At 49.3% G+C, this 50,850-nt stretch carries 38 protein-coding genes and 1 pseudogene; 25 read left to right on the top strand and 14 right to left on the bottom strand.

All coding sequences use genetic code 11. From position 1 onward, the window contains the following. Positions 1-75: 75 nt before the first annotated feature. Positions 76-522, bottom strand: coding sequence for a hypothetical protein (locus CES81_RS09425; protein WP_089121547.1), 447 nt, complete (start codon positions 520-522; stop codon positions 76-78). A 956-nt stretch (positions 523-1,478) separates the two neighbouring features. Between CES81_RS09425 and CES81_RS09420 the strand changes: the two genes are divergently transcribed. Beyond that, positions 1,479-2,240, top strand: a complete 762-nt coding sequence (locus CES81_RS09420) for a hypothetical protein (RefSeq protein ID WP_089121546.1) — start codon at positions 1,479-1,481, stop codon at positions 2,238-2,240. Between the two features lie 519 nt (positions 2,241-2,759). On the opposite strand, the gene CES81_RS09415 is transcribed toward CES81_RS09420, so the two are convergent. Continuing rightward, a complete protein-coding gene (locus CES81_RS09415; RefSeq protein ID WP_089121545.1) occupies positions 2,760-3,359 on the bottom strand; it encodes a recombinase family protein in 600 nt (199 codons plus the stop codon). A 112-nt stretch (positions 3,360-3,471) separates the two neighbouring features. Here CES81_RS09415 and CES81_RS09410 point away from each other — a divergent pair, with 112 nt between their 5' ends. The 6 genes from CES81_RS09410 (at position 3,472) to CES81_RS09385 (ending at position 23,435) form a co-directional block, all read left to right on the top strand. Next, complete coding sequence (locus tag CES81_RS09410) at positions 3,472-18,030, top strand: KxYKxGKxW signal peptide domain-containing protein (RefSeq protein WP_180949775.1); 14,559 nt, start codon at positions 3,472-3,474, stop codon at positions 18,028-18,030. Between the two features lie 149 nt (positions 18,031-18,179). Further along, positions 18,180-19,145 carry a glycosyltransferase family A protein gene (locus tag CES81_RS09405; protein WP_089121543.1) on the top strand — a complete coding sequence of 322 codons (966 nt, stop codon included), beginning with the start codon at positions 18,180-18,182 and terminating at the stop codon, positions 19,143-19,145. Between the two features lie 120 nt (positions 19,146-19,265). Then, positions 19,266-19,742: an AP2 domain-containing protein gene (locus CES81_RS09400; RefSeq protein ID WP_089121542.1), complete on the top strand. Its 477-nt coding sequence runs from the start codon at positions 19,266-19,268 to the stop codon at positions 19,740-19,742. A gap of 815 nt (positions 19,743-20,557) precedes the next feature. Beyond that, the gene (locus tag CES81_RS09395; protein WP_089121541.1) at positions 20,558-21,694 is read left to right on the top strand and encodes a D-alanyl-D-alanine carboxypeptidase; all 1,137 of its coding nucleotides are present in this window, start codon (positions 20,558-20,560) and stop codon (positions 21,692-21,694) included. 26 nt (positions 21,695-21,720) lie between these two features. Next, on the top strand, positions 21,721-22,875 hold the full coding sequence (locus CES81_RS09390) for a hypothetical protein (protein WP_089121540.1): 1,155 nt from the start codon (positions 21,721-21,723) through the stop codon (positions 22,873-22,875). 212 nt (positions 22,876-23,087) lie between these two features. After that, entirely contained in the window at positions 23,088-23,435 is a 348-nt protein-coding gene (locus CES81_RS09385) for a carboxymuconolactone decarboxylase family protein (protein ID WP_089121539.1), read from the top strand. 80 nt (positions 23,436-23,515) lie between these two features. Here CES81_RS09385 and CES81_RS09380 read toward each other — a convergent pair whose 3' ends face one another. The 4 genes from CES81_RS09380 to CES81_RS09370 all read right to left on the bottom strand — a co-directional run bounded on the left by CES81_RS09380 (position 23,516) and on the right by CES81_RS09370 (position 25,889). Further along, complete coding sequence (locus CES81_RS09380; protein ID WP_089087568.1) at positions 23,516-23,776, bottom strand: hypothetical protein; 261 nt, start codon at positions 23,774-23,776, stop codon at positions 23,516-23,518. Between the two features lie 28 nt (positions 23,777-23,804). After that, a complete protein-coding gene (locus tag CES81_RS13525) occupies positions 23,805-23,978 on the bottom strand; it encodes a hypothetical protein (protein ID WP_180949774.1) in 174 nt (57 codons plus the stop codon). A gap of 165 nt (positions 23,979-24,143) precedes the next feature. Beyond that, positions 24,144-24,602 (bottom strand): MarR family winged helix-turn-helix transcriptional regulator, encoded by a 459-nt coding sequence (locus tag CES81_RS09375; protein ID WP_089121538.1) that lies wholly within the window; start codon positions 24,600-24,602, stop codon positions 24,144-24,146. Positions 24,603-24,677: 75 nt separating this feature from the next. Next, on the bottom strand, positions 24,678-25,889 hold the full coding sequence (locus CES81_RS09370) for an alpha/beta hydrolase family protein (protein ID WP_089121537.1): 1,212 nt from the start codon (positions 25,887-25,889) through the stop codon (positions 24,678-24,680). 144 nt (positions 25,890-26,033) lie between these two features. On the opposite strand from CES81_RS09370, the gene CES81_RS09365 reads away from it, so the two are divergent. Then, the gene (locus tag CES81_RS09365) at positions 26,034-26,528 is read left to right on the top strand and encodes a MarR family winged helix-turn-helix transcriptional regulator (protein ID WP_089121536.1); all 495 of its coding nucleotides are present in this window, start codon (positions 26,034-26,036) and stop codon (positions 26,526-26,528) included. 46 nt (positions 26,529-26,574) lie between these two features. On the opposite strand, the gene CES81_RS09360 is transcribed toward CES81_RS09365, so the two are convergent. From CES81_RS09360 to CES81_RS09345, 5 genes are all read right to left on the bottom strand, one after another. After that, complete coding sequence (locus tag CES81_RS09360) at positions 26,575-27,417, bottom strand: YhgE/Pip domain-containing protein (RefSeq protein ID WP_089121535.1); 843 nt, start codon at positions 27,415-27,417, stop codon at positions 26,575-26,577. Then, positions 27,418-27,882: an ABC transporter permease gene (locus CES81_RS09355; protein WP_089121534.1), complete on the bottom strand. Its 465-nt coding sequence runs from the start codon at positions 27,880-27,882 to the stop codon at positions 27,418-27,420. Positions 27,883-28,032: 150 nt separating this feature from the next. After that, positions 28,033-28,611, bottom strand: a complete 579-nt coding sequence (locus CES81_RS09350) for a TetR/AcrR family transcriptional regulator (RefSeq protein ID WP_089121533.1) — start codon at positions 28,609-28,611, stop codon at positions 28,033-28,035. 540 nt (positions 28,612-29,151) lie between these two features. Next, on the bottom strand, positions 29,152-29,205 hold the full coding sequence (locus CES81_RS13785) for a hypothetical protein (protein ID WP_369688599.1): 54 nt from the start codon (positions 29,203-29,205) through the stop codon (positions 29,152-29,154). Positions 29,206-29,448: 243 nt separating this feature from the next. Continuing rightward, the gene (locus tag CES81_RS09345) at positions 29,449-30,117 is read right to left on the bottom strand and encodes a B3/B4 domain-containing protein (RefSeq protein WP_089121532.1); all 669 of its coding nucleotides are present in this window, start codon (positions 30,115-30,117) and stop codon (positions 29,449-29,451) included. 801 nt (positions 30,118-30,918) lie between these two features. Between CES81_RS09345 and CES81_RS09335 the strand changes: the two genes are divergently transcribed. From CES81_RS09335 to CES81_RS09315, 5 genes are read left to right on the top strand one after another with little or no spacing between them, the layout of a single operon-like run. Continuing rightward, positions 30,919-31,662, top strand: coding sequence for an amino acid ABC transporter ATP-binding protein (locus CES81_RS09335; RefSeq protein WP_089121530.1), 744 nt, complete (start codon positions 30,919-30,921; stop codon positions 31,660-31,662). Between the two features lie 40 nt (positions 31,663-31,702). Beyond that, positions 31,703-32,374: an amino acid ABC transporter permease gene (locus CES81_RS09330; RefSeq protein ID WP_089121529.1), complete on the top strand. Its 672-nt coding sequence runs from the start codon at positions 31,703-31,705 to the stop codon at positions 32,372-32,374. A 12-nt stretch (positions 32,375-32,386) separates the two neighbouring features. Continuing rightward, the gene (locus tag CES81_RS09325; protein ID WP_089121528.1) at positions 32,387-33,097 is read left to right on the top strand and encodes an amino acid ABC transporter permease; all 711 of its coding nucleotides are present in this window, start codon (positions 32,387-32,389) and stop codon (positions 33,095-33,097) included. A gap of 18 nt (positions 33,098-33,115) precedes the next feature. Continuing rightward, entirely contained in the window at positions 33,116-33,985 is an 870-nt protein-coding gene (locus tag CES81_RS09320; protein ID WP_089121527.1) for a transporter substrate-binding domain-containing protein, read from the top strand. Between the two features lie 15 nt (positions 33,986-34,000). Continuing rightward, positions 34,001-35,029, top strand: coding sequence for a uroporphyrinogen decarboxylase family protein (locus CES81_RS09315; RefSeq protein WP_089121526.1), 1,029 nt, complete (start codon positions 34,001-34,003; stop codon positions 35,027-35,029). A gap of 24 nt (positions 35,030-35,053) precedes the next feature. Here the strand turns inward: CES81_RS09315 and yeiL are convergent, their stop codons facing one another. After that, positions 35,054-35,758 carry a transcriptional regulator YeiL gene (yeiL, locus tag CES81_RS09310; RefSeq protein ID WP_089121525.1) on the bottom strand — a complete coding sequence of 235 codons (705 nt, stop codon included), beginning with the start codon at positions 35,756-35,758 and terminating at the stop codon, positions 35,054-35,056. A gap of 106 nt (positions 35,759-35,864) precedes the next feature. On the opposite strand from yeiL, the gene rihB reads away from it, so the two are divergent. The 4 genes and pseudogenes from rihB to CES81_RS09290 all read left to right on the top strand — a co-directional run bounded on the left by rihB (position 35,865) and on the right by CES81_RS09290 (position 39,230). Continuing rightward, on the top strand, positions 35,865-36,797 hold the full coding sequence (rihB, locus tag CES81_RS09305; RefSeq protein WP_089121524.1) for a ribosylpyrimidine nucleosidase: 933 nt from the start codon (positions 35,865-35,867) through the stop codon (positions 36,795-36,797). A gap of 20 nt (positions 36,798-36,817) precedes the next feature. Then, positions 36,818-37,568 (top strand): annotated as a pseudogene (locus CES81_RS09300) (nucleoside transporter C-terminal domain-containing protein). 197 nt (positions 37,569-37,765) lie between these two features. Next, positions 37,766-38,737 (top strand): amidohydrolase family protein, encoded by a 972-nt coding sequence (locus tag CES81_RS09295; protein WP_089121523.1) that lies wholly within the window; start codon positions 37,766-37,768, stop codon positions 38,735-38,737. A gap of 37 nt (positions 38,738-38,774) precedes the next feature. Beyond that, positions 38,775-39,230 carry a MarR family winged helix-turn-helix transcriptional regulator gene (locus CES81_RS09290; protein WP_180949773.1) on the top strand — a complete coding sequence of 152 codons (456 nt, stop codon included), beginning with the start codon at positions 38,775-38,777 and terminating at the stop codon, positions 39,228-39,230. 155 nt (positions 39,231-39,385) lie between these two features. Here the strand turns inward: CES81_RS09290 and CES81_RS09285 are convergent, their stop codons facing one another. Further along, positions 39,386-43,399, bottom strand: a complete 4,014-nt coding sequence (locus tag CES81_RS09285; RefSeq protein ID WP_180949772.1) for a mucin-binding protein — start codon at positions 43,397-43,399, stop codon at positions 39,386-39,388. 530 nt (positions 43,400-43,929) lie between these two features. Between CES81_RS09285 and CES81_RS09280 the strand changes: the two genes are divergently transcribed. The 3 genes from CES81_RS09280 (at position 43,930) to CES81_RS09270 (ending at position 45,892) form a co-directional block, all read left to right on the top strand. Continuing rightward, positions 43,930-44,328, top strand: coding sequence for a fluoride efflux transporter FluC (locus CES81_RS09280; RefSeq protein ID WP_089121520.1), 399 nt, complete (start codon positions 43,930-43,932; stop codon positions 44,326-44,328). Then, positions 44,325-44,672, top strand: coding sequence for a fluoride efflux transporter CrcB (gene crcB, locus CES81_RS09275; protein WP_089121519.1), 348 nt, complete (start codon positions 44,325-44,327; stop codon positions 44,670-44,672). Before CES81_RS09280 ends, crcB begins: the two co-directional genes overlap by 4 nt. A 665-nt stretch (positions 44,673-45,337) precedes the next feature. Continuing rightward, complete coding sequence (locus CES81_RS09270) at positions 45,338-45,892, top strand: matrixin family metalloprotease (protein WP_089121518.1); 555 nt, start codon at positions 45,338-45,340, stop codon at positions 45,890-45,892. Between the two features lie 185 nt (positions 45,893-46,077). Here the strand turns inward: CES81_RS09270 and CES81_RS09265 are convergent, their stop codons facing one another. Next, on the bottom strand, positions 46,078-47,067 hold the full coding sequence (locus CES81_RS09265) for a LacI family DNA-binding transcriptional regulator (RefSeq protein ID WP_089087586.1): 990 nt from the start codon (positions 47,065-47,067) through the stop codon (positions 46,078-46,080). 249 nt (positions 47,068-47,316) lie between these two features. On the opposite strand from CES81_RS09265, the gene scrK reads away from it, so the two are divergent. The 5 genes from scrK to CES81_RS09240 all read left to right on the top strand — a co-directional run bounded on the left by scrK (position 47,317) and on the right by CES81_RS09240 (position 50,780). After that, positions 47,317-48,207: a fructokinase ScrK gene (gene scrK / locus CES81_RS09260; RefSeq protein WP_089121517.1), complete on the top strand. Its 891-nt coding sequence runs from the start codon at positions 47,317-47,319 to the stop codon at positions 48,205-48,207. Positions 48,208-48,226: 19 nt separating this feature from the next. Continuing rightward, entirely contained in the window at positions 48,227-49,225 is a 999-nt protein-coding gene (locus CES81_RS09255; RefSeq protein WP_089087588.1) for a zinc-dependent alcohol dehydrogenase family protein, read from the top strand. Positions 49,226-49,237: 12 nt separating this feature from the next. Continuing rightward, positions 49,238-49,636, top strand: a complete 399-nt coding sequence (locus tag CES81_RS09250) for a VOC family protein (protein ID WP_089087589.1) — start codon at positions 49,238-49,240, stop codon at positions 49,634-49,636. A 76-nt stretch (positions 49,637-49,712) separates the two neighbouring features. After that, positions 49,713-50,402: a DUF6198 family protein gene (locus CES81_RS09245; protein ID WP_089121548.1), complete on the top strand. Its 690-nt coding sequence runs from the start codon at positions 49,713-49,715 to the stop codon at positions 50,400-50,402. Between the two features lie 132 nt (positions 50,403-50,534). Then, entirely contained in the window at positions 50,535-50,780 is a 246-nt protein-coding gene (locus CES81_RS09240) for a YdeI/OmpD-associated family protein (RefSeq protein ID WP_089121516.1), read from the top strand. Positions 50,781-50,850: the final 70 nt, after the last annotated feature.

Genomic DNA, 50,850 nt, shown 5'->3' with positions numbered 1-50,850 from the left:
AGTTGCCTAGAAGAATAAAACTATTTAGTTCCAACTTTTTGGGTACACGTCAATCTGCCACTATTCAACAAAATGCTACTTCAGCACCGCCGGCAGCACCAGCACGAACAGCGCCACCGTCACGAACGTCTCCAGCGCCTGCTGCAGGGTGGTCTTCGTAGGCTTCAGCGCCGCCTGGCGGATCGCCCGGTAGTCCTGCTGGTAGCGCGCATCCTGCTGGGCGGACACGAACGCGTCGAGCTTGCGGGCGAGTTGGCGCCGGTTACGCCACTTGAGGACGTAGGTTAAACTGATGCCGGCTACCAGCAGCGGTCCCAGCAGCGCGAAGTCGTCGCGAATGGGCCGGCTCACGTGAATCAGCCAGCTCTGGGTGGCGGCCATGGCGATTGCCGTGACTAGGTACAGCAGCCACTCCACGACCCGCAAATGCTGATAACGGCGGTAGGGGCTGCTCAGCGTCGCGATGAGGGCGGTGAGACTGGAAAACGCGGTTTGAACCGGGAACACGGTTTGGTTTGTCATGGTAAGGGGACCTTTCACTTGATTGGGGGGAACCGCGCTCAAGGTTGCTCACACGCGCAGCCGGGGCAGGGTCCCTGCGTTAAATTAACGTCAAAACTTGCTTCACGTCCCATTATAGTCCTCGGTACCCGCTATCAGCCAAATCAGCCGTCCCCGCGCGCCACCGAAATGATCAGGGCAAACAAAAAAGCCCCAGCGAGACCTATGCAAGGAAGTGGCGCTGGGGTATGTTAATTAGCAATGCGGTGGCAACAGCTGCCACCGTGAAGCCGACTGGACTCGGCTGTAGTCTTTCGACTACGCAGGCAGTATAGCACCAAGCCAGACATTTCCCAACTTAGGCGACTCGCAATTTGCAATCTTCAAAAAAGTCCCATCACACCGAATACGCCCCAGCGGAAAACGGCCAGGGCGTAAACGGCAGCGGGGCGGTAACCACTCCGTCCCGCCTAAATATAGCGATCTGTAGTCTCTCAACTACGCGGCCATTATAGCACCTTCCTGCAGGCGGCTATACTGAGACGACTCGCGGCCCGATTCCGGCGCACCCGCCGACCGCCATCACCCGACCAGCCAACACACGCATTAACCCCTGATCACCGCGAAAGTTTCCCAAAATTTTTAAAAATGGGACAGATTGTGAAAAATATTGGGAGATGTGCCCAGTTTCACAAGACCAGCGATCAAGCTTGAGGGTTCAAGCTATAACTAACCGAACCAACCCCGGCCAGCGTCCATACAACCGGGCAATATTGGGATAACGGCCACCACTGACCCCAACCGCTCCCATCCAAGCTATAAATCCTCGCCACCAACCGGATTCATCCCGGCTAATACCACAACCACCGACCAGCAGGACCCGCCGACCACCCGCCGAAACTTAGGGCTTCCATTTTTGGTCTATGCCAGTTATAATACTCCCGCACCACAAAATCACACGTTAAGGAGTTTTGAATTTGACCTACTATATCGATCTAACCCCCAGCAGTCGCGCCCGCATCGAACGACAAGGCTACCTGGAACCGCTGAAACTGCAGCTGGATGAGGTAGAGACCGCTAGTGAGGATTGGAACTACTTACCCGACTGGGACCGGGTCATCGCGTTGATCAACCGGGGCGACACGCAGAGCCACTATAACACCATCGTCTTGTACCAAGATCAGCGCATGATCAAGGTGCGGACCACCACTAACCGGATGATCAAGCGCCTGCGCAAGCACTTCGCCTTGGACTACCACAACGACGTGCGCCTGACCATCGCCAAAGCCATGCGGATCAGCCGCATCGTGCCCTATGTCTGCCGGGACTTCTGGCTGATGCCCATGGGACCGATCATTTCCAAATCCCGGTCCTGGTACCGCTGGCAATACCAGAGTGATTACTGGGACTACTCCGAACGGGGCAACCGGGTGGTCATCGACGAGCACATGGTCTTGCAGTGGCCGCTGAGCAAGGAAGCCATCGAACGGCGCAAGAGCAAGTGTAAAGAAATCGCCAGTTACCTCAAGCAGCAAGCCGAAGCCGTCAGCCCCAGCGCGGAAATTAGTGAACTGGGGCACCGCCACACGGTGGAGGACTTGGACAAACTGATCGCCAAGGTCGAGCGTGCCAAACGGGCCATGATCCTAGAAAAGGTCGGCTTCCTGGAATTCTCCGACCAGGTCGACCGGGAGCTGAACCAGAACAAGTACTGGCAGATTCCTGACACCGAATTCTAATGAAGCCTGCACCCATAACTTTTAAATGCAAGTAAATGACTGGGGCAGGGGGTAAATCCCCTGATAAATCAACTATCTGTGTCCGGTGACTAACCTCATACGTATAAACGGGGAGAAGTCTGAAAGTCTCCCAAAATTTTACAAAATTACAAAAAAAAGACACACAGCTTTTTACCCGTATATTTATTAAGATTTGGTTAAGACAAAATGTAGTGCATAACTTTTTAGGGTACACCCATAAACATACAAAAAACTTCCTTGCAAATTGTTCAGTAAACTAGCAGTTTCGCTCGCAAATTCTTCCTCCTCCAAGATAGAATTTCTAGTTCGCTAAACTCATAACGAAATATATCACCGGATAGGCGAAAGTACAACCGGGTCAAAGTGAAGCTATCTTACATATCATGAATAATTATTGAATATCCTGAATAAATCAAATAAATTATATTACCATAAATAATACAAAATTAACAATGTGAATTACAATGTAAACTATATTTATAATTTTCCAAATTTAAATTAGTTTGTAAGCTCATTTTTGATTCGCTGAATCAGCGTCATACTTCTCCCAGTCATCTGCTGAATCTTCCGTAATGGCGTGCCGATTTTCAATAGCCGCTTAATTTCAAAATACTGTTTCCTCCTATCTAGATTAGAGACATCTGGCCCATAAAGAATAGGGCGCCCTTGATAGACGCCCCGTTGTTTAGCCAGTACGATGCCTTGACGCTGGCGTTCGAGGATCTTTTTACGTTCCTCAGCTGCCAAATATTTTTGCAGTTCCATGGTGATTGAACTCAGTAAGTTGCGGGTGTTTTCATCATCAACCTCTTCGTAAGAAGGCATATCTAGAAAGTCGATATGCGCACCCTTACTCCTGACTTCAATAATGACATTGGTCACGTCATTCACATCGCGACCTAGCCGATCCAGACTGATGACTTTGATCTCGTCGTCTGGTTCCAAGATAGCTAAGAGCTGTTTTAAGACTGGCCGGGATAAATTGGCGCCCGAAGCCTTTTCTTTGAATATCCGATCAACGCCTAACTCAGATAATGTTTGGATCTGCCGAGCAAGGTTTTGATCTTTACTGCTGACACGTGCATAACCATAAATCATGAAAACCCTCCTATAAAAAATGGACTGAGACAATCGCCTCAGTCCAAATTTTATACTTTTTCGGGTGTACCCTAAAAAGTACATCGGAAAATTTACGAGGGGGGAAATTTCATTGGAAAAGTATAAGTTCAATAGGGATAAACTCCAACGTGATTCTGCCGATAGAAAAGTACGTTACAAACTCTATAAGGCTGGAACACGTTGGTTAGTTGCTGGAATGGCAACGCTGACATTTGGTATCTCAGCGTTCGCTTTACCAACACAAGCCAAAGCGGATACAGCATCCACTGACGGCAGTGACTCTACAAATTCAAGTACGACGAATCAGGCGGCGACCGCGCCTAAACAGGTTACGTTGCGCAACACAAGTACTGCAACTAGTGCGCCAGCTGTTGCAACCCAGGATCAACAGGGAACAGTCACACAGAGTGCTGCAGCTGACAGTGCAGCTCCGGCTTCAACAACGCAAGGTACAGCAACTCCTACTACTGATAGCAAGACGACCGCACCAACCGCAACCGATACTAAGGCCGCTGCTGAAACCGCCACTAAGACGGACGCGGCACCGACTACTAACGCAACTTCTACAACAGAAGATAAGACAACAAACAACAGTACTGATGCAAATAACAACAGTACTGCTACTGCCAAAGCTGTCACTACTGATGATGTCAATCAGGTTGATTTAGGCGATGCAAGTTCAGCTGATATCGATAGTGCCAAGACTGCTGCAACAGATGCCTATCAAAAGACGAGGCAACCACAAGAAATTACCGCTGTGGCTGGTACCACTGATGGCACTGATACAGCTGCCCTAACCGGTAGTCTTAAAGACAGTTTGAGCGACCAGTCGATCAAACTGAGCTTAGTGGATAATATTTTGACGGTGACCAACACCGCTGAAGTATCAGCTGATGATTTAGCCAAAATTAAGGCTGCGGCGACCACTAACGGTTGGTCAGTGAACCAATTTATATCGCAGACGCAATCTAATGCTTTAGGGATGGATGACTATTATACTCAGGGTTCATCTAAGATAAGGGATACGGTTACCATTCAGCTGAAAGATGGGACCGTTGTAACAGTTCCGATTACAACTGACCCTGATGGCAGTCAAAATACAGGTCAACCTGGATGGAGCGTAACCTCGGTAGCAAATAGTGGTCAAAATATTTGGGCTGCAAATATCACAAAAGATGCGCAAGGCCATAATATTATTAATGAACCTTCTGCAGTTTATTATGAATATATAAGTGGAGACCAACTAGTAAAAGTAAAAAAATGGAATGATACAGAAAATAATCCTCCAGATCCAGCACTTGGTTACCAATTTGTTGATGGAACCGCCACAGTGGCGGATACATTTAAAAACAAAGCCTTTTCAGTTGGCATCTATGCTACTAACGCAGATGGAACTGTCTTGAATAACGAAATATTCTCGGGCATGACGCCACAAGGCACAACAGTTGGTCCAGATTATGGCGATCTTACCAAGTATAAATCACTAATTAATTCTAAAGATAGTGAAATAGTAGCTAATGGTAACGACGGACAGATCAATAATCCGGTTGTGCAAAACACAGACAATCCAGATAATCTCTATATGGTTCTTGCACCTGAGCAGTTGGCCGCACTAACTACGGTGATGAATGAAATTGTCACTGATCCAAAGAGCATGTATTACCAGAAGACGTTGGGCTTGGGTATTAGCATGCCTGATGGTTGGGGAACTGCTACTGCAACAGTGCAAGGTATTTTCCCATTACGAATGACCACTAACAATATTAAAGCAAATGGTGAAATCAAAGTTAACTATGTAGATAGCTCGACTAATGAAGTATTAGGCAGCGGTATGGCTAACTTGAATGTCCCTGTTAGTGATGGTGATACTGGGACTTATACCATTACTAATGGTGAATTGCCAACGATTCTAGATACAGATGGGACTACTAACAAATTAGATGGATATTCATTAGTAGGCGACAGTCAAGACTTTACTTACAAGGCTGTTGTGGATTCTACGACTAAGGCTACCAGCTATGTTGTTACGCCAAAAGACGCAAACAACAAGGTTGGTACTGATGCCATTAATGTGCTGGTGACTAAGGCTGCAGCGAAGACCAGTGCAACCATTACGTATACGGATGTGACGACAGGGACTGCAACGCCACTTGACGCATCGACAGCACAAAAGGTTGAAGGCAACGATGGTGAGCAGGGTAACGAAGCCTTAAAGGTTCCTACTGGTTACCTGGTCCTGCCTGCTGGACAACAAACCGATGCCAACTTTAAGACTGATATTACTGCCAATGCAGATGGTACCTTTACCTATACCGGTAAATTAGCTGCAGACGCAAACACTGATGACGTTACGGTTAACTTGATCAAGAAAGTCTCCTTTGATACGACTGATCCTCATGATGCAGACCATCAGTCACAACGGACATTTACGTTTACCGGTGACGGTTCTACTGGACTTCAATTAGATACTCAGACCCTTTACTGGGTAAAGCAAACAACCAACAATATTACGCAGGATGACCAAGGCAAGGACACTGTTACGCCAACTGACACGTGGTTAGCGTTTAATAGTGAAGATGATGCTAAGACCTATGTTTCTGATATGAACACTACTGGGACTAGCAAAATTCCACTTGCTACTAAGTACGGTGCCTCAGGGACCTTCACGATTCCAGCGGATCACAGTGCTACTGCAGAAGGTGGTACCTTAACTTCTGGTGCTGCTGGCGCATCATCTATTGGTGAGAGTGCAGTTGTGACTGAACCTAGCACAGCTAACCAAGAAGTCAAGATTACGTTAGCTAAGACGACTTCAGCCGGTGCTGAACTTCACTACATTGATGTTTCTAACACCAAGAAGACGTCCGACTTTGCGCCAAACGATGGTAATCAGATTGCTTCGGTTGTTTTGGATGGTAAGATTGGTGATCCGATTACAACTGACGGTGCCACACTGTATGACTACGCTAGTCATGGTTACGTAGCGGTAGAAAGCCCTAATTTAAGTGGTAAAACTTACAAGGATACGGACAAACAAGACTTCTACACGTATGTCCGTCAAGCCGTTACCAACTATACCCCTGGGAACCCTGGCGATACCGACCAAACCAACCACAATGCACTGACTAAAGCAGTGACTGAATATGTCACTTATGGTGATCCAGTTGGCAATGGTACTAAGGAAGAGCTGAAGGATTACGATCTCTATCGGACAGCTACCGTCACCTATCAGGAAGGCAATCCAAAACCAACAGTGACTTACGGTGCATGGACGACCAATGCTGACGGTAAGTTTACTGAAGGAACTGACACGATCAACCTCGCCAAGCTCACCACGCTTGAACAGCAAAGACAACCGGGCTACAAGCAAACCTTTGCGAACACTGCAACCGGCGCTGAGCTGACCGATGATCAGAAGGCGACCAATGCTGATATCGCTCTGACGATTGCTAAAGACGCGGACAACTCACCGATTGAGATTGATCGGGCGGTTAACTACACGGCAGAAAAAGAAACCGCTACCGTCCACTACGTTTACCAGCAAGTTGGCGGTACTGAAGTCTTACCACCTGTAACGCTGACCGGTAATGCCGGTGAAGATTACACCAGTCAGATCGTTGTGCCACCAACAACCCCTGGTGTGGCAACTGACGGTTCTACGCTTGACGATGCCAATGGTACGTTAAATACCAAGGATCTGTATTACTACGCAACTGCTGATCCTAACGGTGGTTTGTTCGATACGATGCCTGACACGGCCGGTTCGGATGCTAACTACAAGACGGATGGTCAAGATATCTGGGTCATTTACACCGCTAAGCCTGGCCTCAATATGGACGACGCAGTGGATGGTCCTGATGTAACCGTTAAGCGGACGATTCACTATGTGACGGATGATGGCACACCTAACGGCACTCCTGCTGGTCCGGATGTTGTTCAAACCTTGACGTTAGGCACGAAGATCATTAAGAACGATGATGGCAGTCAAAAGATTGTATCATACACTGTTAAGTCTTCTGATGAAGATGGTGATGGTACCGCTGATACTGACCTACACAAGATCTTTACGTCAATCAAGTCACCTACAATCGATGGTTACACAGCTGATAACGACACGGTCGATGACCAAAACGTTCCGCTAGATGTCGAAGGTAACCCTGAAGATTTGGAGACGACGGTAACTTACACGGCAAGTGCAAGTAATATTCAATCATTGACGGTTCCTGACAAAGATGATCAGGGCAATGAAACTGGCAACACGGTTTACTTCTACAAGGGTCCTAAGGTCACAGATCCTAAAGACATTCCAGCAGATGATTTGATTGGTCAAGTTGCTGTGAAGAATGGTGTTGATGGTGAGGCACCAACAATCGAACCAACTCAGATTGATAAAGGTGGCACTTACCAACTTGGTACTGTTGATAAGGACGGTACTGATAATACTACGAAAGACAATAAAGCTGCTGATGGCGGTACAAGTCTTAAGATCACCAATCCTGATGGTAGTGTCACCTATGCCTTTGTTGCTAATGGCCCTAAAGGTGATCAAGGTGAACCAGGTACTGGTGGTGGAACTGGTGAGGCACCTAAGATTACAGCTACGCCATTTGATAAAGACGGTAAGTCTGGTTACAACATCTATGTAGACTATGTGGACGAAAATTCCACCCCAATTGCTACTATCTACAATGGTACGGATGCAACGCCACCAACCATTCACTCTGTCACTGTTAACGATACTGATAAGGGTACCCACACCACTTACTTCTACACGGGTGATGTGCCAGCAACGCATGCGGATGGTACAGCGATTACGCCTGAATCTCCATTAACCTATGAAGATGTTCAAAATGCTAAGAACCCAATCATTGGGGATGTGGAGACTCATGATGGTGAAGACGGTCAGACACCGCAAGTTGAAACGGTTCCGGATCCTGATGACCCAACCAAGAACGTTTATAACTTCTATATTCCTGGCCCTAATAACTCGCACCAGTCAATCGGTACGGTGGAAGAACCAACACCGGAAGCTATCCACTCATTTACAGTCGATAAACCGGGCGATGCAACTACTGGTACACCAGGTCAGCACACGACTTACTTCTACACGGGTGATGTTCTCAAACCTGCAGAAGGTGAAGATACGCTGACGCCAGCTGATATTCCAGCAGGAGCTAAAGTAGGTGAAGTAACTGTTTCTGATGGGGTTTCACCACAGATTGAAACGATTCCGGATCCTGATGATTCAACCAAGAACGTTTACAGCTTCTATGTCACTGGACCTGATGGCCACCATCAATCAGTTGGGACGATTCCAATTCCTAAGGATGGTCAAACACCAACGATTCAGACGGCTGATAAGTATGCCAAGGATGGTACGACTGTTATTGGTAAGACGATCACTGTTAACTCATTTAAGGATGATGGGACACCAGATGTTCAAACATTCGTTGTGTTGAATCCACCGACTATCACTCACGTTGATATCAAAGATGATCCAACCAACAAGGACAAAGTTACTGGCGAAGAGATCACCATTACCAGTTATGACAATGATGGTAATCCAACGAAAGAAAACTTCACGATTAAGAATGGTACGGATGGCAGCAGCAACACTAACGGCGACCCTCATATCAAAGAAGAGGGCGGCAACTTAATCCTGTTTATCCCTGCTGGTAAAGATGCTGATGGCAACGATGTTCCTGAAAAAGACCTTGGCACAGTTCCACTACCTGGTGCCGGTGACACGATTACTGCCGAACGGGTCAAGGATACTGATAAGCCAGGTATCGGTGGTGTTAAGATCACGGTTACCCACGCTACGGGCGATCCAACCATCACTTACCTGTACGATGGTGAAAATGGGAAGAATGCCCAAACGCCAAGTGTCAAGCCTGGGACGGATGAAAAAGGTAATAAAGTTTTGACCTTCTTTATTCCAGCTGACGGCGACACACCTGAACAAGACTTAGGTGACATTCCTGCACCAAAGGATGGCGACACGATCACCACGAGTGCAATTGATGGCGATGCTGACCATCCAAACGGCGGCATTTTGATTACGATCAAACACGGTGATGGCAGCAAAGATACCACCGAGACCATTTGGAATGGTAACGACGGTGCTACACCAGTCGTTGATCCAAAGGGGACGGATAACGGTGATGGCACGACCACGTACCAGTTCACTGTTAACGGCAAACCAACTGGTTCATTCACCGTTAAGGATGGTAAAGATGGTGCTGATGGACAAGCGGTTCAAGCTAAGACTGGGACGGATATTAATGGTAACCCAGTAATCATCTTCTTTACGCCTGCTCATGATGACACACCTGAAAACGATATGGTTACGATTCCTCAACCAAAAGATGGTGACACCATCACGGCAACACCAATTGATGGCGATGCTGATCATCCAAACGGCGGTACGCTGTTGACCATCAAACATGGTGATGGCAGTGATGATACAACTCAAACCATCTGGAATGGTAACGATGGTGCCTCACCAGTCGTTGATCCAAAGGGGATTGATAACGGCGACGGCACAACCACTTACAACATGACTGTTAACGGTCAGCCAGCCGGTTCATTTACCGTCAAGAACGGTAATGATGGCGAGGATGGTACGCCACTTTCAGTTAAACCTGGTACGGATAAAGATGGGAAACCAACGTTGGTCTTCTACATTCCAGGTCCAAAGGGCGATGGCACGGATGATACTGATATCAGCACGTTGCCAGTTCCAAATATGGGTGACACGATCACCAGCGAACGGGTAACCGATACTGATAAGCCAGGTGTAAGCGGTGTTAAGATTACCGTTACCCATGCGAATGGCGATCCGGATACCATTTCCTACATCTATGACGGTGCTACACCAACTGTTACACCTTCAAAAGATGGTAAGAGTTACACGATTTCATTTGGTGGCAAGGACGTTGCTACTATCACTAATGGTAAAGATGGTATTACGCCAGTCGTTACCGTAACGCCTAACAAAGATGGCGATAAGACTATTAGCAACACGCTGACAATCTCGACTCCAGGTTCAGATCAACCAGCTCAAACTGTTACGATTACTAATGGTGCAGATGGTAAGCCTGGTTCAGTAATCACCACTAAGCCAATCATTGATCCAACGACTCAGAAACAAACTGGTGTCACTTTGGTTATCGATGGTAAAGATTCTGGTACTGTCATGAATGGTGCCCAAGGACCACAAGGTGAAGCTGGTAAGACGCCAACGATCACACCAACGACTGATGGCAGCGGTAACCCAACCGGATTCATCATTACTGGTGCCGATGGCAAGCCGGTTACCGTTACAAACGGTAAGGACGGTGCTACGCCAAACTTTGTTCAGACCGCTACTGGCTACGATATTATGCTGAATAATACCAAGGTCGGCGAAGTCACAAACGGTAAAGATGGTGCTACGCCAACGGTTACCACGATGCCTGTTTACGACAAGAATAACAACATCATCGGGACTCAAATGGTCATTAACGGCTTACCTGGCGCTAAGATTATGAACGGTTCTGACGGTATTTCACCAGTCTTCACACCAACTAAAGATGGTTACACCATTACTATTGGTGATAAGACTGTTGGAACTGTCACAAATGGTAAGGACGGTGCCACCCCTCAATTTACCGAAGTTAAGGATAACAACGGTAAGGTTACCGGCTACACCATTACGGTTGATGACAAGACTGTTGGTACCATTACCAATGGTAAAGATGGTTCAGTTGTAACGACTAAGCCAGTTAAAGATAGTGATGGCAACCAGATCGGTGTTCAGCTGTTCATCGACGGTAAAGATGGCGGCACGATTTTGAACGGTGCCAAAGGTGATAAAGGTGACCAAGGCCCTCAAGGTGATTCACCAGTCATCACACCAGACGTTGATGCCAGCGGTAACCCAACTGGGACTTACACCATTAAGATCGGTGATAAGGTTGTTGGTCAGTTACACAATGGTAAAGATGGTGCAACACCGCAATTCAACCCAGTCAAGGACAATGACGGTAACGTTACTGGCTACGACATTCTGATCAACAACACCAAGGTTGGCTCTATCACTAATGGTAAAGATGGTGCTACACCAGTCATTACCCAGACGCCGACAACGGATTCCGATGGCAAGGTTACTGGTACCACGATCACGATTACCACGCCAGGTTCTAACGAAGCTCCGCAAACCATTAACGTTACGAATGGTAAAGACGGCTCAACGCCTGTACTGACGCCTGAAAAAGACGACAATGGTAACATTATTGGTTACGCGATTACCATCAACGGCAACCCAGCCGGCGAACTCAAGAATGGTAAAGATGGTTCTGTTGTCACGACTAAGCCAGCACTCGACAAGGACGGCAACCAAATCGGTGTCACCATTGTGATTGATGGCAAAGACGGCGATACGATCTTGAATGGTAAGGATGGTGCTTCACCAGTTATCACGCCTGAAAAAGATCCTAACGGCAACCCAACTGGGATCCTCGATATCGTCATCGATGGTAAGACTGTCGGGACTTTGCACAATGGTGTAGATGGTAAGACCCCTGACTTCACGCCAGTTAAAGACAATGATGGCAATGTCATCAGCTACAACATTACCATTGACGGCAAGACGGTTGGTAGCATCAAGAACGGTGTTGATGGTTCTGATGGTAAGACACCAGTGATTACCCAGACGCCGACAACGGATACGAACGGCAAGACTATTGGCACAACCATCACCATTAGCACGCCAGGTTCTGATCAACCAGCTCAAACCATTAACGTTACTAATGGTAAAGACGGTGCTGATGCTCTGACACCACAGGTTAAAGCCGTTCCGGGCGCTGATGGCAAGACATCATACGTCTTCTACACGGTAGGCCCAGATGGTACGGAACACGATCTTGGTACCGTTGACGCACCTAAGGATGGGAAGTCAATCACCGTTACCGACACTTCGAAAGATGATAAAGGTAACACGGTTGTCACCTTCTCTGATGGTACTAAAGCAACGATCGATAAAGGTGCTGATGGTAAGGATGCTCAGACGCCGCAAGTTAAGGAAGTCACCGATGGCAACGGCAACAAGACGCTGGTCTTCTACGTTCCAGGTCCAAAGGGCGACGGTACTGACGACACGATTGTCGGCAACGTTCCAGCTCCTAAAGACGGTCACACACCGCTTGTTGAACCAATCAAGGATGATAGTGGCAAGGTCACAAACTACGAGTTCTACTACACTAACGACCAGGGTGAAAAGGTCACAACCGGAATCGTTCCGGCACCTAAGGACGGTTCTACGCCAACAGTTAAACCTTACACTGGTACTGATGGTAAGACTGGCTACACCTTCACGCTGAACGGCGTTGATTACAACGTTACTAACGGTGTTGATGGTAAAAACGGCGAAGATGGTACCGATGGTAAAGATGGTGCTGACTTAACCATTACCAACTCGACGATTGATCAAGATGGCAACACCGTGATTACCTTCTCTGATGGTAAGACGGTCAAGATTCCTGCCGGCGCTGCTGGTAAGGACGGTGCAACACCACAGGTTAAGGCTGGTACTGACAAAGATGGCAACAAGACGATTATCTTCTTTACCCCAGGTCCAAAGGGCGACGGTACTGATGATATTGTCTTGGGTGAGATTCTTGCTCCTAAAGACGGGGCTAACGGTACTGACGGTAAAGATGGTCAGACACCGCAAGTTAAACCAGTTAAGGATGCTGACGGCAATACCATTTCATACGAATTCTTCATTCCGGGTCCTGCGGGTGATGGTTCTGACGACAAGATCCTTGGCAACGTTCCGGCACCTAAGGATGGTAAAGATGGCGCTACGCCAACGGTTAAACCACACACTGGTAGTGATGGCAAGGTTGATGGCTACACCTTCACGTTGAATGGCGTTGATTACACTGTTTTGAATGGTAAAGACGGTGAAGATGGTAAAGATGGCGCTGATTTAACCGTTACCGGCTCAACCGTTGATAAGGATGGCAATACAATCGTTACCTTCTCTGATGGCAAGACAGTTTCAATTCCTGCCGGTGCTGCTGGTAAGGATGGTCAAACACCACAGGTTAAGGAAGTTGCTAACCCTGATGGGACTAAGTCACTGGTATTCTTCATTCCAGGTGCTAATGGTTCCCCTGACCAAGTTGTTGGCACGATTGCCGCGCCTAAGGATGGGACTGATGGCAAGGATGCCCAAACTCCTGAGGTTAAGGAAGTCACTAACAATGACGGTTCGAAGTCATACGAATTCTTTATCACCAACCCAGATGGCTCTGTCAAGACGGTTGGAACTGTTCCGGCACCTAAGGATGGTAAGGATGGCGCTACGCCAACGATCACACCAAACACTGATTCAGATGGCAACGTTATCGGCTACACCCTGACATTGAACGGCGTACCTTACGTCATCAAGAACGGGACCAATGGTAAAGACGGCGCGGCACTGACCGTTAAGAGTCAAATCCTTGATAAAGACGGCAACACGGTCGTTACCTTCAGCGATGGATCAACAATCACTGTTAATAAAGGTAAAGATGGTACTAACGGTACTGATGGTAAGGATGCTCAAACGCCTCAAGTTAAAGCTGTTGTAGGCGAAGACGGAACGACTTCATACGAGTTCTTCGTTGTTAACCCAGACGGTTCAACCAAGACGATTGGGACTGTCAAAGCACCTAAAGATGGTATCAACGGTACTAACGGTGTTGATGGTAAAGATGGTCAAACACCACAGGTTAAGGAAGTGACGAACCCAGATGGCTCGAAGTCGTATGAGTTCTACATCACTAACCCAGATGGTTCTACCACTGATATGGGTAACGTTCCGGCACCTAAGGATGGTAAAGATGGCGAGACTCCTACGGTTACACCGCACACTGATCCTAGCGGCAACGTTGACGGTTACACATTTACCATCGACGGTCACGATTACACCGTTAAGAATGGTGAAAACGCCAAACCATTAACGATCACCCACCAGACCACTGATAAGGATGGCAACACCGTTCTGTTCTTCAGTGATGGCTCACAAGTCACAGTCGCCAAGGGTGATAAAGGTGACAAGGGTGATAAGGGTGATCAAGGTGAAGCCGGCGAAACGCCTAATGTCAAAGCCGTAGTTGGCCAAGATGGGAAGACCTCATACGTCTTCTACACCATTGGTGACGATGGCAAGGAAGTTGACTTAGGTACTGTCGACGCACCTAAAGACGGTGTTGACGGTAAGGACGGTCAAACGCCTGAAGTCAAGGAAGTCACGAATAATGATGGTTCGAAGTCATACGTCTTCTACATCACTAATCCTGATGGTTCCGAAAAGACGGTTGGTAACGTACCTGCACCTAAAGATGGTAAAGATGGCGAGACGCCAACAGTTAAACCGCACACGGGGATTGATGGCAAGGTTGACGGCTACACCTTCACCATCGGCGGTCAAGATTACACCGTTGTGAATGGTCAAGATGGTAAAGACATCACCGTTAAGAGCACGGGTACTGATGCCAAGGGCAACATCGTGGTTACCTTCAGTGACGGTTCAAACGTCACGATTCCTAAGGGTGCCGATGGCAAGGATGGACAAACACCAGAAGTTAAGGCTGTTCCAAACGCGGATGGCTCAACTTCATACGAGTTCTTCATCACGAACCCAGACGGTTCTACCACGACTGTTGGTACGGTTCCAGCTCCTAAGGATGGTAAGGACGCTCAAACGCCATCTGTTAAGGAAGTCACTAACAATGACGGCTCGAAGTCATACGTCTTCTACATCACGAACCCAGATGGCTCCGAAAAGACTGTTGGTAACGTACCTGCTCCTAAGGACGGTAAAGATGGCGAAACACCAACTGTTACTGAAACCAAGGATCCAAGCGGCAACGTTGACGGCTACATCTTCACCATTAACGGTAAAGAATACACCGTTAAGAATGGTAAAGATGGTAAGGACGGCAAGGATGGTCAGACGCCAGAAGTTAAGACGATTACTAACTCCGACGGCTCAACTTCATACGAGTTCTACATCACCAACCCAGACGGCTCTACCAAAGATCTTGGTACAGTAAACGCACCTAAGGATGGTCAAACACCAAAGGTTAAGGAAATCACCAACAATGATGGTTCGAAGTCTTACGAGTTCTACATCACGAACCCAGATGGTTCTGAAAAGAACATGGGTACGGTGGATGCACCTAAAGACGGTGTTGATGGTAAGAGTATTACCGTTACCAGCACAACTAAGGACCCAGAAGGCAACACAGTTGTTGAATTCAGTGATGGCAACAAAGTCACGATCGACAAGGGTGCTGATGGTAAAGACGGCAAAGACGGTCAAACGCCTGATGTCAAAGCAGTCGTTGGTCAAGATGGTGTCACTCATTATGAGTTCTACATCACTAACCCAGATGGCTCAACTAAGACTGTCGGCGATGTCACTGCACCTAAGGACGGTAAAGATGGCGAAACACCACTTGTTCAGCCGGTCAAGGACGCTAACGGCAACACGGTTAAGTACGAATTCTACTACATCAACGACAAGGGTCAAAAGGTCTTGCTTGGTACGGTAGACGCACCTAAGAACGGTGTTGACGGCAAGGATGGCGAAACGCCAACGGTTGCTCCTCACTACGATGCTAACGGCGACGTAGATGGCTGGACCTTCACGTTAGATGGTCACAATTACATCGTGAAGAACGGTCAAGACGGCAAGGACGGCAAAGATGGTAAGGATCTCACCATTCAAAGTTCTGGTCTTGATAAAGATGGCAACACCGTTATCAACTTCAGTGATGGCTCACAGATTACTGTTCAAAAAGGTCAAGATGGTAAAGACGGCAAGGATGGTCAAACGCCTAACGTCAAAGCTGTTAAGAACGCTGACGGGACAACATCTTACGTATTCTACGTCACCGACGAGAGTGGCAAGGAAACCACTGTTGGTACGGTTAATGCACCTAAAGACGGTGTAGATGGTAAGACCCCTCATGTTGAACCGATCAAAGATGCTAATGGCACGACGGTTGCTTACAACTTCTACTACACTAACGCTGATGGCGACAAGGTCTCCGTTGGCCGCGTGGAAGCTCCTAAGGACGGCGCTACACCAAACATCAAACCGCACTATGACGCTGACGGTAACGTCGACGGCTGGACCATCGTATTGAACGGTACCAACTACGTCATCAAGAACGGTAAGAATGGTGCTGACGGTACCGATGGTAAGGACGGTAAAGATGGTCAGACTCCTCAGATTGATCCTTCAAAGACGATCGTTGATAAAGAAGCCGGCACGACTACCTACTACTTCACTTACCCAGACGGCAGCAACGCTGGTTCAATCGTTGTTCCAAATGGCGGCGGTACTGGTACTGATAACGGCACTGGTACAAGCACCGGCACTGGCAACGGCAGCGGTATCAACATCAACAACACCAACAACCAGAACAACGGTGGCGGTACTGATAATGGTCAAGGTACGAACGGTTCAACGACTACGAATACTACAACCACTAACAACACCACGACTGAAAAGACCATCACCACTAACCCTGATGGTTCAACCACTGAAACTGATACGACCACAACTACTGATCCAAGTGGTAACAAAGTCGTCAAGATCGTAACTATCGAAACGATTCCTAACAAGGACGGATCGACTACGACCAAGACAACGACGACTACTACGACTTATCCAGCTCCTAGTGGCGACAACGGTGGTAAGACAACTGGTGACAACAACACTGGTTCGACTACTACTCCAGCCGGTGGCGGTAACAGCAATGTCAACACCAATACCAACACGAACACCAATCCGGGTGGTAACGGCGGTACTGATACCAACACCACAACTCCAGGTGGCAATGGCGGTACCAACAATACCAACACGACTACTCCAGGTGGCAATGGCGGTACTAACAATACCAACACGACTACTCCAGGTGGCAATGGCGGTACTAACAATACCAACACGACTACTCCAGGTGGTAATGGCGGTACGAATACCAACACGACTACTCCAGGTGGCAATGGTGGTACTAATAACACCAACACGACTACTCCAGGCGGTAACGGCGGTACCAACAATACCAACACGACTACCCCAGGTGGCAACGGTGGTACGACTACTCAAACCACGACTTCTACTACTACTGGTACAGCTGTTCCAGGCGGCAATACTGGTAATGGTAACGGCACTGGTACTTCGACTGGTGTTGACGGCGGTACTGCTACGACAGCTGCTGGCAACGGCGGTCTCACGACTGATACTGGTCGGGATACTGGCTCAGCTGCTAATGGCGGCAACGGCCTGACTACCTCAGCTGCCGGTGATACTTCGAGTCAGCAATCGGCTGGTATGGTACCAACTAGCGACGCTGGTAACGGCGGTGCTGCAACGATTCAACAAGCTGTATCTGGCGCAACGGCTGCTGATTCAAGCAACGGTTTGAGCACTAGCGAAGGTAAAGCAGCTGCACAGAGCACTTTGCCGCAAACTAATGAGCGCTCAACTTCAGCTTCAGCACTCGTTATGTTAGGTGTCGGCATGACCATCATGGAAGCTACCTTAGCTTACGGCGTTACCCGTCGCAAGCGTCACGATAGCGATGATGATCACGAGTCCCTCTACTAATCATTTCACATGCCCATGACTACTAGTCGGGACTCATAGTGAGAGAGGCTGCACGTCGCAATTGTCCTGCGATGATGCAGCCTTTCTTCTGGGGAAGACGGTTTACGCCGCCTTCTCATACATAGCAAAAATACAAGGAGGAGAATACTATGGCAAAGCGTTTGAGTATCATTATTGCGGTGAACGATGCACGGGAGGATGACTTAGCGATCCCGCTATCATCCATCAATAATCAACTGGGGATTGATTTCCGTGATGTCGAGGTCATTTTAGTGGATAACGGGCAGTACCGCCTGCAAAACGTGGATCAGTTCCGGCTGTTCAAGAACCTCGACGTCCACTACGAAAATCCGGCAAATGTTTTGTCATGGGAAGAAGCCTTCCAGCATGGCGTGGGGGTGGCTAACGGCGACTACGTGATGTTCATGGGCCCCGACGGCCTGCTGAACCAGACCAGCGTGATCCAGACCTTCAGTGCTACGGCAGCGCAGAACCAGGACGCTGACGTGCTGACCGGGCTAGTGCTGGAGCAGGATATGACCCGGACGCGCACCACGCAGTATAAGGTCGGCCGCGACTTCATGACGGCACGGGGCCGCTGGTTCAAGCGGGCGTTTCTGAACCAGTACCACGTGGCCTGGCAAGCGGTGGGCAAGTACTCCGATGAGTTTTACAGCCGGCTGGTCAACTGCCTGTCCCGGGCTGACATTGAAGTCAACGAGATCGCTTATGCCCAGTTCCTGAGCCGCGATATCCGTTCGGAAGTGCTGGCACCGATGCCGCGGCAGGCTTCCGTTGAGCAGATCACGATGCTGGGCAAGTTCTTTGAAACCCTGCAGCAGATCGACCCGATGACGTACATCAACGAGTTTTCGAAGGCTTGCGTGCGCTACTACACCCAGAGCAAACAAGTTCCCGAAACAGAACGGGATCGGGTGGACCAGGCCTTCTGGCTGCTGGTTCAAAATAACGCCGGCATCTGGCAAAACGTGCAGGCTTTAGTCGAACATCTGAAGCTGACCGACCAGTCGCCGGAAGCACCGTGGGTCAAAGAGCCGCAGTTATTTGACGGCTACATCCAAGCGCTGAGCAAGGTGGCTGCCACGAAGAACTAGACTCATTTGCACAAATCATTTGCTGATAACGGGTCGCAGGCACCCGGAAAGTACACGCCGTTAAAAAGCCGTTTCCGGGTGAATTCGACCTGAATAATAATGCTGAGGGGGCTGACTGTCATGAGCAAAATGATTGATTTGACACATCAAAAATTTGGCCGCTTATACGTCGAAGGAAAAGCGGATTATACAGGATCTAATGGCAATATGCGCTGGCAATGCGTGTGTGACTGCGGCAACCACGTGGTCGTTGACGGCTATTCGCTGCGCCGCGGGATCACCAAAAGCTGCGGGTGCCTGCGGCGGGAAGTGGCCCGCAAGGAAGCCAGCAACAACGAAGCCTTTTTAGCCAGCCAGGGCAACCCGCTGAAAAACGAGTACGGCGTCGGCTTCTCCAGTATTTATATGGGCAAGCGCAACCGGACGGGGGTCATCGGGGTGTCCTTTGACACGCAATCCCAGCGCTTCGTTGCCCGGATGATGTATCACGGCAAGTACGTCTTAAACCACGTGACCTCGGATTTCCAAGAGGCGGTCAGACTGCGTAAAGAAGCTGAGGAGAAGTACTTTAAGCAGCCGGTTAACCGGGAACAGTAAGCTTCGGAGGAGCAGCGAAAAGTTCGCTGTGAGCAATACTTGAGATAATCGAGAGATGAACGTTTCAATAGTGAGGCCCCCAGCAGGTGTGACTGCGGGGGCCCTTTGGGTTATGTAGGAGACTTAAAAGTTTGCGATGTGCTGGAATCATGATACAATAGCCTTGCGATTAAATACTTAATCACCATACACCAAGATTCTCAGCAGGGGCTACTGCTGAGGATCTTTTTAGGCTTAAAGATGAAGCTTTAGGTTTGCTATGAGTGCCGGACATGGTATAATGAATTTGGAAATAAGAAATGAATCATTTCAACACCAAGAGCCTTAGCAGTTGTGCCTGCTAAGGCTCTTTTTTGCGCTGAAATGATGATTGCGGGTGGGTTAAATTGTTGCCCCAAAACTATTTCCGGTGTTTACGGTCTAACCAATCCGTGAACCAGATAGAAACCATTGAAACTATCAAAGGAAACATTAAGAAATGAATCATTTTCAACACCTCCCAACCGTTGCGGTGTGGGTAGGCAACATCTAAAATTGTATCATGAGTGAGCGTGTCAACCTACTGATTTTAGCGGCTTACGAAAAGTTGAGACAAATTAAAATAATGTCTCAAAAATGAACCGGCTGTAAGTCATTGAATCAAATAATTGGTTGCGGTTCAACCTTCTAGTAGCGGAGGGGTGCCTTTAACAAATCTTAACAACAATTAAGGTGCAAAAGCATTGTTTATAAACAGCTAACTTTGCTATACTCAAGGCGTTAAGAGGCTATTTTAAGTGCCATTATTTACGGCTTTATTTAGGGGAGGAAAAATCATGCAAACAAAATTCAAAGCGGCATTAGCCGGCGTCGCGGCCGCGTTAGGGGCGTTTGGTCTATCGACGGTCTCCGCTAACGCGTTGGTGACGCCAACAGTGTTTAAGCACGTGACGCAGGACGGGACTTTCTTTGCCAACGAGTATACCAAGGTCACGCCGTATCACTTGAAGTCGACCAAGAAGTCGGTTTACATGTGGAACGACATGCACTCGAAGAAACTGTATAACTTGAAACACTATTCCAGCTATACGTGGTACCAGCTGGCAACGGGTTACAAGGGCAAGTCAAAGTACGTTCAGGTCTCCAACTTTCCGATGACTAAGCGCGGCTGGGTCTGGGCCGGTTACTTGTCTAAGGGCTATAACAGCAAGCATTACCAGGTCGTAAGCAAGCGTTATGGTCGGCCAACTTACGCGGGCGAATACTTCCATGTGGCTAACCCTAACAAGAATGCTTACCTGTGGGACTGGTCGCATACTAAGATCCGCGCGAACTTAAAGGACTACACGAACCAATCCTTCTACAAGCGCCACTCAGTGCGTATGGCGCACGACGGCAAGCAGACCTGGTATTCTTACGTGGATGTTAAGACTAAGAAGGGCACCGTATCGGGTTACGTGGCCTCTAGCTTATTAGCATCTGGTAAGACGACTAATCACGCCAACACGGACGTGGTCTACCCGAACGACTTTACCAGCACGACGGATTACCTGGAATACATTAAGGACAGCAATTACCAAAAGCTGACCCGGTCGATCATGGCACTGTTCCCGAACACGCCGGTGGATCTGGGGATGTCCAAGATTGCGGCTAACAACTACGGTGATTGGACACCGCTTGATGGCGATGATGACTATGAACCGATGTCAACCAGCGGTTATAAGGGTATCGTCGGCTTCAACCAGGTTTCCAAGTACCTCTATGACAATCGCAACGCCTCCAACGACACAAAGATCGCCGGCGTCAAGAAGCTACTGGACGAGGCCGGTTACACCCAAGCTAAGCGGGATTCACTGAGCGGCTACAAACTGGGTGTTTATAACATCAACAACATTAAACTCAGCTACCTGAACGATCAGACCCCAGACGGTAAGATGGCCTGGTACGGTTTGGCAATTGGTAAGGCAGAATAATTTATAAAGATAAGGAAGAATATCATATGCGAACAGGATTGAAAACAACTATCGCCGGCTTGGCGGTAACCTTAGGCTTACTGGGTTTAACGGCCGTGCCAGCGCACGCAGATGCGCCGTCGATCGCGGTGGCTTCGAATACCGTGTTTAAGCACGTCAAGTTAGACGAGACGTTTATGTACAACGAGTATACCAAGGTCACCCCGTACCATTTGAAGTCGGCCAAAAAGTCGGTGTACATGTGGAACGATCGGCACACGAAGAAACTGCATAATTTGAAGAACTACCCTAGCTACACCTGGTACCAGACAGCTACCGGGACTAAGGGCAAGTCGAAGTACGTCCGGGTCACTAACTTTTCTCAGACCAAGGTCGGCTGGGTTTGGAGCGGCTACCTTTCTAAGGGTTACAACAGCAAGGGTTACCAAGTGACCAGCAAGCGCTACGGCCAGCCGACTTACGCCGGCGGCCCGTTTCATTTAGCTGATCCCGCCAAGAACGCTTATCTGTGGGACTGGACGCACACCAAGGTGCGCTTGAACCTGAAGGATTACACCAACCAGAATTTGACGAAGCGCAACTCCGTACGCATGCAGCACAGCGGTAAGCAGACCTGGTACGCTTACGTGACGGTGAAGACCAAGAAGGGCGACGTGCAGGGGTACGTGGCGGCTAGTCTGCTGGCTGCCGGCAACACCTCTAATCACGCCAACACCGATTTCGTCTATCCCAATGGCTTCAACTCCACGGCGGATTACTTGGAATACATCAAGGACAGCAACTACCAGAAGCTGACCCGTTCGATCATGGCGCTGTTCCCGAACACGCCGGTTGACCTAGGGATGTCCAAGATCGCCGCGAACAACTACGACGCCAGAACGCCGATCGACGGTGAAGAAGACGATGACGCGATCCCGACCACGGGCTACAAGGACATCGTCGCCTTCAACCAAGTCTCCCGGTACCTCTACGATAACCGGGCGGCTTCCAACGACACCAAGATTGCCGGAGTCAAGAAGCTGCTGGATGCAGAGGGTTACACTCAGGCTAAGCGAGATTCCATGACCGATTACAAGCTGGGAATCTATAACATCAATAACATTCCAGTGTCGTATTTGAACGATCAAACGCCGGACGGCAAGCTGGCTTGGTACAGTTTAGCGGTCGGAAAAGCTGAATAGAACGTTAAATCATGATATAATATAACTATGGCAGAAGTAGTGTCATGGCTTCTCCTCATTGTGACAACTAAAAACAACTTGCAAGAACCGTCAGGGCAGCGTTGCCTTGGCGGTTCTTTGTTTGCTTTCACGGCAATCGGTTCGTCCAGAAAGCGTTTTCGTATTGTTCGTGGTAAAATGAAAGTGTTCGTTAATGAGAAAGGATGGGTACAATGAGTGTCGATTACAATGAAAAGATGCAGGAATTGAACGCTTCGTACAAACAAGTTTTTGGTGCGGTCGGTGAAACGGGTGCCGGCTTTTTGCAGCTGCACGCCGATGCCGTGGGTGACGGCGCGTTAGATGCTAAGACCAAGGAGCTGATGGCGGTGGCCGTTGCCATTTCCATCCGCTGCGACGGCTGCATTACCGACCACGTCTGCAACGCGGTCAAGGCCGGTGCCACGCAAGAAGAGATCAACGACACGGTGAAGGTCGCCATCATGATGAGCGGCGGTCCCGGTGTGATCTACGGCGGCAAAGCCTTGGCGGCAGCCAAAGATTTTTTAGCTAATAAATAACCGTTATTAAACGAAAAGGGTGCTTCACGATGATCAGTCAGCTGGTCTCGTGAGGCACTTTTTTTGAACAGTGATTGGACTTAAAAATAGTTGCGCTGGTAATCGGCGTCGATCTTTAACAATAAATCGGCTGATAACCCAGCGGTGTTTTCAATCTCCTGAGCCGTTTTGGTTTTTAAACAGCACTGGTGGGACAGCAGCTTCAAGACCTGCTGGGTGCTGAGGCCTAACTGCAGGGCAATCTTGTCGGTACAGATCTGATAATAGGGCAAAACGCCGTGCAGGCGGTCCACATTAGCGGTTTCGTGATAATAACGTGTTAGTTCAACCCGGTTTAACATTTTTTTACCTCCTAATTCAAAACCTGAGTTATTTCGATTCGGTGATCAAAGAGTTGAGGTACGTCCTGGGATCCTTTTTGGCATCAAAGGTTTGCTTGTCGACGTAACCCGCCAAGGCTTCACTGACCGTTTGCGGTGAGCCTTCCCGAGCGATGGCTTGGGCCCTTTTCAACTGTTTCTTGCGGATACGCTTGTTGGTCATGTCGAAGTCCTTCCTAGACAAAATGAGCCGGTGACTGGCTTATTGTAGACTCATGGTAAAAGGTGGGTAGAGTCCTCACAAATAAGCCTTCTAAATTACCCAGATAGTAGCACAAATTAAGTGCAATTGCACCTAACTTGTACTACTTTTCACTTGAATTTTAGGTTAATTTTCGTCGTCAGTCTGGTGGGGCCGATTTGTTTCGATTGAGCGCCGCAGTTTGACGATTTTGTTAAAGACGAGGACCTCGTCCGGGGCTAACCGGTCCATCAGTTCCGCATTGAGCCGCTTGATGTACAGTTCGATCCCGCGGTTGAGCCGCATGCCTTTTTCGGTCAGGTAGAGGTTGGTCGCCCGTTTATCCTTAGGGTCGACGGACTGGCGGATCAGCTCTTTTTTGGTCAGCTGATTGATAGCACGCGTGATGGTACTGTGATTTAAATGAACCAGGTCATTGAAGTCACTTTTACTGATCCCCGGGTTTTCGGCAACTTTCATGACGTAGAAGTAATTGGTCGCGTTGACTTCGTACGGGGCGAGGTCTTCGGTCACTTGGCTCATGATGATGAGGTTGAGTAAGGCGACTTGCTGAACGAGATCGGCATCTGCATCTTTGTGAGTCATAGCATTCACCTTCAGGCTTTAAATGACATAGGGGGTTAACTAACTTCACAACCATTATAACAGGTAAGTGGGGGATTAAGGGGAATGCCGACCAACGCGGTACAGTTTGTTGATTCTGTCAAATATCTGGTTGAGCCAGGCGAAGACCCGTTGGTTGTACAGGTTCAGCGCGCCCATGTGGCAGTGTTCCGCCGCGCCGTCTGCTTCGTTGAAGGTCAGTAAACTCTTCTCGCAGTTCAGAGCGTTGTATAACATCTCCGGCTGCCCCTGGAAAAAGCCGTCGTTGGCTGCCTCGCAGACCAAGACCGGGCACTGGATCTGATCAGCGACCCCGGCCAGCGTGTAGGCCGCGGTTTTCTTGAAGAGGTCGCTGATCGAACTGGCGCCAAAGGTGAACAGGCCGTTTTCAATCACCCAGCGGACGTTGGTACTCTTTGACATTAGCAGTTTCAGCTGGTTTTCGACTACGGAATAATCGGTGATTTCGTGGCCCCGGGCGGCGAACGCGTCGGCAAAGCTAAAGGAGAATAAGCCGTCATCGGCGATCACCGCTGCCAGCCGGTGGTCAAAAGCAGCCGCCCGCGGTGCCAGTAAGCCGCCGAAGCTGATCCCCATTAGCGCGATTTGGTCATTTTGGACTTCCGGCCGGGTTTCGAGATAGTCAACGGCGGCTGACACCACCACTTCCCAGTCGGGGCGGAAGGCCAGGTGCTGTTCCCGGATCATGGCACCTTGGCCGGGGCCTTCGAAAGTGAGGACGTTGTACCCGTGGGCTAAGGCGTCCTGCGCCACCTGGAAGTACAGCTCTTCACCGGTGGAATCGTAACCGCCGTGAACCAGCAGCGTTTTGCGGGGCTGGTCATCGATTTTATAGAAGTAGCCGGGCATGGCGGTGTCTTCAAAGGGGATCGCAACGATCTCAAATGGCTTGCCGGACAGGCGCATTCCCTGCTGGAAGGTGTCGCGGCTGCTGGACCAGGTTGCTAACAGCTGGGGGTCGTCCGGGTTGCCGTGCAAGAAGAATTCCGCCGTGCGGTAGTAGTTGGACGCCTTTAAATCATTTTGGCTGGCGCTGAGCGTTTCACCTTGCTGGCGGTAGTGCTCCGCGCGGTCGCTGACCTTGGCGGCTAAGGCGTGCCACTGGGTATACCAGCTTTCAAAGCCGCCTTTCTCGATGGCGGAGGCAGTGGTCAGCACTTCGCCGATATCGGCACCGCCGTAAGGGGCATAGCCTAGCGTGCGTAAGGTTTCGTAAGAAAAGGTGGGATCGTTAAAGATAACTTTCATGATTGAGAACTCCTCGTTATTCATTTTAATTAGGTGGGCTAACTTTTACAATAATAAGGGGTTCTAATTAAAATGTCAAGATAATTTAGACCCCCTAATTGATTTATGGTATAGTAGGGACTGAAAATAAGGAGGAACTACGAAATGGCTGATGAACTAACCACCCATATGCTGACGGAAAAATTCTTTGATTTAACCATGTACTTCACGCTGGAAATGCAGCAAAAAGCCGGCTCACAACTGCTGTACCAAGGCCAGGGCAACGTGCTGATGGCGCTGGGGGAGCAGGACGGCCTGACCCTCAAAGAGCTGACGGCCAAGCTGCAGATTGCGGCGCCGTCCACCACGGAGTTCGTTAACAAACTGGTGAAGAAGGGACTGGTGACTAAAACCCGTTCTGAAAAAGATAAACGTAAAATGATCGTGCGCCTGACGGCTGCCGGGCGGGCAAGCCTCAGCCAAGTCGACCAGGCGGATATTTCGGAGTGGCAATTGCTGTCTGAGTCCGAACAGCAGCAGTTCGCCGCGTTAATGGATCAGCTGATCGCCGGGCTGGCATCCAAGTACGGTGATCCCACCAGTAAGCAGCAGCTGGCTAATTTGAAACAGCACTTTATTCAGCGTACGCAGGAAAATTAAAGTAGCAAAAAAGCCCGTTGCTGACGGGCTTTTCGCTTACACTCATTTAGTTAAATTTGATCCATTTAGCAAAGCCGCGCGGTTCTTTTCCACGGTAGCCGATTGCCACGACTAAAGTAGTGACGACCAAACCAATGGCAATGATCAGCCAAAGCGTGGTGCTGTAAACACTGCCGTTACCACCGCCGAACATCGCGTTGTACGTCAGGTAGACCCCTTGATACATCGGTGTATGGTAGCTGAGCCACTGGTAGAAGCCGTTCATGGCTTGACGCGGGATGAGCGCGCCGCCAGCAATGGTCTGCGAGACCATCAGCGGCAATTGAATGACGAACGATGGCAGTCCCACCAGCAACAGCGCCAGTGAGAAGGTCAGCTCGAAGGCGCCGAGGCCGAAGAGCCACTCGTTACCCCAGAGGGATAAGAAGACGCCGCCGGTAAAGTGGATGAAGCAACGTAGGGTCCCAATCGTCACTAACGGCCCGATGACGGTTGCCAGCAAACCGGTGAGCTGCGAAGCCAGGAAGGCCCGCCATCTGCCCATGGCAAACCGGGCACCCATGAACATCAACGACATGATGATACTTGAGATCATCAGGCCTAAGTAGAAGCCCATGTTCAGGAACATCGGTCCCATCTGGTACTGATAATTACCGCCGAATTGATGCATGTGATAGGTATGGAAATCAGGGTGGGCGGTCATCTTTTTAGCCGCGGCCTGAGCCTGCGCACGGGTCTGTTTAGCAATGGTCTGCTGAACCTGCTTTTGCATCTTCTGCTGCATCCGTTTAGCGGCAGCCGGATTCATCCGGCCGCCTCGTTTAGCCGCCTGCTTCTTGGCGTTAGCCTGGGCTTGTGCGCCCGCTTTTTTAGCGATCTGCGGGGCCATTTACTGGGCCATGGCGCCTGTGGTCTTGGCCGTGGTCAGTTGAGCGGCGATCTTGTCTTGCATCGAGCTGATGGCTGAGCGGGTGATACTGTTTTGCAGCAGCCCGTTGGAGTCGCTGACGTAGAAGTTCAGCTTCGGGTTCTTGCCCGCTTCCACGTCCTTAGTGAAGCCGGCCGGTAACTGGACCGTCATGGCATCCGTCCGCTTGGACAGGCGGGACTTGGCAGCCGACAGGTTACTGGTGGTGGCTACGTGCTTAAACGGCACGTTGTCCTTTAAGCCCTGAGTCAAGTTTTTAGTCACCGTGGTCTGATCCTGATCCACGATGGTGATCCGCAGCTGATCCGTGGATGTCGGCAGCATACTGAAACCAGGCACGCCGCCTAACACGAAAAATGCGCCGATAACAGCCGGCAGCAACATCACGAGATACGTCAACGGATGTTTGAACCATTTTTTTATCATAAAATCCTCCCCTATGTGAATATGAATTAATGCACACTATCAGTATGAAACTCTTTAAAAGGGGAGGCAATTTGCAAAAAAACGCGCAGTGTCCGATAACGGACATTACGCGTTAAAAAGTATGATAACGAACACTTTAATTTAAATTAATTACTTGGTAGGCGAGTGGTGCGCCATGGCGTTGCCGTAGATACTGCGGATCATGTGCTCACTTAAGGCAGCCGCGTCGTCGTTCATGCCGTTTTTCAGCGACCAGCGGATGTAGTTGAGGACGATGGCCGATTCCAGGCTGGATACGAAGTCGTCGGGCGCCTGCTTATCGGCGGCGTAGTGGTGATTCAGCCGGTGCCAGGTTTTACTGAGACATTTTTCCCACTTCACCAGCAGATCCAAGCCGTCTTCGTGAACGCCGAGCAGGGTGTTCAAAGCATCGCGGTGCTTCAGCAAAGTGCCAGCAATGTCTGGAATCGAAAGCACGTGCTCTTCTTGACCGATGATCTGATTAGCCCGCTGTTCCACCAACTCCTGATAGAGCTTGGTGTACTGCTTCACCAGTTGGCTCAGTAAATCGTACTTGTCCTGAAAGTGTTCGTAAAACGTCGACCGGGACACCAGCGCTTCGTTGCAGATCTGATTGACGTTGATTTTTTGAAACGGCGTCGTTTTCAGTAAGTTTAAAAAGGCCTGTTTAATATCACGTTCAGTTTTAATGATCCGTTTGTCTGTCATGATTTGCCCCTATCATCTGGAAGTTGATCCAGTTTACAGTCTTAGTTACTGGTTCAAGGATAACTTAACGGCTTACCCGATTTCAAGGCTCACTTTAAGGACGGTTCAACTAAACCTCTTAGTGAAAGTGTGCAAACTCTCACTGATTCCGGTGCTCTGTGCTATAATATGAGTATAAAAAGGGACTGGCGTTAGAGCACCAATCCCCATGCAAACCGCTTCAAAGGCGGTGGCTAGTAACAGACAACTGTAAGAAGTCACCTATCAACTGGTCAAAGTTAACAGGGGTGGCTTCTTATTTACGCTTTCCGCGGTCAATCAGTATCGTTAGGGCTGCAAAAGCAATCATCAACGTAAAGGGTACGCCTAGGAATAGGCAAACTCTCGCTGATTTGAGCGTCTTGTGCTATAATGTGAGTATCAAAAAGGGACTGGCGCTGGCGCACCAATCCCCATGCAAACCGCTTCAAAGGCGGTAGCTAGTGACAGACAACATAAGAAGTCACCCGTCAACATGCCAAAGTTAACAGGGGTGGCTTCTTATTTACGCTTTCCGCGGTCGATCAGTATCGTTAAGGTTGCAAAAGCAATCATCAACGATAATGCGTCAAAGACTGACACAGTCTGAATCTTTCGTAGATTTTGTAAATCATAGGCATCATCTACTTTCGTATTTGACGCCACCACCCATGAAACTCTTTGCTCTAACAGTATATCATAAGATATGCTGTTTTTTTATTTGCCTAAAATAATTGCGACAAATTATATAAAATGTGATATATATTTTCTCTACTGAAATCAGTTTACTTAGTCATCAATGGCTCTAAATTACTCTCGTCAATTCAAAAAGTGCCCCTCGCCACCCAGATACTGCGTCGTTAAGTCAATCACTCGCTGAGCGGTGTCGTCCACGTATGCCTGCGTGGTGTGTTGATTGCCCTGAACAATGTAAAAGATATGGTTTGTGGCAGGGGTTACCTTGGTTTTCTCCACTTGGCGGGTCTCCAGGTGGCAGATGACCTCGTTGCTGTCGTCGATGTAGCCGTATTCGCTGGGCTTCACCGGCTCCGGCTGATTGTCGGCGCCAATCGGCACGAAGCGTTCCGTACCGTTCGTGAGCCGCAGATTAACGTTGCCGTCGATTTGGTCTATATCGTGCGCGCCTAACGCCAGACGGCTTTGAATCGAGATCAGATTATAGAGGTCCACGACAGGATTAATGGAAAAAAGCGTACCGCGTTTCAAAATTAATTTCAGCAGCGTGACCGGTGCCGGCGTATTGTTGCGCTTGGGCAAGTGAACCGCTTTGTGCAGGTCCCAAAAGCCCTGAATGATGGGGTCGGCTTTAATTTGGTCGCGGTCTAACCCCGGTAAGACGGCCTGGACTTCGTTTTGAATGTAGGCCTTTAGCTGGTCTGGATACTGCTGGTTATTAACGCCGGTCAGCTCGACGCCGCGAATGGTGACACCTAAATCAATCACCTTTGGATCAATGATGAATTGCATGATTAACACTCCTTTTCTTAAAATGACGACAAAAAAGCATTCGTTCCCGTTAACAAGGGACGAATGCGCCGTGGTGCCACCCAATTTTACCCGTTCTTCACAAAACAAGCCTCATCGGCACCCATTCAAGCGGATGCCAGGGAAGCTAACGGTTCCTACCGTTCGGCCCGCGTGAACGGGCCGACCCTGTCGCAAAGTTCATCTTCACCAGATTGCCGGTTTCCTTTTCCATCAGCCGGATTCTCTGCTGCCAGCGACACTGGTGACACTTCTTTGCGGTCTTTTAGCTGTGAATTTACCGTTAGTTATAGCACGTTTGAGGATGATAAGCAACAGAAATCTTATTTAATTTTAATCTTTATATTGAATATTAACTGCATATAAAACTGTTGCATCAGTATCCGAACCATTTTAAAAACTTAAGGCTTGACAAATTATTAATATACGATTAATATCTATGGCAATCATTTAATTAATATATCATCTTTTGAGAAGAAGAGTAGCTGTCCTGATCTTTCTTAGAGAACCGGCACTTGGCTGAAAGCGGGTATCGATCAGGCGGTGAAGATGAGCTTTGAATTAAGAAGTATTTGGTGGTGAGCTAAATATTCGGTTGGCGCCGTTATCGCTGGATCGAATGTCGCGTTTGAGATTCGATCGAGGTACTGTGCAGTCAGTACGAATTAAGGTGGCACCACGGAAAACACTTTCGTCCTTGTTTAGTGATAGACAAGAACGAAGGTGTTTTTTTGTTACCCGTGCTGATAGGCAACTTAATCATGAAGTGGAAGAAGGGATAGCGTGTTATTAGAGCTCAAAAACTTGAAGAAGACGTTTAAGAATAATCACGTTTTAAAAGGGATCGACCTCGCGGTGAAAGAGGGCGAAGTCATCGCCATTATTGGCCCCTCGGGATCAGGGAAAACCACGATGCTGCGCAACATTAACTTTCTGGAAACGGCGGATGCTGGTACCATGACGCTGCGGCAAAAACGGATCGACATGGCGGCACCGACTCAGGAACAGGTGTTATGGACCCGCCGGCACATGGCGATGGTGTTTCAAAACTATAACTTATTTAAAAACAAAACGGCGCTGGAAAATATTTCTGAAGGGCTGATCTTCGGGCAGAATAAAAGCAAGGAAGAAGCCGAGACGCTGGCCAGCCGGGCGCTGGACCAGGTGGATCTGTTAGATAAGAAGGATTTTTATCCCTCGCAGCTGTCCGGTGGTCAGCAGCAACGGATCGGTATCGCCCGGGCCACCGTGTTAAATCCCGATATTGTGCTGTTTGACGAACCGACCTCGGCGCTGGATCCCGAGCTGGTCGGCACGGTGCTGCGGGACATGAAGCGTCTGGCGGAACGGGGCCAGACCATGATCGTGGTGACCCACCAAATGGCGTTTGCCAGGGACGTGGCCGACCGGGTGATCTTTTTCGCGGATGGTCAAATTATTGAACAGGGCAGCGCGGACGATGTCTTCGATCATCCGCAGCACGAACGCACCCAGCGGTTCCTGTCAGCCATTGCCGAAGATTATTAAGTCAGTGTTCAATTAATCGTTGAAAGGGGATGCATCAAAAATGCGATTGACCAAAATTATGACCACGCTGCTGTCGGGATTACCGACAACGTTAACGTTACTCATCTTTTCGTTTATTTTTGCCAGTGTGATCGGGGTCTGTCTGGCCTGGCTATCGTTGCGGCGCAATCCGGTTGCTAAGGGCCTGGCTCGCGGCTACCTGGGCTTGGTCCGGGGGACGCCGCCGCTGCTGATGCTGCTGTTAGCCTACTACGGGCTGCCGAAACTGTTTTTACTGGTGGGCATTGACATCAACGACTGGGCGAAGCTGCTGTTTGGAATCGCCGGGCTGTCCATCGGCTGGAGCGCCTACTTATCCGAGGCGTTTCGTTCCGCATACTTATCGGTTGATCCGGGGCAGTACGAGGCAGCGCTAGTCGTCGGCATGGATGCCAGCCACGCGTTTTGGCGGATTCTCATGCCGCAGACGCTGCTGATCGCCTTACCCAACGTGGAAAACCTGCTGATCGGGTTAGTTAAGGCCACTTCACTGGTGTACGTCATCGGGATTATGGATATGTATAATACCGCGACTGATTTATCCAATCAAAATCAGGGGGTCTATCAGCTGGAGATCTTCGTCGTTTTAGCCTTTATTTACTGGCTGGTGGTTTTAGCCATCGAGTGGGGCTTTCGTCAGATCAGAAAAGATTATCAGTACGTCACGGTTTAAGGAGATGGCTAAATGTTCGATTCAAACTTCGCGCTTCATTCGTTTCCGAAGATCCTGTCGGTGGCGCCGACCACCATCGTGCTGTCCATCATCGCCACGATCTTGGGCTTCATCCTGGCCGTCTTGATCGTCATTGTCCGGGAACGCAACGTTAAAATTTTGGCGCCGATCGCGGCGCTGTACGTGTCGTTTATCCGCGGGACGCCGATCATCGTGCAAATGTACGTGGTCTACTACGGGCTGCCGCAGTTACTGGTGGCCTTAAAACACGCGGGGCTGGATACCAGTACCAACGGCCTGCCGGCGATGCTGATCGCCATCTTGGCGTATTCGTTTAACGCCTCGGCCAATATTTCGGAGAGCATCCGTTCCGCGTACCACTCCGTCGACCACCGGCAGTACGAAGCCGCCGTCACGGTGGGCATGACGCCTACCCGAGCCATGACGCGAATCGTTATCCCGCAGCTGGTCGCTAACTTTATTCCTAACTTTGCTAATTTATTCATTGACCTGATCAAAGATACCGCCATCGTTTACAACATCGGCATTGTCGAAATCATGGCCAAAGCCAATATTTTGTCATCGATCGGCTTTAAGTACTTGGAAACTTACCTGGACGCGCTGATCATTTACATTGTGATCTGCTGGATCTTCGCCAAGCTCTTTCAGGTGGGTGAAGCCATCGACCGTTACCATACGTTCCACACGCAGGATTCAATTTAATCAAAGGAGTGTCTATAGATGAAAGCTTCTCATAAGGGTTTAAAACGTGTATCAGCTTTAATTATCGTGCTCGTGCTGATCGGCATCGTCGCGTTTAGCACGACTCACCACTCTGCCAAAACGTCTTCCGTTACTACGATCAAGGTGGCGGGACCCAATAATAACCGGCCTTACACTTACCCAGCCGGTTCCGGGATCGGCGGCTACTACGGCGCGCTGCTGAAGCGGATCGATAAGGACCTGCCGCAATATAAGTTCGACGAGACCACCACTTCACAAAATTCCGTCTTCGTCGGACTGCAGTCTGGCAAGTACGACCTGGCCGTTTCCAACTGGTGGTATTCTAAGGACCGCTTCAAGACTTATTTGCACACTAATTCTAACGGCTTAGATGATCTGCGGCTCATCACCAAGAAGGGCGGTAAAACGGCCAATTCATTGCAAGATGTTGCCACTAAAAAGCTATCATTAGTGCCGATTTCAACCGATGACGCCCGTTACAGCGTGATTCAAACCTACAACCAAAATAATCCGAAGCACAAGATCGATTTGAAGGGGATCGGCGACCAGTCCGCCGGCGATGCCTTAAAGGAAGTCGCTACCGGCAAATACGACGTGGCCGTTTATCCTTACGCGGCTTACAAGCCCGTTGGCAACACTTCAGAAGGCAAGCAGTTAGCAACGTCTAAATCTATCGGGCTAGAAAATAGTTATTTCCTATTAAATAAGAATGCGAAGAACAAGAAACTGGTGACCGCGATCAACAAGGAGCTGAAGAAGCTCAAAGCTGACGGTTATCTGGAAAAGATCACCAAGCAGTACCTGTATGAAGATACGTTCAAACAGCCGAATGCCAACAAAGCCTTTAACGCTGAAGCGAATAAGTAAAAGAGGAGGACCACGATGAAGAAAAGTGACTTACTGAAAGCTTTTAATAATGAGGACGAACAGGAAGTGCCGTTTTCCGTCTGGCACCATTTCACACCCAACGAACACGTGGAAGCGACCAAGGATAACGGCATGTTTGAGACCGACCTCGAAAAGGAGCCGGCCTACGTTGACAGTGTTGATTCGGATTTTATTAAACTCATGAACGACGGCTATTTTACCTACCATTTTAACAACGTCGCTGATCCCACTGACTTGGCTGCCTTAGCTAAAATCCAGCCGATCGCGGCTGACCATCCGTGGCTGGTGGACCAGGCGCGATTGATCACCGAACAGCTCAAAGCACTGAAACACCCGACCATCGTGTTGAACAACGTTTTTTCCGCCGTCACGCTGTTTAAATGGGCGCTGGTGGTCGATGAACCGGAACGCGATCTGGCGGAAGCCGACACCTTGTTTGCCGACCTCTATACTAAGGATCCCGAAGTCGTGACCCACGCTTTGACTGTCATTAACGGCGATATCAAAAAACAGATCCAAGCCCTTTACCATGCCGGTCTCGACGGGGTGCTGTTCAGTACCCAGGAAATCCAGGATCCCCGCATCGGTGAAACCTTCTTCAACCAGGTTCAAAAACCGCTGGATCAGGAGCTAATCGCTGAAATCAACCGGGATTTTAAAACCAGTATCCTCCACATTTGCGGTTTCGGGGAAGCCACGAACCATCTGCCGTGGTTTACCGACTATCAGTTGCCGATCATTAACTGGGCGACCCGCGTAGACGGCTACACCCTAGGCGAGGGCAAGCAGCTCTTCAAGGACCGGATCGTCTTTGGCGGTTTGGGCAATACCACTGAAGACGTGCTCTATGCCGGCAGCCAGCAAGAGATTCAAGCCGAAATTGACCGGCTGCTGGATGAAGCCGGGACTAAGGGCGTCATGATCGGCGCGGACTGCACGGTGCCCCGCGAAACGCCAGTGGAACACATCCGCTGGGCGGCCGAGGCAGCGCACACTTACTTAGCCCGTAAGCAGGCCCGGTAATTTAAGGATTCAAAAAGCCAGTGATCACGCATCACTGGCTTTTTCGTGCCATTCGTTGGAGAGGTTAACTTCCCAGGCCAAGTTTTGCAGCCCGGCTTCGTCTTTAATGCGGTAACTGCGCTGATCTTTTTGCAGGTAGCCGGCCTTGACAAAGTCGGCGATCACGTACAGCAGGTGGCGGTAGGACACGCCCAGGTACTCGGCGACCTGGGTGTGTTTTTCGTGGTAGCGGCCGTCGTGGCTCGTCAGCAGAATAAAGGCCGAAAGCCGCTGCGACAGCGTGAAGCCCTGATTCTGGGAAGCCGTTTTAATATTGCGGGCGTTTTTGTGAGCGAGGTAGAGGCAGACGTTGCGCAGGAAGACCGGGTCGGCCAGCAGCTGCTGCTTGTATTTTGCCACCGGCAGCGCCAGGCAGTAGCAGTCATCGATCACTTGGACGCTGAAGGGTTCGCTTTGGGTGTCCATTAACTCCATTTCCCCCACAAAGCAGGGCGGCGTGAAGAAGTCGACCAGGGTGTCTTTGCCGTTAGCCAGAAAATCATACAGTTTGGCCTTGCCCCGGACTAAATAAAACAGGTAGTCCGGTTTAACCTGGTTTTTTACAATGTATTCCTGGGGGCTGAACTTCATCAGCTGAGCGTGCTTGGCGATATTGGAGCCGAACAGCGATCCATAATCACACTCAGCCATCAACACGTGTTTGAGTTTACTATCATCAATTTTTTGCATTTAAATTCTCCTAGTATGAGATTTCTCATACTTAGTGTAGCAATTCACAGGCTATAATTCAATCAGTAAGTAAGGGCTTACACATCACTGCTAGGAGGAATTATTCATGACTGCACGAAAAATTATTCTCGACTGTGATCCAGGTCACGATGACGCGATTACCATGATGATGGCATACGCACATCCAGATATCGACCTATTAGGGATCACGATCGTTGCTGGTAACCAAACGTTGAAGAAGACCGTTCATAACGGCTTGAACGTTGCGCAATTATTAGACATGGACGTTAAACTTTACCCAGGGATGCCCCAACCGCTTGTCCGCGAACAAGTCGTTGCCGGTAACGTCCACGGTAAGACCGGTTTAGACGGTCCCACTTTTGAAGCCTTAAAGCGGACAGCTGAAAAGGAAAACGGTGTTCAATTCATCATTGATACCTTAATGGCTAGCGACGGCGACATTACCTTAGTGCCTACTGGTCCATTGACTAACATCGCCACTGCTATGCGGATGGAACCGCTGATCATCCCTAAGATCAAAGAAATCGTCTTAATGGGCGGTGCTTACGGGACGGGTAACTTCACGCCATCAGCTGAATTTAACATTTTCGCTGATCCGGAAGCCGCTCACGTGGTCTTCAAGTCCGGTGCACCGATCGTCATGATGGGCTTAGACTTAACCAACCAAACCATTTGTACCCCAGACGTCATCGAACGGATGGAAGCCATTGGCAACAAGGCCGGTAAGTTATTCGGTGATTTAATGCGCTTTACTTTGAAGACGCAGTTTGAAGAATTTGGCCTTGAAGCTGGTCCGATCCACGATGCTACCACTGTAGGCTACTTAATTGATCCATCACTGTTTGAGATGCAGGACATGTACGTCACCGTTGATATCAACCGCGGCCCATGTTACGGCCGGACGGTTTGCGACGAACTCAACGTTTTGAAGCAGACGCCAAACGCTAAAGTGGGTAAGGGGATCGACCGTAAAGGGTTCTTCGACTTAGTTGCTGACTGCATTAAGACCTACAAGTAAGCAGAGAGGGGGACATTTAAATGTATGTTTTGATTAACCTGGTAGGGCTGATCGTCTTCTTAGTGATCGGTTTCCTATTTTCAAAGAAAAAAAGCGATATCCGCTGGCGTTCAATTGCCATCATGTTATTGATCAACTTGGCATTAGCCTGGTTCTTCACCAGTTTTACCGCTGGCCGAGACGCCGTTAAAGCAGCGGCGGACGGATTTAACTGGCTGGTGGAAGTTTCCTATCAAGGGATCGTCTTCGCGCTGCCCAACTGGGTTACCCCAGCTTTCGGCGGTTCAGCTAAGTCGATGAACTTTGTGACCACTGCGCTGCTGCCCGTATTGATGATCGTACCGGTTTTTGATATTTTAACCTACTTTGGCGGATAAGATTTTAGGCTTGATCTGGGCGCCGCTTTCCTTAGAGCATATCGTGGGGGTTATCATGTTCCCGTTTGCTTGGCTATTAGGGTTCCCGGTTCACGATGCCTGGCTCTTATCCCAAGACATGGGCTTGAAGTTAGTGACTAACGAATTCGTGGTCATGGGGAAGGTCGCTGGAAACGTGATTAATGGCTACACGCCGCATTTACGTGCCGTATTGACCGTCTTTTTGACGTCGTTTGCCAACTTTGGAACCACCGGGATGATCATCGGTGCCTTCAAGGGATTGGTGGACAAGGAAAAAAACGACTTGGTCGCTAAAAACGTGGGTTGCATGTTACTTTCAGGCGTTCTCGTATCACTCTTATCAGCTGGTTTTGTCGGCCTGTTCGTGTGGTAATCAAAAAGCGTATCTTACAATGCATGACTGATTACAACGGAACGGTCTAAACATGCCGCGTCAAAAAACCATTCAGGTGAACTGGATGGTTTTTGCGTGCGGAAAGGACAACTTGCACCAAAACTATGCACGTGCATAGTTTTGTGCTATACTCATTTTGACTTACAAATAAGTGAGTCGTTAAGGAAGGGTGTACAATGAAATTAATTACGGTTGAAGAACATTACGACACTGACGAAAACATCAGTCAGTTTAAGAAATACTCGGAAGTTAAAAATAATAATCCGTGGCAAGACAAGTTAAGGCCTAAGCTAGTCGATTTCAGTCAGAAGGTGGCTTACATGGATGAGAACGGTATCGATATGCAAGTGATCTCCGATGCCGGTAATTCAGCGCAAGTGCTGCCTGACCAGTACGCCGTTGCTGGCGCCCGTGCCCAAAACGAAACGTTGGCGGAAAACATCAGCCAGTATCCTGATCGGTTCGCTGGGCTCGCAACTTTACCCGCTAACGTGCCCGACAAAGCGGCCGAAGAGCTGGAATATGCTGTGACGCAGTTAGGCCTGAAGGGCGGCATCATCAGCGGCAGTATCAATGGTCAGTTCCTCGATGACCCCAAGTTTGACCCCATTTTTGCCGCTGCCGACAAGCTTGGTACCACGCTTTACCTGCATCCCGGTGTCATTTCAAACGACCAAAAGGCGATGCTCTACGATAGTAAAGCCTACTCAGCGCTAGCCGCAAACATGATGGCCGGCGCCATGTGGGGGTGGCACATGGAAGCTGGTATTCAGGTCATGCGAATCATCACAGCTGGTCTGCTGGAAAAGTATCCCCACCTGAAGATCGCCACCGGCCACTGGGGTGAATTTATCCCCATGTTCGTGGAACGCATCGATGGGTTCAGCCCAATGATCACTGACTTGCCGCTGAAGTTCTCGGATTACTACCGGCGTCAGGTTTACCTGTCACCATCCGGGATGTTCACGGCACCGCAAATGCAGTTAGCACTCACTGAAATGGGCGCGGATCACGTCATGTGGTCGGAGGACTTCCCGTACGTGCAAAAGGGCTCAAGGACGCGTGAGTTTCTTGAGCAGGCGGATGTGACGGATGAGCAACGCGAGGCGATCGCCCACGGGACGGCCGAAAAACTGTTTAACCTGTAAGAGAAACGGTATCATATACTGCCTAGGAAGTGACGACATGATTACGGATAAAAATAACGAGACGATCAGCAAACAGCTGCACACGGCCTCCAACATGGCCATTCGGGTGTTGGAGAAGCGTCTAAGCCCCCTTGGGGTGAATCACGCGCAATTTTTCTTCATTTTAAAGCTGCACGATAATCCGGGAATTACCCAAGACCAGCTAGTGCGTTCGGACAGTCGCCACCAAAGCAACGTGAACCGGGAAATTGCTAAGCTAGCCAAGATGGGCCTGGTGGATAAGCGGCAGTCGCCAAACGATGGCCGGCGTTTTGAACTGAAGCTGACGGCTGAGGGCGAAGCGCTGTATCCCAAGATCAAAGCAGCACTGGACGCGCAAGAAGAAGCGCTGAGCCAGTGCCTGGACGTGGCTGACGGCCGGGTAACGCAAGCTGATTTTCTGGCTGTTTTGAAACGAATTGCGCAGCTTGATGAAGGCAGTGGCCTTAAATAACGAATTAGATCTGGTGCTGATGAGCAATCATCAGCACTTTTTCTTTACAAAAAAGAAGCCCAATTCAGTTTCGAATTGAGCTTCTTTTAAATCCTGGAGGGTGGGCAATAGCGAAGCTCGCTATGTCTACCTTGGCTTGATCTCCAGCCTACTGATTATTTGTCGCCGGTTTCTTTTCTTCTAAGACCGAACAGACTCAATAGACTCAGCAGTATCAAGCCAAGAACACCAGTTGTTTTCACTTGATCGGATTGTTCGTTAGTTTGCGGTAATTGGCCGGCAGCTGCTTGTTTCGTTTGCTGACCAGTTGTGGTTTGACCAGCAGCGGTGGCTGAACTTGACGGCTGAGCAGCCGTTGCGTGACCTGCCGCGGCTGAAGTGCTGAGCACTGCGCCGCCATTTTGAATAGCCGTGACCGTGTTCGAGTGACCTGAACGGGTACCATTCTGATCGGATTTGACAGCGGTACTGTTTTGACGCGTAACCGTGTCCTTATCCGCATCGTCAGTCGGCGTGGTTACCGGATTGGGAATCGTATCCGGTTGCGGCGTGTCATTGGTGGTTGGGGTGTCAACATCCGTCAGATTATTGCCAGGCAGGCCGTTGTTGTCGCCTTGATCCGGCACGTTAGTACTAATGGCAGTGTAAGTGACATAGCCCGCGTCGCCCGGTTTAGCCTTTGGACCATTGACCGTAATCGTGCCGTCCGGGTTAACCGTTGCCGACACCGTGGTTTTATCCGCAGTGTAGCCGTCAAGGGTCGGCACGGCAACGTTGACGACATCGCCAACGTTGCCAGTCACGTGAGCGACGGTTTGATCGCCTTGATTACTTGGGATCGTCACGTCGGTCGTGATTTGGTTGCCGGTGTAAACGATCGTGATGTCCTTAGCATTAGTCGGGGCGTCCGTGATCAGCGGATAATCGGCAGCCACTTTGGCGGTTGCTGTCGTGTAACCGGCAACCGTTGGTGTTGAGATTTCCGTGTACCAGTCCATTGGCGTGTAGACGTCGGTTGGTTTGCCAGTTGCCGCGTCAACCGTTTGCACCCAGTTGACGGTTTGAACGACGTCGGGTGTTAAAGCCTTGCCGTTGCCATCGACGAAGTGAATCGTCCGCGTGGTGGTGGTGTGGTTAAAGCTTTCGGCAGGCGAGATCGGTAACGTTAAGGTTTGATCCTTGGCGGTATCAGTGTCAAATTGTTTGGGTGCGTTTGCCAGCCAATCAGCCAACGTCGTACCAGAAGTGTTGGCACTGATGCTGTAGCCGTCGGGAATCAAGGCTAAGATGGCCTGGGTGTCGTAGTGAATGTCACTGCCGGATTCACCCGTCGTGGTCCAAGTCTTGTCACCAACGGTAACAATCAGCTTTTGGGTTTCACCAGTGTAGGTCACCGTAATATCCTTAGCATTTTCCGGTTGGTCGGTGATCATTGGGTAGTCTTCCGCAATGGTTGCGATATCAGGCTTATACCCGGTAATGGTGGGTGCAGTGACGCTAGTGTACCAGTCTACTGGTGTATAGGCACCAGCTGTTGAAGCAGCATTGGCGTCGCTGACTTTCACCCAGTTGACAGTTTGAACGATATCCGGTGAGACGGTCTTGCCCGTGTTATCGACAAAGTGGATCGTCCGCGTGGTCGTCGTGTGGTTGAAGTTTTCAGCTGGTGAAATTGGTAACGTCCAGGCTTGATCGTTCGCCGTATCCGTATCAAAGTTTGCGGGCGCTTTTGTGAGTAGGGCTTCAATCGTGGTTGTCTGCTGATTGTAGGTAACCGTGTAACCCTTAGGAATCAAGCTTAAAATGGCGCCAGCATCGTAGTTGATGGCACTGCCGGAAGGCCCCATGGTGGTCCAAGTCTTGTCGCCAACGTGCACCACCATGGTTTGCGTATCAGCCGTGTAGGTAACGGTGATGTCCTCAGCATTTCCCGGCGTGGTGACCATCATTGGATAAACTTCGGCAATCGTTTTAATGTCCGGCGTATACCCGGCAATGGTTGGTGCAGTCACGCTGGCGTACCAATCCATTGGCTGAAAGGCCCCAGTAGTCGGGTCGGTAGTGGCATCGCTGCCGCGGACCCAGTTAACCGTTTGAACGACATCCGGTGAGACGGTCTTACCCGTACTGTCGACGAAGTGAATCGTTCGCGTAGTCGTGGTGTGACTGAAGTCTTCGGCTGCTTGCAGAGGCAGTGTGATGGTCTGATCCTTGGTGGAGTCATGGTCAAATGCCGTCGGTGCGTTGAGCTGCTGTAAGAGACTGTCAAATATTTTTTTAGAAGTATTACTGTTGATCGTGTAACCCTTTGGAATGAGGGCGACGATGGCCTGCTGATCGTAATTGATCGGGGTGTCTGAGGCGCCAGTGGTGGTCCAGACTTTACCAGTATTACCGAGTTTAACCGTTAAGGTCTGCGGATCACCTGTATAGGTGACGTACCCGGCATCGCCAGACTGTGCTTTTGGCCCGTTGACGGTAATCGTGCCGTCGGCGTTGACCGTAGCCGTTACCTTGGTTTTATCCGGCGTATAGCCTGAAATGGCCGGAACTGAAATTTGAACGGTGTTGCCGACCTGACCAGAAACGTTAGTCACGGTTTGCTCACCCTTATTGGTAGGGATTGTCACGATGGCGTTATTGATTTGTTTGCCGACATAGTTGATTGCAACGGTATTTTCACCACCAGCTGTTAACGTCACGAACTGGGGTGAAAGGGTGTAGCCGTCTACTTTAGGAACGGTATAAGCAACCGATACAGCGTTACCCTTGCTGTCGGCGGTTGGCTTGGCTGTTCCTTCCTGATAGAAGGCGATCACTTGACCAGGGGTACCGTTGATATTTGATTGGGCAACGTTAGGCATGTTGCTGGTGATATTGAGTTTGGCATCAGCCGGCACGTAGGTGTACTTGTTGATGGTCACGCTGTAAGCGGCTTTGGAAGAAGCGGTGGCAGCGGTGACACCCAGCAAGTAGTTCTTACCGATTTGCTCATCCGTAATGGTTTGAGTATACGTTTTAACGATTTGATCATTACTGTCTAAGATGTTAGTGACGAGCTGTTTCGTGGCAGCCTTGTAAGTCACGTCAAAGGTGTATTTTAAGCTGCCAGTTGATCCGCTGGCAGGCAAAGCGATACCCGTATCAAATACACCACCGATTGCCTGACTGCTGTCATCGGCTGATTGATAAATCACCCAGTTCGGCAGTTGGGTGAACGGCTGGCCATCGCTTTGTTTAGGTGACTGCCTTATGGCATCCGTTGAAATAATGTAGCTGATGGTGCCATCGATTCCTCTGACCAGGCCCATGCCGCTGCCGAATCCGGCCTTGGTCATGGCAGTGTCCAATGAAACCGGCTGAAAGGCGACGGCCATCCCGTCACCGCCGAGCCAGCCGCCCATAGTGGCACTGTCCCAGTTAACGTTGACGGTGGCGTTCAAACTAAAATCGCTGTTGAAATCAATGGCGTCTTTCGCAACGACCACGCCGTTTTGCGTGTGGCCAGAAACAGCCGGATTAGTTAAATCAACGGTATCAGAGGTGATTTTTGGAAGGGTGGTCCCGTTTGAACCGCCCGCCACGAAATCACTGGCCACTTTTTCGCCAGTAACCACTGTTGGGGAATCGTTACTGTTGCCGGTATTGGCCGGATCAGTAGAAGCCGCACCCGATTTATCAGTCGTCGTAACGGTCGGCCCAACGGCTTGCGTTGGTGCCGGTGCTGGGGTTGGTGCGCTGACGGCACGTGCAGACACAACATCTTGGTTACCCGTGTTGTCTGCAGAACGAACAGTGGCTGTCGGCTGATTCTGTGAAGCAGTCGCTGCGGCGGGGGTACCCGTCGACGGTTTGTCTGTGTTGGCGGCTGTACCTGTTGTGCTGTCAGGTGCTACAGCTGCCGTGGTCCCACTAGGGGTGTTAGCTGCGTCAGGGGTTGTGATTGCGGCGGAGGAGTTAGTATCATTGGCCGGTGCAGTTTGGCCGACAGTGGCCGTTGAATCAGGCGTAACCGTTTCTGCCGCGCTGGCAGTGTCGCTTGCGACAAACGAAACACCAGTAAGGGCAGCTAAGGTGATGCCCATAGCTACCCATTGTTTACCTCTTTTGTAAAGCTTCACACGATGTTTACTTTCAATATATGGTGATTTTAAGTTGTTTTTTGACATAGTAAATTGCCCACTCCTTTTAACATAGTCCCTCATGACAATAAAAAATGATACATTTTACCCTCCAATCATTATAATAACATGAAGTGTATTTAAAACCTTCAAAGATGCTTATAAAAAATATGGACGCGTAACCCCTATATAATAGGCGTTAGGGGCACATCTTTTGAATTCATAAGTTATTCTATGTCGATATCATCATATAAGTCAGGCCTTAATTGACCCACTATAAACCATTTCTATTTAAGATATTTTTGAACCGTTTGCTGTCTGACGACAACTGCTCACGTTAAATTCTAAAGATAATCTTAAGAGACACTGTTTTTAAATTATTTTTAAGCTTGATTAGTGGTATATTACTGTTGATGGTAATTCATCAAGCAGTAAGTGGCTGTGACCTGTGTGGGTCACAGCCGTTTACTTTTTTCAAGTTCACATCATCCGTAACTAAAGCGCCTTGTACCTAACGGGGCCGTTTGCTATAATTTTCAGCATTGGTTTCAATCGAAAAACGGCGTAAGGGGAATGTTATGGGTAACCAACTAAAATTCACAGATCTATTGGCTGTTTTTATCGGCGGCTTTTTTGGCGGCATTGCCCGCTACGAAGTTGGTCAGCTGCTGCACGATGGCACATCGCTATTAGGCACCACCACGGTCAACGTGGTCGGTAGTTTTTTATTGGCATTTATTACATACGGGGTCGTCATTTATCTGGCTGTGCCTAATTGGCTGATCGTGGGCTTGGGCACAGGATTTATTGGCGCGTTTACCACCTTTTCCACGCTGGTAGTGAACTTATTGCTGAACGTGCCAAGTAGGCCAGCATATGCGATCACGATCTTTGTGCTGAACCTGACGCTGGGACTGCTGGCAGCCGCTAGCGGTTACGCGGCTGCCTTGGCCTTAGGACGGAGGCGAAAAGCATGATGCTGATCGGGCTTGGTGCCGGCTGCGGTGCGGTGTTGCGCTATTTGATCACGGTGGCAGGTAAGCGGTGGCATCCGACATTTCCCATGGCGACCTTGGTGATCAACGCTACCGGTGCTTTGGTTGCTGGCGTGCTGGTCACGTTGGCTTTACCGCAGCCTTGGTCACTGATTCTGTTAACGGGATTTTGCGGGGGCTACACGACTTTTTCCACCTACATGACCGATACCTTCGTGCTGTTACGGGACCGCCACTGGATACAGGGGATGCTATATTACGCAGGCACCGCTTTAGTGGGTATTTTAGCCGCAGCGGTCGGTGTGATGATTGGGCAGATGATTTGAAAGTTGAGGGTGTGACTTAAGTCTATATCGATAAGTCTGCCAGTTAATTTCTTGACTAAAATACAGCTTAAAATGTGCTTTGGTTCACTACTTGAATATAGCCTTAGCCTGTTCCACAACTCAGATTCTGGCATCTACCGAGTTGTGGAACAGCCTTTTTTTCAAAATTAAACAGCAAAAAGCAGTTCGTCTAAGGGATAGGGAGGCGGACTGCTTTTTGTACAAGGGGTTTCAGCGTAAACGCTGAAAATCACGATTGAGTTGATGTTCCAAATTGGGACAGGGATTTGGAAAACGTCAACTAGCCGATCTGTGCTAACAACAGTTTTTATGTTGAGGTCACTGTATGGGGGGAGTAACACAGATTAGCTAAAATGTTGTGGGATACAGCGGTTTACAAGCTGTGTCTGAGTAATCAATCTACTAAATTGATTACGGTTGCATTCTATCAAGTTTTAATTTTACCTGCAAACAAATACACTTGAATTATTCAAGCAAATTCTTAGACAAATATTGGGAAGCGGGTAAAATACAGTTTGCCAGAAGTCTGCAGTGATGTATGTCAATTGCTTGTGGTAATTCAAGAGAGAAAGTGACCATGATGTTTAAAAAAATCGTTGTTGTCAGCGTGGTTTTTGTGCTGTCGTTGCTGAGTCTGAGCCGGGTTGCCCTCGGGGCGTCTCCCTGTTGTCAATCCGTGGCGGTTTGAAACCAGCCAGGCAACCGTTCAGCTCAAAGTCGGCCCGTACTATACCAAGGTTTGGACGCGGGCCATCGACGCCTGGAACGCCAAAAAGGTCTTCAGGTTCAAAGTGGTTGCCGGTTCAGCTCAAATAACGATCGTTCCCGCCCAAAGTAATGAAGCGACACTGATCAAGCAAAATTTAGTGGGCGTGGCGGAAGTCCGGCACGATAGTACCAAACGGATGGTCAGCGTTCAGCTCCACCTAGTCAATTCACAGCTGAACAAAAACGGCTACACCACCAGCCAGCGTGTCAACGTGGCGGAACACGAATTGGGGCACGCCATGGGACTGGCCCATAATCCCAGCAAGCACAGCGTGATGTACAAATCAACACGCTACGTGAGTATCCAGCCGGTCGATGTCAAAAACGTCAAGGAACTGTACAGCATCCCGGCCAAGCAGTACTTCATTGATTCGCCCGCGGGTGCGGCTAATACCATCAGTAAAGATCGGGTTACGGTCAGTAGTCGGTGATCAGTGATTAAGGTTAAAGTTGAAAGATAACGCGGTAGATTCCCGAATTTAACATCAAAACGCCCACCGATAAAATTATCGGCAGGGCGTTTTTTAGTGTTCAATGCTCAGAGGCTAATTTTAGGCTTTCTTTCAGTCCAGCCCTCTGAGTAGCGGTTTATCAATACGATCCGATGATAAACCCCTTACCCACGCCGGATCAGCTGAACCGAAAAGCGTCTGGTCTTTGCGGGTAAGGTGGGCTCCTTGATCCGCTTTAAAACCAGGTCGACCGCCTGATGGCCGATGGTGGCGGTGGGCTGTTTAACCGAAATCACGGGCTGCTTAAAGTAATCAAACCAGGCCGTATTGTCAAAAGTGGCGACCTTAATGTTGGGACGGTGCAGGAGCTTGATTTCCTGCAGCACCACCAGCAGCAGCGTGTTATCGGCCGCAAAAATACCGTCGCAGTGGTGGGTCATCAGCAGTTCGTGCGCGTAGTCCAGTGCCTTGATTTGCTTGACGTCGCTGGTGTAGATCAAGTTTTGATCCAGCGGCAGGTGGTATTCAGCTAACGCCTTTAAATAACCTTGCTGGCGTTCCTTACCCGCCGTGGAGACCCCGCTAGAAAGAATGCCGATTTTAGAAGCGCCCTGCCGGATCAGCTCGGAAACGGCCAGTTCAGCACCCGAGACGTTATTCACCAGCAGGGTATCAAACTGGGACTGTTTATCGGGTGAGGGTGCGCGGTCAAAAAAGACCGTTGGGGTGTCGCCCACCAGCTGATGGTAGTCCAGGTGCGTATCCGTACTGGCAATAATCAGCCCAGAAACGTCATAGTGACGCAAAATTTGAATCGCCTGCATCTCTTCGGCTGGGTTTTCGTCGGAATTCAGCATGATGACTGAATAACCCGCCAAGGCGGCCTGATCCTGAACGGCACGGCTGACCTGCTTAAAGAACTCGTTAGAGGCGTCGGAAATAATTAACCCAATTAATTTTGTCTGGTGTTCCCGGATATTTCTGGCAAAGATATTTGGCTGGTAGCCAGTTTGGGTGATAATGCGCTGAACCTTTTCCTTGGTTTTCTGGCTGATGCCGGGGCGGTTGTTCAAGGCGCGCGAAACCGTGGCAATTGAAACACCGGCTAATTCTGCTATTTCGTTGATCGTAACCCGTGGTTTTTGAAAATCCATTAAATACTCGTCTCCTATGTCTTGTTAATGCCATTCTAGTTGAAAATGAGTGAAATGTAAAAAAACGTAAGCGTTTACGAAACCGACAAACGCAATGCTATCGCGGGTTGAAACTTTTGAACAATCTTTCAATTTGGAAAAATTCACTAAAAGCAGCTCTTTTTAGAAAATAACATGCTAAATTAGACATTGAAAGCGGTTACAAGAAACAACAAACACTTTAAATCTTTTTGAAGAGTGGTGATTAACGTGTTATTAGGAAGTATCGAAGCAGGCGGAACCAAGTTTGTCTGTGCGGTTGGTGATGAAAACTACCGCGTTAAGGACCGGATTCAGTATCCGACGACCACGCCCGCGGAAACTATCCAAAAGGCGATCGATTACTTTAAACGGTTTGCCGACTTACGAGCCATTTCGGTGGCCTCGTTTGGACCGATCGAGATTCGTCCGGAAGCAGAAAAGTACGGCTACATTACCGACACCCCGAAAGTCGGCTGGGCGAATACCAACTTTTTAGGCATGCTGAAAGCAGCGTTTGATCTGCCGATTTACTGGACCACGGATGTGAACGGGTCAGCCTATGGTGAATACATTCTTGCCAGGGAAAAGGACCCCAACATGAGTGCGCTGACGTATTACACCATCGGCACCGGCGTTGGCGCCGGCACCGTTTTAAACGGCGGTTTCGTTGGCACCTTGGGTCATCCCGAAGTCGGCCACGTGCGGTTGAAGCGGCACCCCGATGATTTAGATTTCAAAGGGATCTGCCCTTATCACGGCGATTGCCTGGAAGGGTTAGTCGCCGGGCCAACCTTTGAGGCGCGCACCGGGCGCAAGGGTGAAACGATTCCGTTGACCGATCACGTTTGGGACATCATGGCTTACTACGTGGCCCAGGCCGCCTTACAAACGACGCTGCATATTCGGCCGCAAAAAATTGTGTTCGGCGGCGGTGTTGTCAGCGAAGCCTTCCTGAAGAAGGTGCGTCACGAATTTGCGGCGTTGCTGAACGATTATCAAGACGTCGGTAAGCTGGACGACTATATCACCATGCCGCTGGCCGCACATAACGGGTCAGCAACCATCGGTGACTTTGCTTTAGCCTACCGGGAAGTTAATCAATTAGTTAATCAAAAATAACAGAATGGAGCGATGATTTATGAAGAGTTTAGTCCTTACTGGAACCAAGAAAATGGAAATTCAAGATTTACAAAAGCCAACCCCAAAGGCTGACGAAGTATTAGTCAACACCAAGTACGCCGGGATTTGCGGCACTGACCACGCACTGTACAACGGGCTTCCCGGTTCAGCTAACGCGGTACCGCCAATTGTCTTAGGTCACGAAAATTCCGGGATCGTTGCCGCTGTCGGCAGTGACGTCAAAGGCTTTAAAGTCGGCGATCGCGTAACGGTTGATCCTAACATCTATTGCGGCAAGTGCTTCTACTGCCGGACAGGCCGTCCCGAACTATGTGACAGTTTGTCAGCCGTTGGAGTTACCCGTAACGGTGGCTTGGAAGAATACTTCACGGCCCCTTCAGAAGTGGTCTATCACTTACCAGATGAAGTGTCACTAAAGGCCGGTGCCACCACTGAACCACTGTCATGTGCCGTTCACGGTGTTCAACTATTGAAACTGACACCTTATCAAAAAGCCTTAGTCATTGGTGATGGCTTTATGGGTCAATTATTCGTTCAACTCTTGGGTGCCTACGGTGTTCACCAAGTTGATTTAGCCGGGATCATTGATGACAAGTTGCAGTTGAACAAGGACAAGTTCGGTGTCACTAACATTTATAACACGACCCGTGACAAGATCCCTAGTGATTACGACGTTGTCATTGAAGCGGTTGGTTTGCCGCAGACTCAAGAAGAAGCCGTTGAAGCTACCCGCAAAGGTGCCCAAGTCTTAATGTTTGGTGTGGGTAAGCCAGACCAGCACTTCCAGATGAACACCTATGAAGTTTATCAAAAGCAGCTGACCATTCAAGGGTCATTTATCAACCCACGTTCCTTCGAAGATTCCATTGCACTGCTTGCCAGCGGCAAAGTTAACGTTGAACCGCTGATCAGCCACGAACTTGGTTTGGAACAAGTTGCTGACGTTCTGGAAGGCAAAGTTGCCGGTGTGTCTAAAGCAGTTGTCAAAATTGACTAGAGGTAAATTACTATGGCATTAACTGATTACGTTACTGGGATCCAGCACGTGGGTATCCCATCAAAAGATTTAGATGTCACCATTGCGTTTTACAAAAAACTCGGCTTTAAAGTAGCCGGACTGTTTCATAACGGTGAAAACCGCTGTGCCTTTCTTCAACTGGGCAATTACGTCATTGAAACCTGGGAAGGCGATCCAGTCGTTGAAAAGACCGGTGCAATTAACCACTGTTCACTAAACACCACGGACGTGGACAAGGCGTTTGAAGCAGTTAAAAAACTCGATGGCGTCACGGTTTTAGACGATGAAATTCAATCCATTCCTAGCTTCTGGAAGCACGGGATCCGCTTCTTCAACATCTTGGGTCCCAACCACGAAAAGATTGAATTTTGTGAAAAACTGGCGCAATAACACGAAAGGACGCGAGAATGTGAATGCAGTACAGCAACACCAACGAGTGGCTTTCGACTCACAACGGCATATCAGTATGGCAGCCTCCATCGGCTACTTTGCGATATCATTAGTGATCAACTCATTGGGAAATGTTTTGACATTGGTCACCAGTACGCACATTCACCCATCCTTCCTCGGGTCTGCGTACTGGACCGCGGCGGAATCAAATCTAGGTCACGCGTTATTGGGTGATAATTCGCAGGTGCTTTTCTGGGCGTTCTTCGTCTTGGGGATGTTAGTCGCATTTTTGAATGCCGCTTTAATGCATCAATTAGAATGGAAGCGGATTCTTGGCAACTTGGCTTTCCTGTTGCCGTTCTCGTTATTCATCCAGTGGTTCGCCAACATCTTCAACCGGCTCATGCCCAACGCGTACTCACCGTTAATGGTGGCACTGTACGTCCTGATTAATTTCTTGGGTGTCGCTTGCATGGGGACCGCGATATCCATTTACCAGCGGGTGAACTTGGTCTTGCATCCGGCCGATGATCTGACACAGATCCTGCGTTACCGCTATTGCCGCGGCAATGCGACGATTGCGATGTGGTTCTCCTACGTACCGCCGACCTTGATGGGCATTATCGCTGCTCTGATGACTGGCAGTATCACAAACTTTGGTCTAGGAACCATCTTTGCGTTCTTATTCCAAGGCAGTATTACCGGCATTGCCGACCGCATCGTTTTTCCAAAGTTAAAGCATCAAGCACTGGACGTTGGCCGTTAAGGCTGACCAGTATTAAAAACGCCTGACACTGATTGCATTCGGTGTCAGGCGTTTTTATTTGGTATCAGCTGGTGTCTGCACACTTTGAAACATGCTATACTGGTAGCACCATTCATTCAAGGGGGAAGTACCATGGCGCAAAAATCACTTGCAGACTACGAAAAAGACGTTCCGGCAGTGGCCGCATTATTAGCTGATCAGCCGGACATGCAGCAATTCTTCAACGACCTGACACCAGGCTATCAGCGGGAGTGGGCGCGGTTCATCTTTGGCGCGAAAGCTGAAGCGACGAAGCAACGCCATATTGAAGTCATGCAGACGGTCTTTAAGGCAGGCTACAAATCCAAACGGGCCTATGATTCACGGCCAAAAGAATAGGGGTTTTGAGAGCTTTTATGACGTGTACCCAAAAAGTTGGAACTAAATAGTTTTATTCTTCTAGGCAACT

The organism is Secundilactobacillus pentosiphilus (assembly GCF_002217985.1).
Lineage (GTDB): Bacteria > Bacillota > Bacilli > Lactobacillales > Lactobacillaceae > Secundilactobacillus > Secundilactobacillus pentosiphilus.
This window is presented reverse-complemented; position numbering and strand designations above follow the sequence as displayed.

Bases quoted from the DNA above. Each gene is read 5' to 3' on its own strand.
- CES81_RS09425 (WP_089121547.1), bottom strand. From the start codon at position 522: ATGACAAACCAAACCGTGTTCCCGGTTCAAACCGCGTTTTCCAGTCTC.
- CES81_RS09415 (WP_089121545.1), bottom strand. From the start codon at position 3,359: ATGATTTATGGTTATGCACGTGTCAGCAGTAAAGATCAAAACCTTGCT.
- CES81_RS09405 (WP_089121543.1), top strand. From the start codon at position 18,180: ATGGCAAAGCGTTTGAGTATCATTATTGCGGTGAACGATGCACGGGAG.
- CES81_RS09400 (WP_089121542.1), top strand. From the start codon at position 19,266: ATGAGCAAAATGATTGATTTGACACATCAAAAATTTGGCCGCTTATAC.
- CES81_RS09395 (WP_089121541.1), top strand. From the start codon at position 20,558: ATGCAAACAAAATTCAAAGCGGCATTAGCCGGCGTCGCGGCCGCGTTA.
- CES81_RS09390 (WP_089121540.1), top strand. From the start codon at position 21,721: ATGCGAACAGGATTGAAAACAACTATCGCCGGCTTGGCGGTAACCTTA.
- CES81_RS09385 (WP_089121539.1), top strand. From the start codon at position 23,088: ATGAGTGTCGATTACAATGAAAAGATGCAGGAATTGAACGCTTCGTAC.
- CES81_RS09380 (WP_089087568.1), bottom strand. From the start codon at position 23,776: ATGTTAAACCGGGTTGAACTAACACGTTATTATCACGAAACCGCTAAT.
- CES81_RS13525 (WP_180949774.1), bottom strand. From the start codon at position 23,978: ATGACCAACAAGCGTATCCGCAAGAAACAGTTGAAAAGGGCCCAAGCC.
- CES81_RS09375 (WP_089121538.1), bottom strand. From the start codon at position 24,602: ATGACTCACAAAGATGCAGATGCCGATCTCGTTCAGCAAGTCGCCTTA.
- CES81_RS09370 (WP_089121537.1), bottom strand. From the start codon at position 25,889: ATGAAAGTTATCTTTAACGATCCCACCTTTTCTTACGAAACCTTACGC.
- CES81_RS09365 (WP_089121536.1), top strand. From the start codon at position 26,034: ATGGCTGATGAACTAACCACCCATATGCTGACGGAAAAATTCTTTGAT.
- CES81_RS09360 (WP_089121535.1), bottom strand. From the start codon at position 27,417: ATGGCCCCGCAGATCGCTAAAAAAGCGGGCGCACAAGCCCAGGCTAAC.
- CES81_RS09355 (WP_089121534.1), bottom strand. From the start codon at position 27,882: ATGATAAAAAAATGGTTCAAACATCCGTTGACGTATCTCGTGATGTTG.
- CES81_RS09350 (WP_089121533.1), bottom strand. From the start codon at position 28,611: ATGACAGACAAACGGATCATTAAAACTGAACGTGATATTAAACAGGCC.
- CES81_RS09345 (WP_089121532.1), bottom strand. From the start codon at position 30,117: ATGCAATTCATCATTGATCCAAAGGTGATTGATTTAGGTGTCACCATT.
- CES81_RS09330 (WP_089121529.1), top strand. From the start codon at position 31,703: ATGCGATTGACCAAAATTATGACCACGCTGCTGTCGGGATTACCGACA.
- CES81_RS09325 (WP_089121528.1), top strand. From the start codon at position 32,387: ATGTTCGATTCAAACTTCGCGCTTCATTCGTTTCCGAAGATCCTGTCG.
- CES81_RS09320 (WP_089121527.1), top strand. From the start codon at position 33,116: ATGAAAGCTTCTCATAAGGGTTTAAAACGTGTATCAGCTTTAATTATC.
- CES81_RS09315 (WP_089121526.1), top strand. From the start codon at position 34,001: ATGAAGAAAAGTGACTTACTGAAAGCTTTTAATAATGAGGACGAACAG.
- yeiL (WP_089121525.1), bottom strand. From the start codon at position 35,758: ATGCAAAAAATTGATGATAGTAAACTCAAACACGTGTTGATGGCTGAG.
- rihB (WP_089121524.1), top strand. From the start codon at position 35,865: ATGACTGCACGAAAAATTATTCTCGACTGTGATCCAGGTCACGATGAC.
- CES81_RS09295 (WP_089121523.1), top strand. From the start codon at position 37,766: ATGAAATTAATTACGGTTGAAGAACATTACGACACTGACGAAAACATC.
- CES81_RS09290 (WP_180949773.1), top strand. From the start codon at position 38,775: ATGATTACGGATAAAAATAACGAGACGATCAGCAAACAGCTGCACACG.
- CES81_RS09285 (WP_180949772.1), bottom strand. From the start codon at position 43,399: ATGTCAAAAAACAACTTAAAATCACCATATATTGAAAGTAAACATCGT.
- CES81_RS09280 (WP_089121520.1), top strand. From the start codon at position 43,930: ATGGGTAACCAACTAAAATTCACAGATCTATTGGCTGTTTTTATCGGC.
- crcB (WP_089121519.1), top strand. From the start codon at position 44,325: ATGATGCTGATCGGGCTTGGTGCCGGCTGCGGTGCGGTGTTGCGCTAT.
- CES81_RS09265 (WP_089087586.1), bottom strand. From the start codon at position 47,067: ATGGATTTTCAAAAACCACGGGTTACGATCAACGAAATAGCAGAATTA.
- CES81_RS09255 (WP_089087588.1), top strand. From the start codon at position 48,227: ATGAAGAGTTTAGTCCTTACTGGAACCAAGAAAATGGAAATTCAAGAT.
- CES81_RS09250 (WP_089087589.1), top strand. From the start codon at position 49,238: ATGGCATTAACTGATTACGTTACTGGGATCCAGCACGTGGGTATCCCA.
- CES81_RS09245 (WP_089121548.1), top strand. From the start codon at position 49,713: ATGGCAGCCTCCATCGGCTACTTTGCGATATCATTAGTGATCAACTCA.
- CES81_RS09240 (WP_089121516.1), top strand. From the start codon at position 50,535: ATGGCGCAAAAATCACTTGCAGACTACGAAAAAGACGTTCCGGCAGTG.